Below are 57,671 nucleotides of genomic sequence, written 5' to 3'. Positions count from 1 at the left end.
CTGTCCGAGCTGCGCATCCCCAACACCTGAGGACGTTCGCCGGCGCACCTCGTGCCACGCCGGCTCTGCCGGAAGGCCGCTGCAGGCGCCGCGACCATCGCTGACCGCTCATCGGGGACAGTCGGCACAGCACCCATTGCGATTGGGTCGAACCCGGCGGAAGGGCCTTCGAAACTCACTGCTTCACCTCGTCACGAGGCACCTTCTTCTTTCAGGGCCACCTCACCCCGCCAGACTCGTGAAGAGCCCGGGCTAGCAGGGATCATCACGCTCGTCGTCGCAGCCTCGCCGCCAAACCCGTGATGTAGCCGGCCACACCGGAAACCAACTGCCAGTTCGAAGGTCAAGTTGCCACCCGCTCGCCTCCCTGCTCTTCCTCAGCCTGTGGAGATATCCCCCGGTTGAGCTGAATGCGATAAGCGAACGCAACGACGAACGGCACGAGCAGTGCGGTAGTAATTGTTGATGTGGCGACCTGCGCGGTCGCCAGCGACTCGATATGCCGATACGCCGGATCGATGATGGCGACGGCCGCAGGGGTCGCCACAGCGTTGCCGGCGGTGGTCGCTTCAGCTGCTCCGGAGATCACGTTGCGCTGCTGCCTCGGTCGTCGGTGGAGAACGTGGACGAACCACAGCACCAGCATTGCTGCGCCGCCGGACAGCACAATCGTCATGAGGCCGAGGAGAATCCCGGGCAGGCCCGCCTGACCGAGTGTCGAGAAGTCGATCCCGACTCCGACCGCGAACGCCATGAAGGGGATGAGCAGCTGCTCGCCGGAGCGGAGGAACTCACGTGCAGTCGAGCTCAGGTTGCCGAGAACGAAACCGACCGCCAAAGGGATGACAAGGCCGACGATCATCCCGATCGGGAAGGTCGCGAGCCCCGCGACGCCGAGCGCGACCAGAGTGATGAACGGGCCGTCGTTCACGGCGATGATCGAGGCTGCGCCCCGGTCGGTGGTGTTGCCGAACTGCTTGGTGAGCGCAGTGTAGAGGGCCGTGTTCGAGTTCGTCATCGCCGCGATGATCGCGAGTGGCACGAGGCCGAACAGGGTGCCGCCAGGCACGGAGAACGCGACGAGCAGGCCGACGACGACGCCCGCCCCCACCTTCCCGATCAGGATCGCGAAGCCCTTCTCCAGGGTGCGACCGGTGGCTCGCAGCCTCAGCTGAGCGCCCATGCAGACGAAGAAGAGACCGAGCAGGGTGGCGATGCCGTCGCGGAAGAGCGCCGTGGTGAAACCGCCGATGTCGAGCACCTGCGGAACGAACGTGTTCACCAGCGCCCCGAGGAAGAGCGGGATGATCATGAGGGCGCCCGGGATCCGACCGGCGCTGCGCCCGACCTGCTGGAGCGACTTCAGTGTCATCTCTTCTGCCTCCGTCGAGTCAGCGTCGACCGTCGGAAAACTCTTGCCAGCTGTACGTCCGCCACCGCGATCGGTGGAACGCCCCCGTGATGGGGCACGACCGTCGGGACAGACGGCTGCTACCGGAAATCGCGCTCCATCTCGCGCCTGAGGGCCACCGCGACAGTGGTGTCGTCGACCTCGACGTCCTTCCACGTGACCGGCTGGCCCTCGCGTACGGACGAGGTGACCTTCACCCCGTGCGCGAGCCCGATCGGTAGTGCGCCGAGCGCGGTGGAGGCTTCGGCGGGCTGCAGCTGGCCGTACACGCAGTACCCGCCCTCGCCGTCGAGTACGTCGCCGGGACACAGATCGCGCTTGGCCGTGGTGACCGCGTCACCCTCGAAAGCCTGGACCGATCCGGTTGGCTCTCCCCGGAGGACGGCGGAGGCGATGCTCACCCCGAGTTCCATCCCGATCAAGTGGTAGGGCCGGTACAGGGAGCCGTAATAGCCACTGGGGTCGGTGACCATCCCGTACTCGGCGAAGCAGGCTGCGGCATACTCTGTCCTGGCCTTGAAGGTCACGTAGACGCCCCAGCGCAGATCCTGTTCGACGCTGCGACCGTCCCGTTCGAGACAGGATGCGATCTCCACGGTCCCGGAATGCTCCAGGATTCCACCCTCCGTCGCGGGCCGGAAGAGCGTCGAGAGGTCGTTCACGGAGGCGGGTGGGAACTGGAGCCCGACCTGCTGTGGCTTGAGGCCGGTTGCGTTCGCTACGGCAGCCATCTCGATGGCCGACTTCGTGCCGTCGAGGAATGAGTTGAACATCTTCGGGTTGAAGTCACCCGCGGCGATCTTCTCCGTGCTGAAGCCGTAGTGGTCCCACACCGTGTCCGGCGTGGAGAAGCGGTAGTCCGGCAGGTACTTGGTGCCCTTGCCCGCGGCGACCACCTCGTAGCCGACCGTGCGGCACCAGTCGACGAGCTCGGCGATCAGGGCGGGCTGGTCACCGTAGGCCATGGAATACACCACTCCGGCCTGCTGCGCACGGCGGCGCAGAAGCGGCCCGACCAGGCAATCGGCCTCGACGTTGACCATGACCACGTGCTTGCCGTTGTCGATGCTCCGGACAGCGTGCTCGACGCCGGCGAGGGGGTTTCCGGTGATCTCGACGACGACCTCGATCTGCGGGTGCTCGATGAGACCGGCCGCATCGTCGGCGACGACCGTGCCGCCCGTCCGCAGCGCCTCGTCGTAGCTCGTGCAGGCGTAGCGCTCCTCGGGCCAACCCGTCCGGCCCAAGGCGGCCCTGGCTTTGGCGACATCGAGATCGACCACGCCGACGACATGCATCTCAGGCACGCCCAGGACCTGTGTGAAGAACATCGAGGCGAACTTGCCCGCGCCGATGACACCCACCCTGACCGGCCCGTGGTCCTCCGCCCGCGAACGGAGCAGCGTGTACAGGTTCACTGGCTGGTTCCTCCAGTTGTGCGTCCGACGGGAGGCCGAGCGCGATGCGTCACCGACCGGCAACAGCGGGGGGCAACGCGCCGCCAGGAGGCACGACCGCGCCCAGGGGGCGACGCCGAGGAGTAGATCTCGCCTTTCCGGAGAGCTACCCGCCCTTCGCGGCCTGGTGTTCAAATGAGCAAGCGCCTCGGAAGCTAGCAGCCGCGGCCCGAACAGGTCAACGGCCCGACTGCATCTGTCTGACCAGGGGCGATTATGCGGAAGTGGGAAATCCGGGCGATCTTTCCTGCACGATTGACCACGCGAGAAGTCCCCCGTAGCGTCCCGCCGTGTTCACTTGCACGAGTCTCGGCGAGGAGATGGTGCTCTGTGCGCGCGGTGGTGAAGCCCGGGCCCGCTCCGGGCGTGACGGTCCAGGAGCAGATGGCAGTGCTCGTCACGAGCGGCCGCCTCGACCGGGGAGGACTCATCACCCATCGGCTTCCCATCGAGGCGCTGGAGGACGCGGTCGAACTCCTTATCCAGGGACGCGTGCGAGGTGCTGCTCAAGCCCGAGTTGCCTCTCGTCGCGCCCGAGGGCGGTCAGGTACGTGACGCCGGCTCCTCCCTGTCCACTGCCGGAGCCGACCGGCCGACACCACCGCGGGGGCGCCATTGAGCTTCGCCCGCTGCGGGCATGCGCTCAGGGCGCCACGGTCACCTGCACCCCTGCTACTTCGCACGCGCGAGAAAGCGGGAGCGGCGGCGGACGGTCGGTAACGATCATGTCGATGACGTCGAGGCCCCCCAGCACGATGGCGGTCTTGCGGCCCAGCTTCGTGTGGTCGGCCGCGACTATCACCCGGTCCGCCACGACGAGCAGCGAGCGCCGCACGTCGACCTCGGCGGGGTCGAAGTACGTCAGGCCACGCTCGGCCGAGATGCCACCGCAGCCCAGGACCAGGGTGTCGAGGTGGACCCGGGGCACCGCGTCGGTCGCCCCGGCGTTCACCAGAGTCAGTTCACGAGTCATCACGCCGCCCAGGACGACGACGCGGTTCGGGGTGTCGCGGAACTCGACGGCGGCGTGCAGCGCGTTCGTCACGACGGTCAGATCGGTCCGGGAGGACACCTCGGCGGCCACGGCGTGACACGTCGTGCCGCTGTCGATGCCGAGGGCCTGGTCGTCCCGGACGAGGTCCGCCACGACCTTCGCGATGCGCGCCTTCTCGACCGTCATCGCCGCTGCGCGCGACCCGTAGGCGGGTGGGCGGGGCAGGACCGCCCCACCGTGCACGCGATGGAGCTGGCCTGCGTGGTCCAGCTCGGCGAGATCACGCCGGATCGTCATGCCGGATACGCCGAAGCGTTGCGCGAGCGAGGCGACATCGACCTGCCGGGCCGACTGCAGCACAGCGAGGATCTCCCGCTGCCGATCGGCAGGAGACACAGCGGGACGCCCCTCGCGCTGATTCACGGACCCAACGTACCGACGGTGAACCGGGGCGACGACGGCCCGCGCTCGCTCACGACCACACGGCTAGATTGACGTCGTGAAGAGGGTCACGCTCGCCGACGTCGCGCGCGACGCGGGCGTGTCCGTCTCCGCGGCGTCGCTGGCGATGCGCGGGGTCGGCCGCATCAGCGACGAGACCCGGGAACGCGTCCTGCGCTCGATGCACGACCTCGGCTACGTGTACCACCGCGGCGCCGCGACCCTGCGGACCCGGAAGGGTTCGGTGATCGGCCTGGTCGTCACCGACATCTCGAACCCGTTCTTCTCGGCCATGACGCTGGGGTTCGAGGAGGTGCTCGGCGACGCCGGCTACATGACCCTGGTGACAACGTTCGACGATCCGCGCCGGCACGACGAGCTCGTCCGGGCGATGCTCGAACACCCCGTCGACGCCCTCGCCTACGTTCCGGTCGTCGGAGGCGACCTGGCCTTCGCGGCCGAGCACGCCACCCCGACGCGAGCCCTCGCCCTCACCCGGCAACCCGGGGTCGACGTCCCCTGCCTCGCGGTGGACGACCGCCTCGGTGGCCGGCTCGCCGCGCGGCACGTCGTCGACGTGCACGGGCGGCGCCGCATCGCCTACCTGGGTGGGCCGGCCGACGCGAGCCCGCGCCACGACCGCGTCAACGGGATCCTCGACGTCGTGCGCGAGGCCGGCGCTGAGCTCACGACCCCACGCTCCTGGGCGTAGCCCCCGAGCCGCTTGGTTTCGGCGATCCCCCCGACGTCGCGGGACCCGGATGCACCACCCGGATCGCCCCGGAGTCCAGCAACGGCTTGAGTCCTCGGTAAGATAGATGTCCTCACCCGTGCACGTCGGCACCGCCACCCCCTCGGTGAGCTGGCGCCACTGGTCGGTGTACTGCCACGGGATCAGATCCTCGACCACACCAACGTGAACGATTCGAGGGCCCGCCCGATCCGGATGCACGAGTTAGCGCGATGTGCCCGAAATGATCGGTGGCCAGCGCCACGTCATAGCTGACGATCGAGCGCACCGTATCGACGTACGAGGCCAGGTACTCCACGCCCTTCGGCGTGACCTGGATGCCCGTGAACGGGTGCATCGTGGTGTCCTCGCGGGCACCCGCCGGGGCGATGAGCGTGCCGGGCACGTCCCACAGCAGGGAGATGCCCACGTCCATCTTGAGCATCGTGAAGCCGCGCCGCTTGCGCTCCAGCAGCCGATCCGCCATCTCCTGCGGCTCGGCGACGCTGGGCGTGTCGACATAGCACCACACCCGGTCCCGGAACCGGCCGCCCACCAATGCGTAGGCGGGTACCCCGGAGGCCTTCCCCGGCGAGGTCCATCAGCGCCATCTCGATTCCCGAGACCCCGCCGCCCTGGCGGCCGTGAGCTGTCCGGGGCCACCAACATCGCCGCAAGCCTGCGCCACCACGCCCGTGACACCACCCGGCCGCTCGCCATCTACAAGATCACGACCACTTTGCCGGGGCCCTGGGCGGTCGCCGAAGCTGAGACCACCCGCTTCCTACAGACCGTGGAAAAGAGCGTGACAACCTCGTACAGAGTGCGGTTGTCCCGACGACGGTCACTTCCCCACGATGAGCGGGCCGCCGAACGACGCCGGACGAACCTCGTTCCGGCACATGTGCCCTCAGCGACGAAAGCGGGTCCGATGACCGAGACGGTCGAGCGCCAGTCCATCTACCAGCCCGAACAGTCCGGCCTCATCTTCCCCGAGATGCCGACCTTCGACTCCGTCGAGCAGGAACGGCAGCACCGCAAGGAACGGCTCGCCGCTGCGTGCCGGGCATTCGCCAAGTTCGGATTCAGCTACGGCACCGCCGGTCACATCACCGTGCGCGACCCGGAGACCCCTCAGCTCTACTGGACGAACCCGTTCGCGGTGCCGTTCGGCCACGTGAATGTCTCGAACCTGATCCTGGTCGACCACAACGGCCAGGTCGTGCAGGGCTCGCACGCTGCCAACCGCGCCGGGTTCGTGCTCCATTCCGCCATTCACGACTCCAACCCCGACATCGTGGCCTCGTGCCACGCGCACACGGTGCACGGCGCCGCGTGGGCGGCGATGGGACGGCCCCTGGAGCCCGTCACGCAGGACGTCGCCGTCTTCTTCGAGCACCACACCGTGATCGAGGAGGAGGCCGGCGCCATCGTCGTCGAGGTCGACGCCGGCAAGGCGGTCGGCTCGGCGTTCGGTGCGAACAAGGCGGCCATCCACCAGAACCACGGGCTGTTCTCTGCCGGAACGCACAGCATCGACGAGGCGGCGTGGTGGTTCATCGCGCTCGAGCACGCCTGCCGGGTACAGCTGCTGCTCGACGCGTCCCGGATCCCGCCGAAGCCGATCTCGGTCGAGGCGGCGAGGCACACCCGCCACCACTTCGGCACCCCCTACATCGGCTGGCTGAACTTCCAGCCGATCTACGACTCGCTCGTCCGCGAGCAGCCCGACTTCCTCGACTGAGGACTGGGGCGGCGCGCCGGGCCGAACGCCGCGGCCAGATCCACGGCCACCCACATCGCCGCATCACGACCGCCGCCGCTGTCGGCACCGCTCCCGACAGCGCGCGAGCGGCGTGCGCGTCGCCGCGAGCAAGGGAGCTCGAAATGCCCAGTGCAGCTGTCCGCACGCCGGAGGAGATCGACCAGGGCTCGCCCGACCGCGGGCGGGTGGCGGTCGGCAGCGCGGTCGGGACGACCGTCGAGAACTACGACTTCCTCGCCTACGGGACCGCCGCGGCCCTCTACTTCGGTCCGGTGTTCTTCCCCAGCGACAACGCCGTGACCGGAACGCTCCTCGCGTTCGCGACGCTGGCCGCCGGCTTCCTCATGCGGCCCATCGGGGGCATCGTCGGCGGTCATTTCGGGGACCGCTACGGCCGCAAGCCCGTTCTGGTCATCGCGCTGCTCGTGATGGGCCTCTCGACCGTCCTCATCGGCGTGCTGCCGACCTACGACCAGGTGGGTCTGCTCGCGCCGATCCTGCTGGTCACGTTGCGCCTCGTGCAGGGGCTCGCCTATGGCGCCGAGTGGGGCGGGGCGATCCTCATGACGTTCGAGCACGCACCCCGCCGCCGCAAGGGCTTCTACTCGGCGATACCCCAGGCCGGCGTGCCGTGCGGGCTCCTGCTCGCCAACATCGCCTTCCTCTCGACGGCAGGCATCGAGAGCTCCCTCGCGTGGCGGGTGCCGTTCCTCCTCAGCGGAGTGCTGATCGCCGTCGGCATCGTCATCCGGCTGAAGGTCTCCGAGTCCCCCGAGTTCGAAGAGGTCGTCGACAAGGCCGAAACCGTCCGGTTCCCCGTACTGCACGTCCTGCGCAACGACGGGACCACGGTGCTCCGGGTCATCGGACTCCGGCTCGCGGAGACCGGGGCCTTCTACATCACGGTGACCTACCTGCTCAGCTACCTGGTGAGCAGCGGGGTGGCCGACCGCGGTGTCGGCCTGACGGCGATCATCGTCGCCTCCGTCATCGGGCTGGTCACGACCCCGATGTTCGGGGCCCTGTCCGACCGGTTCGGCCGCCGCTCCGTGTACGCCGCGGGCTGCCTGTTGACCACGGCATTCGGATTTCCCCTGTTCCTCCTGGTCAACTCCGGATCCGTGATCGCGATCATCCTCGCGGTCGTCGTCGCCCAGGCGATCGCGCACGATTGCCTCGCAGGCGTGCAGGGCTCCTACTTCTCCGAACTGTTCGACACCCGCACCCGGCTGTCCGGAGCCTCGCTCGGATACCAGCTCTCGGCATCCATCAGCGGCTTCATCCCGCTCATCGGGGCCGGCCTGGCGGCGACGTTCGGCTGGACGGGCGTCGCGGTGCTGTTCAGCGGGGTGGGAGTCATCGGTCTCATTACGGTGGCCCTGACCAGGGAGACCTGGACACCGCAGCGGGCCGCGGCGGCGACCACACCGGTCGTCGTGGATCGCCCCCCTGCTGCAAGGGTCCTCGACTGAACTGAACCGACGGTGAGCGCCGCACTCCCGACGACAGCGGCCCCTCACCGGCTCTCGACCACGACGATCGCGTCGAGCACGGCGAGCGCCCGCAGGCCGAGGTGCACGACGAGGCGATCCTCGCCTCGCCGCAGGTCGAGCCCCAGGCGGTCCCGGATCTGACCGAGACGATAGTAGAGCGAGGTCCGGTGCAGGCTCAGCCGATCAGCGGTGGCCGGCACCGAGCCCGCCTCGGCGAGGTACACCTCGAGCGTCTCCCTGAGCAGCCCACGCGAGTCGCTCTCGAGCAGCCGACGCAGCCCCGGAGGGACGACGTCCTCGAGCTCCTCCCGTGGAATCCGCAGGAGTACCGCGTACGCGCCCAGGTCCGCGAACCCGGCGACAGGACGAAGGCCGGGGAGCAGGCTCGCCGCCTCGGCCGCGAGCCGGGACTGACGACGGGCCTGCGGCATCCCGGTCAACGAGTTCGACTGCGCCGGCAGGCCGACGACGCAGCGGGAGGACGGCCCGAGCAACGACTCGACGGCCTCGAGCGCACGCCGGCCGAGCGCACGCACATCGTCCGGGCCCGGATCGCGGGGCGACACCGAGATGATCGTCGCTTCCGACCCGTCGACGACGTGGTAGACGTGGGATCGCTCGCGTCGCGCGAGGTTCTGCAGCCCTGCCTCCATGACCAGCGACAGGCGCTCCGCCTCCTGCAGCCGCGGGGACAGGACCGTCAGCGTCATGACACTGATCCGGTCCGTCGGACCGGCGAAGGTCTCCGAGGCGAGGTGAACCGCTCGCTCGCGGGTGGCGTCGTTGTCGGCGAAGAGATCGTCGAGCAGCTGGACCCGCTCAGCGCCGTGCCGTACGGACTCCCGGTGGTCGCGCTCGAGGACACGAGCCATCAGAACCGCCACCTGCTCCGCTTCCGCGACCTCGGGGCGCCGGAGCTCATGTCCGGGCTCGTCGATGATCATGAGGTGGGCGAGCAGGTGGGAACCGTGGCGGATCGGGATGACAAGCCGCTGCTTGAACCCGAGCGCCGCGTCGGCCGCGACGTGACCGGTTCCCGACCAGCGGCGCACGCCGTGCGCCTGGATGTGCCGGTAGACCTCCGGGACCGCCACCCGCTGCAGGATCGCACGCACCCGCGCGTCATCCTCGTCCCCGTAGTGCGCGCTCGCACAGAGAATGCGGATCTCGGGGTCGACGACTGTGATCGACCGCTCGAGCTGCGACGCGAGACGGTCAGCGAGTTCCTGAAGCCCAGGCGTCGCCACTCGTCCGTCCTCCGTCACTCCGCCGGGACGCGGGTCAGCAACGCACCCCCGGCTCGAACCTCCCCGATCCCACCGGCGGACCCTAACCGATGAGCCGGTTCCGGAAAGGGTTCGGCCGGACAGGGGCCGCGAAGCAGTAACCAGCACGAGCGCGAAGAGTCCGCCGCAGATCAGCGCCCTTCAGTTCCCCGGCTCGCGCTAGGAGGCCATGACCGAGCCCTCTCCAGCCAAGATCACTTGAGACAGCTTGGTATCAGCAGTTCGTACACCCGGACCTGGGTCCGCTCGACCTCGCCGCCGCTGCGGCCATCGTCGGCCTGAGCAAACCGATGGGTCGCCTTCTCACTCATGGTGCTCGTCACAGCGGGAGGAGCACGATCCCCGGGAACAGCGCCAGCAGCACCAGCAGGAGCAGGTCGGCGACCACGAACCGGCTCACACCGCGGAAGCCCTTGCTCAACGAGATGCCGCTGATCGAGGAGCCGATGAACACGTTGAGCCCGAGTGGTGGTGTGGCCAGCCCGATCTCGACCGTCTTGACGATGAGGATCCCGAACCACACGGGGTTGTAGCCGAGGTCGACGATGACCGGGAACACCAGCGGGATCGTCAGGACCAGGATCGCAAGCTGGTCCATCACGAACCCGAGCAGGAGATACATCACGAGCAGCGTCGCGAGGACCACCCACGGCGGCACCGGGAGGCCCTCGATGAAGCCGACGACGCTCTCCGTGGCGCGGGTCAACGTCAGGAGATAGCCGAAGATGTGGGCCCCGATGATGATCGTGAACACCATGCCCGTGGTCTTCGCCGTCTCGGCCAGCGCGCGGAGGAAGCTCCTCATGTCGATCGATCGGCCGGCCAGCGTGAGCAGCAAGGCGCCCCCGGCGCCGACGGCGGCCGCCTCGGTGACCGTCGAGAGACCCGAGTAGATCCCACCCATGATCGCGACGAACAGCAGCAGGACCGGGCCGAGGTCGCGCAGCGAGGCGAGCCGGTCGGCCCACGTGATCTCCTCGGACGGCGGCGCGTCCGGCTCGGCACCCACGGACGCGCCCACCCGTGCGAGGTCCCGCTCGGACGCGACGATGCCCGGCCGGAGCCTCACCCAGCCCATGACGACGACGACATAGAGGCCCGCGGTCAGGATGCCGGGCACGATCCCCGCCAGGAACAGGTCCCCGATCGAGACCTCGGCCAGGATGCCGTAGATGATCAGTACGACGCTCGGCGGGATGAGCATGGCGAGGCTGCCCGCCGAGGCGACGGTCCCGAGGGCGAGGCGGTCGTCGTAGCGGTATCGCTGCATTTCCGGGATCGCCGTCTTCGCCATGGTCGCCGTCGCGGCGCTGGACGAGCCGGAGATCGCTCCGAATAGGGCCGTGGATACGACCGTTGCGACGGCCAGGTTGCCGGGCACCCGGCGCAGCCACACGTCGACCGCGCGGAACAACCGCCGCGACATGCCGGCGGTGTTCATGAGCTCCGCCATGAGGACGAACATCGGCAGCGCCACCAACAGCCACGACGCGGACTGGCGGTACGGGGCGGTGGCCAGGATTCCGGTCAGCGCCTCCGTTCCGCCGTACAGCCAGAGGCCGATCGCGCCGGCGACACCCATCGCGTAGCCGACCGGGACCCCGACGAGGATGAGCAGGGCGAGAAGGAGGCTGCACAGGATGATCGCGCTCACGATGCCCGACCCCTGCGCGATGCGGCCTCGACGACGGTGAGGGCCACGTCGGCGGTGACCCGGGCGAGCAGCACCGCGAACGCCACCGCCGGGATCGTGAGGACGATGACGAGCGGGAGGTGGATGTCCCCCGAGGTGTCCACTCCCCGCTCGTAGGCGTCGACGGCGGCGCCCGCCGTCGAGATCGTGATCATGAGGACGAGCCCGATCGTGACCACTCGGCTGACGAGGCGGAACCACCACTGCGTGGTCTCCGACATCCGCTCGGCCAACATCACGACCCGGACGTGCCGTCCCTCCCGCTCCGTCACCGTGATGGCGAACAGCACCACGACCGGCATCACGAACTGCGCCGTCAGATCCACGACACCCTGGATCCCGCCGGCGAGCCGGGTCACGACCTGGGCGAGCGTCACCAGCAGGATCACGATCAGGCCTGCTCCGCTGCTCGCGATCGCGACGGTGTCCAGAACACGAACGGCGCGCCGCACGGCCCGTTCGGTGCTCCCGCTCACCACCTCCGGTGGCATCCCTAGCTCCTCGTGAGGTGGTCGCGAATGTAGGAGAGGACCTGCGGCCCGCCGATCCCCCGCTTGTCCTCGGCCCACGTCGATGCCACCCCTTCGTAGATGTGCTGCAGTGACTGCCGATCGGCGGCGGGAAGCGGGGTGAAGACGAATTCCTCCGACTCGAAACGCGCACGGGCCTTCTCGGTGGCGGCCTCGGTCGCCGCGGCGCCGTTCTCGACCGCCTGCTCGTCGCACCTGTCGAACACCGCCCTGACATCCTCGGGAAGCTCGTCCCAGGTACCGGCGGAGATCGCGTAGGAGGTCCAGAACGTCCCGAGATCGGCGCCGTCGGTCGCGTAGCGGGTGACCTCGTCCACGGAGTAGCTGGCCACGCTGGCGGTCGCCATCACCGTGCCGTCCGCCGTACCGGTCTCGATCGCCTGGTAGACCTCCGTCGTGGGCAACGTCAGCGTGTTCACGCCGAACTGGTCCAGGACCGCCTGAAGGGTGCCTCCGCTCCCGCGCAACTTCATCCCCGCCATGTCGGCCAGCGACTTCACGGGCCCGCGGGTGAAGATCTCGCTCGGTACGGTCATGGCCCCCCACAGGGGGCGCATCCCGTTGTGGAGGTAGTCGACCTCGGCGATCTCGGTCTCCTTCGAGGCTCGCGCGAACACCTGCGAGGCGACGACGGAGTCGGTGAACAGCCCGGGGAGCGTGTGGACCTCCGACAAGGGCATCTCGCCCTCGAACTGCGCGGGCGGGACGTAGGCGACGTCGACGAGCCCGTGCCGGAGCAGGGACGGATAGTCGGCGAGCGCACCGAGCTGCTCGGCCGGGAAGAAGTCGAAGCCCACCCGGCCGCCGGTCCCCTCTTCGATGCAGTGCATCCAGGGAACGAGGGCACCCTCCACGACGTAGTGCTTCGTGGACTTCGAGTCGGCGACGGTGAGCCTGATCTGCGCGCCGGAAGGGGCATTTCGGCCGCTCGAACACGCGACCGCGCCCAGTAGGGGGATGACGGCGGCGAGCGCGGCCCATCCCCGCACCCACCTCCGCCGCCCGGCTGCACTGCCCATGACGCTCCTCGAGGGTCGACCGAGGCGTCGGGCCCCATCGAGACGCAGGCCCCGTCGCCGTCTTCGGGTGGAGCTCACGCTAGGGAGCACAATCGATGAGGTCTAAGATCAAAATTGCCCTCGATTGATATCTCTCGGAGTATCAGTTCGGTCGACCGAGGCCGAGGGCACGGAGGAGGAGTTGTATGGAGCTGCGCCACATGAGGGCCGTCATCGCGGTCGCCGAGGAGCTGAACTTCCGTCGGGCCGCAGAGCGCCTGCACATGGCGCAGCCACCGCTCTCGCAGCAGATCAAGCGCATCGAGCACGAGGTGGGGGTACGGCTGCTGGATCGCACCACGCGGCAGGTCCGGCTGACCCCGGCGGGCGTCGCGTTCCTCGCCGATGCGCGGCGGGCGGTGGCGGCAGCGGACACGGCCCCTCGCTCGGCCCGCCTGGCCGCCTCCGGGCACACCGGGACCCTGCGCCTGGGGGTGAGCGGACCGACGTTCTACGAGGTCGTCGTCCAGATGGCCACCCGGCTCCGGCAGTCCCGACCGCGCATCCGGCTGGAGATCTCCGGCCCCGCCTTCGGCGGTGAGCTCATCGAGCAGCTGGAGCGCAAGGAGATCGACGCCGCGCTCGTCCGGCTTCCGGTGGGCGGCACCGACATCGCCGTCCGGAGGATCACCGAGCACCGCGCGGCGGCCGTGCTGCCGATCGGTCACCGATTGGCGGACCGGGACCAGGTCACCATCGCCGACCTGCAGGCGGAGCCGATCATCAGCTATCCCAGCAACCGCGGTTCGGCCGCCGTCACCCTGATCCACAGCGCCTTCGTCGACCGCGGCTTCACCCCGAACATCGTCCAGGAGGCCCCGGACACCCACACGATCATGCTGCTGGTCGCGGTCGGGACGGGTATCGGGGTGGTCCCGGTCTCGGCCGACCACCTGCGGGTGCCGGGCATCGTGCTGGTTCCGGTCGCCGACATGCCCCCGTTCCCGCTCGCCCTGGCGTGGCGGCGCGACCACGGCAACCCGGTGCTCGGCGCCCTGACCGCGGAGCTCGACGACATCGCCGCCGAGATCGCCCCGGGTGGCTACAGCGTCGCGCCGCCGTCGACGTAGAGGGTCTGGCCGGTGACGAAGCCCGCGCGGGGGGAGACGAAGTACGCCACGGCCTCGGCCACGTCCTCCGGGGTTCCGGACCGGCGCATCGGAACGCGCGCGGCCGCGGCGGCCTCGTACTCCGCCATCGGCCTCCCCGCGTACGCCGCGACCTCGGCGCTCATCGCGCTGGGGACCGTTCCGGGAGCGACGGCGTTCACCGTGCACCCCCGCGGGCCCAGCTCGAGGGCCAGCGCCCGGGTCAGGCCCTGCACGCCCATCTTCGCCGAGGAGTAGGCCACGCGGTCGGGCCGTCCCAGGGCCGCCGCGCTCGAGATCGTGACAATGCGGGCCTCGCCGCTGTCGGTGAGGTGGGGGGCCGCCGCCCGGCACACGAGGAAGGTCCCGCGCAGGTTCACGTGGTGGACGCGGTCCCAGGCGTCCAGCGCCTGTCTCTCGACGGGCGCACCGTGCCAGACCCCGGCACCGCTCACCACGATGTCGAGGCCGCCGAACTGCCGCACGGCGGAGTCGACCATGGTGCGCACCGCGTCCTCGTCGGTGACGTCACCGGCGACCGGGACGATGGCGCCCGATTCCGCTCGACCGTCGGCGGTCAGCGTGCGGGCGGCGTCCGCCGCGACGTCCGGTTCCCGGTCGGCGAGCGCCACCGCCGCTCCGGCCGCGGCGAGGCGGCAGACCGTCGCGGCGCCGATGGCGCCGGCCCCACCGGTGACCAGAGCGCGGGCTCCCTCCAGGCTCTCCATGGCCCGCCCGGCTCAGCCGCCACCGTTCCAGGTCCACACCGGATCCCGCTTCTCGACCACTGCGCGGGCCGCCTCCGCGGCGTCCGGGGTGCGGCCGAGCCGGATCGTGTACTGCTGCTCCCGCGCGTAGCCGGCCCGCAGCTCCATGTCCTCGCAGTCGTTGAGGGCCTGCTTCGCCAGCCGCAGCCCGTACGGGCTCTTCCGTGAGATCGACTCCACGAGCGCGCGCGCCTGCTCCAGCGCTACCGCGTCGGGGTGCACCGCCTGCACGATCTGCATGGCCAGCGCCTGCTGGGCATCGATCGGTTCGCCGGTGAAGTACATCATCCGCACCGTGCCTTGCCCCACGAGCCGGGCCAGGTACCGCCCGCCGCCGCAGCGGCCGACATTGATCTCGGGGAGCCCGATCCGGGCCGACTCGGCCGCGACCCTGATGTCACAGCACGCCGCGAGGGCCGCGCCTGCGCCGAGCGCAGCGCCGTTCACCAGCGCGATCGTCGGAAGGGTGCAGTCCAACATCGCCTCGTAGCAGGTGCGCGCCAGCCGCTGGCGGTACTCGTCGGCCGGCTCGTAGTCGCCGGGGGCCTCCGGTGTCTCGCGGATGTCCGCCCCGGCACTGAAGATCTTCTCGTTCGCCGAGCGCAGGAGCACCGCGTGCACGTCGGTCCGGGCCGACAGGCCTCGGAACACCGAGACCAGCTCGCTGTACATCCCCCGGGAGACGGCGTTCACGGGTGGGCGGTCGAGCACGACCTCCGCGTAGTGACCTGTATCCACCACGTTCACGCCGTGGTCCATGGCTCTCCTTTCCTCCGCTGCTACTTCGGCAGCCCGAGCATCCGTTCGGCGATGATGTTGCGCTGTACCTGCGAGGTCCCTGCGTAGATCGACTCGGCCCTGGACCGCAGCCACTCGGTGTTCCAGAACTCGAGGTCCCCGTCGGTCTCGGCCGCGATGTCGGAACCGAGGTCCATCAGGCGTTGGTGGGTGGTGCTCCACCACAGCTTGACGATCGAGGGCAAAGATTCGAGCGACTCGCCCGCCGCCGCGAGCGAGAGGATCTTGTAGGACGCGTCCCGGATCCCCGTGAGGTCGGCCGCGAGCGAACCCAGCGTCCGCTCCCACGACACGCGGCGCTCAGAACTGCTCTCGCGCACCATGGCCGCGATCTGCCCCAACTGAGCGGTGTAGGTGCGGAAGCGGCTCAGCTGCCCGTACGAGCGTTCGGCGCCCGTCACCGTCATCGCGACCCGCCACCCCTGGCCGAGCCCGCCGATCACATGGCGGTGCTCGACGCGCACGTCGTCGAAGTACAGCTCGTTGAACTCGGCCTCGCCGGTGGCCTGGCGGATGGGCCGGATCGAGATGCCGGGCTGGTCCATCCGGAAGAGCACGAACGACAGGTTGTGGTGCCGCGGCGCGTGCCGGTCCGTGCGCACCAGGGCGAAGCACCATTCCGCCTCGTGCGCCTGCGTCGTCCAGATCTTGCTGCCGCTCAGAGCGAGATGCTCGCCCCGGTCGTCCGCGAAGCTCTGCACGTTCGCCAGGTCCGAGCCGGCCTCGGGCTCGGAGAAGCCCTGGCACCACAGCGTCTCGGCCCGCCGGATCGGCGGCAGCACCTCGTCCTGCTGCTCGCGCGTCGCGTGGGCGAAGAGCGCAGGAGACAGCAGGTCGACGCCGAACCGGGACGGCGACTGCGCCCGCGGGAAGCCGACCCGGGCGCACTCCTCGTCCAGGATCGACGCCTGGACGGGGCCCGCGCCTGCGCCGCCGAAGGCGGTCGGCCAGGAGCGGCCGAGGTACCCGGCCTGAGCGAGGGCACGGTCGAACGCGTGCCGCTCGGCGAACGTCGGGGTGGACCCGGTCGCGGGAGCGACGTGATCGGCCAGCCACGCCCGGATCTCAGCCCGGAAGCCAGCGTCCTCGGCGGTCTCGTCGAGGTTCATCCGGTCCTGCCTTCCATCAGAATCGGCCCTCCGTGACGTCGGCCCCGATCCGGGCCGCGTGTTCGTCGACGTGCCCGAATCGGCGGCGGCTGCTGCGAGCGGTCTTGAGGAACAGGTGCATCTCGTGCTCCCACGTCATCGCGATGCCGCCGAACGTCTGCACGGCGGTGCGCGTGGCCCGGTCGGCCGCCTCCTTGGCCTGCAGCGCAGCGATGTCGACGGTGCACCGCGTGGGACGGAGAGCGGCGTACAGGACGGCGTTCCACGCGATCTCGGCGGCGACCGCCGCGTCGGCGAGGGCGTGCTTGACCGCCTGGAAGCGACCGATCGGAGAGCCGAACTGCATGCGCTGCTTCGCGTGGTCGACCGCCTCCGCCAGGGCCGCCTCACCCAACCCCACGAGCGTGGCAGCGTGCACGATCTGCGCGGACAGCAGCAGCTGCGGGGTCGGCCGGATCCGCGCCACCTGGGTCGACGCGCGCGGTGTGACGGTGCCGACGCCCAGCGCGAGCCGCTCCACCGGCGTGTACTCCCACTCGCGGGCCACCTGCACCGTTCCGTCAGGTGCGATGCGGTAGGCAGGCAGCCCGTCCTCGACGCCGAAGCACCAGGGCACGGGACCGCTCCTGCCCTCGGCCACGTCGGCGCGCCGGCCGTCCACGAGGAGGACCCCCGGGGGCAACGGCTCGTCGGTGCCCGCGAGCAGGACCGCGTTGGTGACGAAGCCGTCCCCGGCCAGCACACGGCCCGCCTCCCGGCCGATGCCGGCCACCAGGGCGAGCGGGACGGTCTCGTCGTGCGTGTCCGACCGGCCGACCTCGAGCCAGCCGTCCTCGGCGACGCCCGCCCAGGCGTCCGCGACGGACCCCGCCGCGAGCAGGCGCTGCGGACTCAGCCACTTGCGAAACGTGGCCGCGGCCTGGTCCAGGACCCGCTGATCCTCGGAGTCGAAACGGAAGTCCATCTCACTCCCCCGGCGTCTCGCGGAGCAACGCCAGGCAGTCCACCGCGACGGCGCCCTCACCTACCGCGCCGAGCAGCAGCGGGTTGACATCCAGCTCGGCGATGTCCGATCCGAGATCGGCCGCCATCCAGGACAGCCGGACGAGGACCTCCGACGCGGCGTCGACGTCCTTCGCAGATCGGCCCCGGACCGCGTCGAGCACCCGGCTTCCGCGCAGGCCCTGCAGCATGCCGCGCGCTGTCTCGATGTCCACGGGCGCCTTCGCGGCCGTGCTGTCGTCGAGCACCTCCACGAGCATCCCGCCCAGACCGGCCACGACCACGGGACCGAAGGCCGCATCGTGCTTCAGCCCGACGATCAGCTCGGTTCCGCGCTCCATCCTCTGTACCAGAAGCCGGGTCCCCGGTACGAGCCCGGTGAGCTCGGTGGCCGCGGCGCGCACGTCGTCGGCGGTCTCCAGGCCAAGGTGGACGCCCCCGATGTCGCTCTTGTGCGCGACGCGGTCGGAGAGCAATTTGAGCGCGACCGGGCCGCCCAGCTCGTCGAACGCGGCAACGGCGGACTCCACGTCCGGCACCGCCAGCGACGGCGCGCAGGGGATGCCGTAGGCCGAGATCAGGCGGGACGAGGTGTGCTCGTCGAGCTGCGTGAGCCCGGTTTGGCGGGCCTGTGCGATCACCGCCCGCGCCGCGGGGTCGTCGATCCCGGGCGGACGCGTCGGCCGCGGCAACGGAGCGCGGAGGCTGAAGTCGGTGAGCGCCGCGAGAGCGGCGGCGGCCCGGCCGGGGTCGCTGAAGCACGGGATGCCGAGCTCGCGCAAGCGGGCCCGCGGCCTGCCGCTGCCGCCGGTCCAGACGGTCACGACGGGCTTCTCGGTGACCCGCTGCATCTCATCGATCGCCGACACCAGCTCGTCGGCGCAGGCGTCGGCGTTCCCCAACAGCACGGCGATCATGTCGGTGCCGGGGTGGTCGATGGCGACCTGCAGCCCCGGCCGCAGCAGGCCCGGCTCGGCGACCAGCGTCCCGGTGAAGTCGACGGGATTGCGCGGCGAACCGTATGCCGGGAGGACCGTCCCCATCCGCTCCTGCCAGTCCGCGTCCCAGGTGTCGACGACCAACCCGTGGGCCGTGGCGGCGTCGGCCATCAGCACCCCGGCGCCACCGGAGAGGGTCAACACGGTCAGGTTGCGGCCGCGGACCCGCCGGCCGGTTGTGAAGACCTGGGCGGCGTCGAGCATCGTCTCGATCCCGTCGACGCGGACGATGCCGTGCCGGCGAACCAGTGCGTCGAACACGGCGTCCTCGCCCACCAGTGACGCCGTGTGCGAGTGGGCTGCCCGCGCGCCCGAGTCAGAGGTGCCGACCTTCACCATCACGATCGGCGTGTCGAGGCCATGTGCCCGCCGCGCCACCTCCAGCAACCGGTCCCCCTCGTGCACGCCCTCCAGGTAGGCGAGCAGCACCTCGACCCCGTCGGTCTCCAGCAGGGCGTCGAGCAGCTCGGCGACGGTGAGGTCGACCTCGTTGCCGGTGTTGACGTAGTGCGAGATGCCGATGCCCGCCGCTTGCGCCGCGCTGAAGATGAACGATCCGAACGCGCCGCTCTGGCTGACGAACGCCAGGGGCCCGGTCTCGAGAGGGACGTCTTCGTCGAGGGCCGTCGTGAAGGTGGGAAATGCGCCCGTGGCCACGTTCATCAGACCGAGGCAGTTCGGGCCGAGGACGCGCACGCCGGCCTCGTCGATCGCCGCGCGGAGCTGCGCCTGCAGCGAAGCGCCCACGTCGCCGGTCTCCGCGAAACCGGACGCAGCGACGATGACCGCCCCGACGCCGCGCACGCCGCAGGCCCGTACGGCGTCGGGCACCTGCCCGGCGGGCAACATGATCATGACGAGGTCGAGCTCGTCCGGCACGTCGTCCAACGAGGCATAGGCGGGAAGTCCTTGGACCGTGCTCCGGTGGGCGTTGATCGGGTAGATGTTCCCCTGGTAGCCGAAGCGCTTCAGGTAGTTCAGCGGCCTCCCGGACAGCTTGCGGGGGTTGTCGGAGGCACCCAGGACGGCGATTGATCGTGGTTGCAGGAGACTTCTCATCCACACCTCTCGGTCGGGACGTGCACATCGGCCTCCTCGCCTCCGCGCAACCGGCCCGCCGTCCCTGAATGTGAAGGCGCCTCGCCCAGCCTGCCCATCGCGCATCCGGATGGCCCTGCCTCACACGCTATGGCCCGGATCTAGGTGCGTCCAACACGACTATTCGCCCCGATTGATATCGCGACCATACATAATTGCCAGGCGAGGATGCGGGTGGCGGTAGGAGCGTGAGGGAACACGACTTGGTGGACCTCAGCGAACGTCCCCGGGGGGGTCCCGGCGTCGCTCGACCCGGAGACCCCGCGGGGGTCCGACAGCCTGCGGGCTGCGTGGTTCTCCGTCGCCCTAAGCCAGTTCTCGATCTTCATTCGTCCAGGTGAGGAGACCCTGCGGTTGGCAACCTGCGACGTGTGGTTCACCGGTCGCCATGACCTACTGATCGAGCCCGGCAACGACAGTTGACCTGCGAGAACGTCATGGGACGTCTCGCAACGTCAACCGCCGTTTTCCGTGCCCATGTGCCCGATGTGCCCCGGTCGGTCCGAAGCGGACAGGTGGTCGTCCTGCGAGCGACCGGGAAGCTCTGCCCGGACGCGGCTCCGCGAACTACACCGGCACCATCCCGATCCCCGCTGGTCAACTGTCGCGGGGCGGCGACTCCCGGCATCATGAGCGACGTGGCCCCTACTGCGGACCCGGACGAGCGTGTGCGCATCGAGTTGCTCGGCGACTTCCGCGTCGTGGTCGGCGACCGCGAGGTGCGCGGGGACGCCTGGCCGGGCCGCCGCGCGGCCGAGCTCGTGCAGCTGCTCGCGCTCGCCGCGCACCGGCGCCTGCACCGCGACCAGGTGATCGAGGCGCTCTGGCCGCACCTCACCCCGGAGGCCGGCGCCGCGAACCTGCGCAAGGCCGCGCACCAGGCCCGGCAGGCCCTCGGCCGGGAGGACGCCGTCGTCCTCGGGGGCGGCCGGGTCGTCCTGCTCCCCTCCGCCGAGGTCGACGTCGAGCGCTTCTGCCGGCTCGCGGAGGCGGCGCTCCGCACGCGGGATCCGGCCGCGGCCGAGCGGGCCGCGGAGGCGTACACCGGCGTGCTGCTGCCCGACGCCCGGTACGAGGAGTGGGCGCAGGCCGACCGCGAGCGGGTGCGGGCGCTGCACGTGGAGGTGCTGCGGCTCGCGAGGCGGTGGGAGCGGCTCGTGGAGGTCGAGCCCGCCGACGAGCAGGCCCACCAGGACCTGATGCGCGCCGCGATGCGCGAGGGCAACCGGCACGCCGCCATCCGGTGGTACGGGCGGCTGCGGACGAGCCTGGAGCGGGAGCTCGGCCTCGCGCCCGACCGCCGCAGCCGCGCGCTGTACGAGGAGTGCGTCGCGGGGCTGGGCCCGGCCACCGCGCCGTTCGTGGGGCGTCAGATCGAGCTGGCCCGCGCCGCCCTCACGCTGCGCAGTGCGGAGCCGGGAGCGCTCGCCGTGCGGGGACCGGCCGGCATCGGCAAATCCGCGTTGTGCGGCCGGCTCGCCGCGCTGGCCGCCGAGTCCGGGCGGCTCGTGGTGAGCGTCACCGCGGCGTCCGGCGACCGCCCGTACGCCCCGCTCACCGCCGCCGTGGAGGACCTGCTCCGCCGGGACCGGAGCCTGCTCGACGCCGTGCCCGGCGCCACCCGCTCCGTGCTCGCCGGGCTGACCCCGCTCGCCCGACCTGCGCAGCCGCCCGAGCAGGGTCTCAACCGGCACATGGTGATCGGCGCCGTCCACCGGGTGCTCATGGCCGCCGCGCCCACCGCGGGGGCCCTGCTCGTCGTCGACGACGCCCACCTCGCCGACGACGCCACGACCGAGACGTGCGCCCAGCTCGCCCGCACCCACGGACGCCGACGTCTGCTGGTCGCGCTCGCCTACCGACCGGAGTCGGCCCGCGCCGCGCTGACCCAGGGCGTCGCGGGCCTCGAGCGGGCCGGCCGGAGCGTCACGATCGATCTCGGCCCGATGGAGCGCGAGGAGGTCGAGGCGCTGGTGACGGCCGGTGCGCCGCACCGCCCCAGCGACCGGGCCATGGCCCGGATCGTGGAGACCGCGCACGGCAACCCGTTCTTCGCACTGGAACTGGCCCGCGCCGCCGGTGCCGGCGACACGCTGGCTGTGCCGCGGTCGGTGTGGGAGACGGTGACGGCGCGGTTCCTCGACCTCGACGACGCCACGGCCGCCATGCTGCGCCGCCTCGCCGTCGCCGGTGGCGACCTCGACCCCGGCGGCGTGCTGGCGCTGACCGGCCTGGCCGAGCCCGACGCGTTCGCGCTGCTCGACGCCGGTCTGGAGGCCGGCGCGCTCGTCGTCGCCGAGGGCCGCTACCGCTTCCGGCACGATCTGGTGCGACGGGCACTGGCCGAGCAGGTGCCCCCGCACCACCGCGTCGCGATGCACCGCGACACGGCACGCCGGCTCGCGAGCGCCGGCGCCGAACCGGCGCTGGTGGCCCGGCACTGGCTCGACGGCGGCCGGCCCGACGAGGCGGTCGGCTGGCTGCTCGACGCCGCCCGCCGCGCCGCCCGGCTCGGCGCGTTCGCTGACGCCCTGCGCCATCTCGACACGCTGCTGGAGCACGATCCCCGGAGCACGGACGCGCTGTGCCTGCGCGCCGAGGCCCTCGACGCGCTCGGCGACATGCGCGCCCCCGCCGCGTACGGCCTGGCCGCCGAGGTCGCCGGGGAGCCGGCCGCCCAGGAGATCCGGTCCAAGCAGGCCCTCTCCCAGATCAAACGGGGCGACCCGCCCGGCGGGCTGCGCACGTTGCAGGGACTGGCGCCCGTGACCGTCGAGGGGCGGCTCGCGCACGCACTCGCCTGGGCCGGCGCCGCGGTGCTGGGGTTCGCCGACCCCGAGACGGGCACCGCGAAGGCCGCCGAGAGCCGTCGGCTGGCGCTGGAGTCCGGCGACGCGCCCTCGCTCGTCATCGCCTCGTGGGCCCAGGCCGCGGCCGCGCACGCCCGTGGCGACCTGCGTGCGAGCGTCCTCGCCGACCTGCTCGAGACCGCGGCCCTGCCCGAGCTCGCCACCAGCGTCTTCGACGGACACCTGTGCATCAACCAGCGGCTGCTCTACGGCGCGCGCCCCTACGCCGACATCATCGCCTTCGCCGACGCCTTCGCCGCGGAGGCCGAGCGGCTCGGCGCGGCCCGCGGGCGCGCCTACGCGGTGACGCTGCGCGGCGAGGCGCTCCTGCTCTCCGGGCGGCTGGACGAGGCCGAAGCGGACCTGGGCGAGGCCATCCGGCTGAGCCGGGCGAGCGGCGGCGCCGTCGGGGAGTCACTGGCGCTGCAGCGGCTGGCCGAGACAGCACTGTACCGAGGCGACCCCCGGGCGGCCGACGCGCTGCTCGACGAGTCGCTGGCCGTCGCCCGCGAGTCCGACGTCGGCTTTCATCTCCTCGACCGCATCTACGGCACCCGCATCAGCGCCGCCGCGGACCCGGACGCCGCGTTGGCCGCCCTCGACGACGCCGAGAACTCCGTCCGCGGCCCGCTGGAGACCTGCCCCGGCTGCCGGATCACCCTCGTCGTCCCGGGTGCCATCGCCGCGGCCCGCGCCGGGGACCTCGACCGGGCGGCCGAGTACGTGGCGAGCGCGGAATGGCTGGCCGATGTGGTGATGCGGCTACCGGCCTGGGACGCGGCGTTGCAGGAGGTCCGGGGTCACCGGGCGCGGGCGACCGGCCAACCGGCGGGATCGCACTTCGCCGCGGCGGCCACCGGGTTCCGCAGGGCGGGCCAGCCGCTCGACGCGGAGCGCTGCAACGCCCTCGCCGATGAACCGCTCCCTTGATCAGGAACGTTCCGGGAATGCTCGCCTGACAACCTCCGGTGCGTACCTCTTCCCCGTACGACCCCGAGGAGCAGCCGTGCAGACCCTCACTCCCGACACCGTCCCCGTCGTCATCAAGGACGACAACGTCGAGGTCCGCCTGACCCGGGTCGGGGAGATGACCGTCTCGTTCATCCGCCTCGCCGAGGGCACCGACCTCGGGCCCGCCCTCGTCGGCCTCGAGGGCGACTCCTGCCCCTGCCCGCACTGGGGCTACATGCTCGAAGGCCGCCTGCTCATGCGGGTGCCCGGCGGCGACCGCACCTACGCGGCGGGAGAGGCCTTCTACTGGGCGCCCGGACACGCACCGTTCGCCCTCACCGACTGCGCCTACGTCGACTTCTCACCCACGGCGGAGTTCGATCCGGTGATCACACACCTGACCGGGGCCTGAGGTCGCCGCCGACCTCGCGGTGGCGAAGCGGATCGAGTTCGCCCGCGTCGCGGATCGGGAGCAGCCTCCGGTGGGGTGACGCGCCGCCGCTAGCCCGGGGCTTTCACGGGTAGATCGCGCGGAGTGCGTGTCGCATAGCTGAAGGGTGCCGCTGACCAGCGACGATGTGGATTGTCTAGGCCCATATCCGTGCGAGTCGAGGAGCACCCTTCAGCTGAGCAAGACTACCGGCTTCTATCCCAGTCCTGGCATCGACACGACCGGCGCGTCGGTGGTGTCCCAGGCCGGCGCCACCGTGTTGACCGAGACCGTGCGGACGCTGGGTCTGGACCGGGCACTGTCGGCGGCCCTGCGGCCGTGGCGCCCGCAGACCGCGGTGCACGACCCGGCCAAGGTGCTCCTGGATCTCGCCGTCACCCTGGCCGCGGGTGGGGACTGCCTGGCCGATGTCGCGGTGTTACGCGCCGAACCGGGCCTGTTCGGACCAGTGGCCTGCGACCCGACGGTCTCCCGGGTCATCGACCGGCTCGCCGCCACCCCGGATGCGGCTCTGCGGGCGATCGCCGCAGCGCGGGCTCAGGCCAGAGCGCGGGCCTGGGCGCTGGCAGGGAATCAAGCCCTGACCACGGCGTGAATGCCGGATCGCCGCTGATCATCGACGTCGACGCCACCCTGTTGACTGCGCACTCGGACAAGGAGGGCGCCGCGCCCACGTTCAAGCGCGGCTACGGACACCATCCACTCTGGACGTTCGTCGATCACGGACCCGCCGGCACCGGGGAACCGCTGTCGGTGCTGCTGCGCCCGGGCAACGCCGGCAGCAACACCGCCGCCGACCACATCATCGTGCTGCGCGAGGCCCTGCACCAGCTCCCCGGACACCGCACCGGCACCCGGCCCGGACGCAAGATCCTGATCCGGGCCGACTCCGCCGGAGCCACCCACGACCTGCTGGACTGGATCGCCGGGCAGCGGTTGTCCTACTCGGTCGGATTCACCCTGCCCGACACCGCCGTCACGCTGATCGACGCGCTCCCCGAGCAGGCCTGGCAGACCGCCTACAACGCCGACGGCGAACCCCGCGACGGCGCCGCGGTCGTCGAACTCACCGGGCTGCTCGACCTGACACGCTGGCCAGAGGGCATGCGGGTGATCGTTCGCCGCGAACGACCACACCCCGGCGCACAGCTGCGCCTGACCGATGCCGACGGTAACCGACTCACCGCGTTCGCCACCAACACCCGCCCGGGCGGACCTGCCGCCAACTCGCCGACCTCGAACTCCGCCACCGCCGCCGCGCCCGCGCCGAGGACCGGATCCGCATCGCCAAGGACACCGGACTGCGCAACCTGCCCCTGCACGACCTGGCCCAGAACCAGATCTGGTGCGCCCTCGTCGCGCTCGCCTGCGAAATCACCACCTGGGCCCAGACCCTCGCCTTCACCGATCACACCGCGCGCCGGTGGGAACCCAAGCGGCTACGGCTGCGGATCTTCTCCGTCCCCGGTCGACTGGTTCGCTCCGCCCGCGCGACCGTGCTGCACCTGCCCGAACACGCGCCCTGGTCATCGCTCCTGATCAACGGGCTCACCCGGCTGCGCACTCTGCCAGCGCCACGCTGAGCACCACCCCGACCGCCCCGACCGCCCCGACCGCCCCGACCGCCCCGACGAGAATCCGCTGGACCGGACCGTGGAACCGACGCCCACCCCCGAGCGACCCCGGGGCGAACTGTCATACCCCTGGCCCAGAACCGGCCCCCGAACATCGGCACCGACCGATGACGACCACTCACGACCGGCCCGTGAAAGATCCGGGCTAGCGACCGAGCGCGCCCTGAACCGCGGCGATACCGTGGTGGATGACGAGCCGGTCACCGAACGGTCCGCCGGCGAGCAGGCCGTCCACCACTCCACCCTTGGTCACGAAGTGCAGACCGATGCAGTCCGTCTGGACGTGCTCGGCCATGCGGGCGAGCTTCGCTACGGCGCCGGCTCGCAGCTCGGTCACCCCGGTCAGATCGACGACCACCGCCCGGGGAAGATCTTTGAGGCAGCGGTCGACGGCCCGACGCAGCTCGCCGCCCGTAACCCGGTCCAGCCGACCGCGGGCTCGTACAACGGGCACCCCAGGTCGTAGGCGTCCGCACTCGACGGTGAACTCCTGCTCGAGGGCCGGTGGTCGGACGGCGTCCCAGCACATCGGCGGCTCCTGTGCTGCAGGTACTGATCTTCTTCACAATCGAACGTCGACGGCGCGTTCCGGCAAGCACCGAATACGCGCCGCCCTGACCAATCCGCGCAGTTGGTGGGCGACCGGCATGAGCCAAGGCGTGTCGTTGAGCGAGGACTGCTGTATCGCGTCGGCCTGGAGGACGCGGTGCGCGGGCTGCCCCGACGAAGTCAACGGCCGCGCGCCGGATGCCCCTGCATGGACGAGCGCGCCCAACGCCTTCTGCCTGGCGGCAGCCACGAATTGACCACGCCGTCAACCGCTTCCGACCGATCCTTGCAAGAGGCCAGGCGCCCGAGGAGTAGCCGATATGGCGGACCCACGCCCAGCGCTGGGCCGCTGCGCAACGGTCAGCAGCCTGGCTGAAGCACCTACGCTGTCCGCTCGCTCCGCGCCGACGCCTGGCTAGGCGTTCGAGGGATCAAGCGAAACGGCGGCGCGATGAGCACCCCTTGGCATCGGTCCGCACCCGACCGGCGTCTGTATTGAGTCCCCGAAGCAATGCAGCTGCCGATCCTCCGCCGGACCGTTACCTAGGACAACAGATTTGCGCAGGCCCGACTTCGATCTGTCCGGCAATGAAGCACCAGGGAAGCGGCGGAGGCTCTGATCCCGCGGAAGGGTGGAGATCGTATCCCCGCCGCCTGGGTCGTCCGGCCGACGAGAGTGCTGCCGTTCGTCCGCGAGGTCGTCCGGCGCGCACCGCCTGTGCGGCGGGTCAGCGGCGAGTCAGCGGCGGGCGGACAGATCCTGGCCGTTCTCGCCCCCCGAGGTGGGCGATGATGTCTCGCTCGACGTCGCAGATGTGCCGTACGGGCGTCGCGGGTTCGTCGCCCGACGACTGCGTCGACGATCGCGCAGTGCCCGACGTGGGCCTCATCCGAACGAGGCTCCCCCGCCAGCCTGGCGGCCTGCGACGACGGTCGTGCCCACGCCACTAGGTCGTACGAGCTGCGCGTGGAACACCCGGCGAGTAGCTCGACCTTGCCGGTATACCAGCATCCATGCATACTGGGGCCGTGTCCGACGCACTGTCAATGAAGCCGCAGCGGGTCGTCAACCTGACAGACCGCGTGTTCGAGGCTCTGGAAGACGCCATCGTCCGCTGCGAGCTCCAGCCCGGCGAGGTCGTGACCGACCGGACTCTGAGCTTGCGCCTCGACGTGAGCCGGACCCCGGTTCGCGAGGCGCTGCAGCGCCTCGCCGCCTCCGGCCTCGTGGTCCCCCGCGACCGCGGGCCGGGATGGGAGGTCGCGGGGTTCGACGAGCGTGACCTCGCCGAGCTCTTCGAACTCCGCAAGGCGCTGGAACCGATGGGGCTGCGACAGCTACTCGCCGACAACTCGGATGCACGCACAATTCACGCGCTAGCGCGGTTCTTCGACGATTTCGACGAGCCGATGGAGGTAGACCGGTATGCAGACTACTTCCAACGCGACAACGAGTTCCACAAGAAGATCGTTTCGTGCACCGGGAACAGTCGAGTAATCGGGTTCTACGGTATTGTCGAGCGACAGATCGACCGCGGACGCCACTTCCTCTCCACCGGATACCAGGGCCGGATCGAGGAGAACCTCACGGAGCACCGGAGGATCACCCGCGCCATCGGCGCTCGCGACGTCGAGGAAGCCGTGGCGGCCCTCCTCCATCACCTCCAGCGCGGCGAGGAGCTGATGGTCGAACACATCAAGGCGGAGCGCGCGGCCGGGCGCCTCTGAACAACGAGAAGCGCCACCACCGGCCCTCGGGGCCGAATGGCGCACGCCCCCACGCCAGCAGACCGTTCAGGAGATTTCATGACTGGTTCAGTGCTGCCCGAGAACGTCCAGTTGCGCGAGCGCACCGCGTTACGCGCATTCGACTACGAGATACCGACGAGGATCATCGGTGGGCCCGCCGCCATCGCCCGCCTCGGCGGGGAGCTCACCCGCTACGGGGTGCGCAACCCGGTGGTCATCACAGACGCGGGGATCCGCGCGGCCGGAATCCTCGACATCGTGCTCACCCACCTCCCGGGATCGGTGCCGGTGTTCGACGGGATCGCTTCCGATCCCACGACCGACTCCGTCGAGGAGGCTGCACGGGTCATCAGGGAGGGCGTTCACGACGGCGTGATCGCAATCGGGGGCGGCAGCCCGCTCGACGCGGCCAAGGCCGCGGCCGCCGCTGCAACGACGGGCCGACCCGTCTTGGATCTCGTGGGTCCCGACAAGGTGGACATCGCACCCACGACCCTGATCGCGGTGCCGACCACGGCCGGAACCGGCAGCGAGGTCACCCGGTTCTGTGTGCTGAGCGACGCGGCTTCGCGCCGCAAGGTCAGCATCTCCTCGATGCGGGTGATGCCGAAGCTGGCGTTGCTCGATCCCGAGCTGACGACCGGGCTCCCCGCCGGTCTTACCGCCGCGACCGGGTTCGACGCGCTCGCTCACGCCGTCGAGTCCTACTGCAGCGTCTGGAACAACCCGATCTCCGAGGGGCATGCACGCCACGCCGTCACTCTCATCGGCACCCACCTCCGAACCGCAGTGAACCGCCCGGCGGACCTGCCCGCTCGTATGGGCATGCTGGCCGCGAGCTGCATCGCCGAGCTCGCGGCGAACTCGACCCGGTTGGGCCTCGCCCATGCACTGGCCGTACCGCTCGGGGCCGCGCACAGCATCCCGCACGGCATCGCGGTGGCCCACATGCTCCCGGAGATGTGCGCGTTCAACGAGGAGGCCGAGCCGGCGCGGTGCGCCGAGCTCGCCCGCTGCCTCGCCCCAGGTGCCCGCAGCCTGTCGGAGGCGGTACGTGCCCTGCGCGCGGATGTCGGCCTGACGACGCGGCTGCGGGACTGGAAGGTAACGGAGCGAGATTTCTCGCCCATCGTCGAACTCGCGCTGTCCAGCGACAACACGCGGGCGAACCCGCGGATCGCGGGAGCGAACGAGCTGACCGACCTCCTGCGGGCAGCAGCGTGAGCCTGCTGCTGTTCCCTCGGGAGGAGCTCACCGCACTCGCCGAACGGATGCTCGGCGCGACCGGTCTGGCCGAGCACGCCGCCGAGCTCGTGGCCGAAAGCCTCGTGGACGCCGACCGGCGCGGTGTCGCGTCGCACGGCCTGATCCGGCTGCCGATCTACATCGAGCGGTTGCGGAAGGGCATGGTCGACCGCACCGCTGTTCCCACCGTGAAGACCTCCGGGGCCCGCGCCGGAGTCGACGGACACAACGCCATGGGCGCGCTCGTCGCGAGCGAGGCGATGGGCGTCGCGTGTGCGCTCGCCGACGACTACGGCATCGGTACCAGCGTGGCGTGCCACAGCAACCATTGCGGGACGATGGGCTTCTACGCACGGCGAGCTGCCACAAAGGGCTACCTCGCCGTCGCGATGTCCAACGCCCCGGTCACCATGACCTACCACGGCGGGCGTACCCGCGCGGTGGGCACGAACCCGCTCGCAGTGGCGATCCCACGCCCCGCCGGGTCGCCGGTCGTGCTGGACGTCGCCTCCAGCGCCGTCGCGCGAGGGAAGATCATCGTTGCCGAACGCAAGGGTGAATCCATCCCCGCCGGTTGGGGTGTCGACCCGGACGGCCGGCCGACCACGGTGGCCGCGGAGGCGCTGGAGGGCGCTGTGCTTCCGTTCGCCGGTCCGAAGGGCTCCGGGCTGGCCCTGGTGATCGACGTCCTCTGCGGCGTGCTCGCGGGGGCGGCGTCGGGTCCCGACATCGGCGACATGTACGAGAACTGGGACCGCCCGCAGAACGTCGGGCACGTCTTCCTGGCCGCCCGGCTCACCGAACTCCTCGATCGCTACGGCCCGGCCCTGGAGGAATTCCTGCAGACGGTGCAGGACGTTCCGGCCGCCGAGGGTTTCGACTCCGTCCTGTTACCCGGAGAACCCGAGGAAAGGGCGGCTCAGCTGGCTGATCGGCGCGGTGTGCCGGTCGTCGCGAGCACCTGGACCGAGCTCTGCGCGCTCGCGCGCGAGCTGGGGGTCGAGGTGCCGGTCGGGGCGCCTGAGCTGTCCTCCTCCTGACACGTCGAAGGAACAACGATGTTCACCATCAGACGATCGATGCTGGGTGTGGCCCTGCTGGTGATGGCGCTCACCTCGGCGTCGTGCGCGGCCACGGGAAGCACACCTGCCGGGGTGACGACACTGACCCTCGGCCACACGTGGTCGAAAACCGACGCCAACGCCGAGGCCGTGCAGGCGTTCGCCGACGAGGTACAGCGCGAGAGCGGCGGGTCGCTACGCATCGAGATCTATCCCAGCGGCCAGCTCGGCGACGACGCGGAAGCTCTCGAAGGGCTCGGCCTCGGGACGGTCGACATGTGGGTCGGAGGTTCCGGCGTCTACAGCCAGATGACCCCGGTGGGCCAGTTCCTCGTCCTCCCCTACCTCTACGACGACATCGACGACGCCATGCGCCACTACAACGGAGATCTCGGACGCGCCGTACAAGAGCGGATCAGTAGGGACACCCGCACCAGGGTGCTCGCCTTCTGGCCACGCGGGGCACGGCATCTCACGCTCAACAGCGCTGCAACGACCCCGCAGGACATCGCCGGACTACGCATCCGAGTGCCGGAGAACCCCATGATCCTGCGCTCCTGGCAGGCGTTCGGGGCGAGCCCGACACCCATGGCGTTCGGTGACGTCCTCACCGCACTCGAGCAGGGCGCGCTGGAGGGCCAGGAGAATCCGCTCGCCACGATCGACTCGGCCGGGCTCTCGGTGGCGCAGTCCACCTTGATCCTGACCGGCCACGTCATCGAGCCGACAGCGATGTCGATCGGCGCGTCGGCGTGGGAACGGCTGGACGAGGGCCAGCGCGCGCTCCTGGAGCGGATCGCGAACGGACCGGTTCGCGATGGCCTCCTCGACTTCGTGCGCTCCGAGGAGACCAGGCTCGAAGGCGAGCTCGCGGAGGACGGCATGCAGGTCGTCAGACCGGACCGGGCGGCGTTCCGCGACCGGGTCGCCGGCCTCGCCGAGCGGGCCGGTCCCGTAGTCACCGAACTGTCAGCGATGGCGGAGGCGTCATGAGCGCGGACCTGACCGGGAAGGACACCGGACCGGACGGCTTCGAGGACTTCCACGACTTCGACGGGGGCCCCGGCTGGGCGAACCGGACCTTGGGCGGATTCTGCGCCGCGGCACTGGCTGCGATCACGTTCGTGCTGCTCCTGCAGGTCGCGATGCGGTACGTGGCCCAGAGCCCGCTGGTGTGGGTCGACGAGGTCACCCGAATCCTGATGGTCTGGCTGACGTTCACGGGTGCCGCTCTCGCCTACCGGACGGGCAGCCACATCGGCATCAACGCAGTGGTCGACTCCGCGTTCGTGCGGTCTCGACCCTGGGTGGCCAGGGCCGCTGCGCTGGTCATCGAGGCCGTCGTGCTGGCGGGCAGCCTGGCGCTGCTGATCGGCGGAACGATCATGCTGATCCGGACGGCGGGGCACACCACGCCGGCTCTGCAGCTCCCGATAGCCGTGCTGTTCCTGCCCGCGCCGTTGTCGGGTGCGCTCGTCCTCTGCAGCGCCGCGGCGAACTGGACTGCACGGCTGCGGCCGTCGAATGCGGTGATCAGCTCATGACCAGCGGAATCCTGCTCCTCTCGACGCTGTTCCTGCTCATCCTCGTCGGCGTTCCGGTGGCCTACGCCTTCCTCGGGGCTGGGTTGATCTTCGTGGTGGTCGCACTCGACGTACCCGCCGCGCCACTCGTCGCGCAGGCGACGACCGGAGGAGCCGACTCCATCCCGCTCACCGCGATCCCGCTGTTCCTGCTCGCCGGATCGCTCATGAACGCCGGTGGGATCACGCGTCGGCTCGTCGAGTTCGCCTCGGTGCTCTTCGGACGGCTCCCCGGTGGCCTGGGCGTGGTCAACGTCGGCACGAACGTCTTCTTCTCGGGGATCTCCGGCTCGGCGGCCGCCGATGCGTCGGCGATCGGCAAAGCCATGATCCCCGGCATGGCGGCCCAGGGCTATCCGCGCGCGTTCAGCGCTGCCCTGACGTCGACAGCGTCGATCATCGGGCCGATCATCCCCCCGTCCATCCCGTTGATCGTCTACGCGATCGCGGCGAACCAGAAGATCAAGCCGCTACTCGTGGCCGGGATCCTGCCCGGCCTGCTGCTGGCGGCGGTCCTCATGGTGATGGTGATCGTGTTGGCACTACGTCGGAACTACCCGCGCCAGGGTCTTGTCTCCGCGCGCGTCGCCGTGCTCGCCACGCGGGACTCGCTGGCGGCCCTGCTGATGCCCGGGATCATCATCGCCGGCATCGTCTTCGGCTGGTTCACCGCGACCGAGGCGGCCGCGGTGGCCGTGCTCTATGCGCTGCTGCTCTCCACCGTGTTCTACCGCGAGCTCGACTGGCGGCGGCTGCCCGCCGTCTTCCTCGACGCCGCCCGCAGCTCCGCGGTAATCCTCTTCATCATCGCGGCGGCAGCCGTGCTCGGGCAGGTCTTCGTGCGCACCGGATTCCCCTCGGCCCTCGCCGACACCCTGGGCGTGCTGGGACCGGTGCTGTTCCTGGTGGTCGTGAACCTGATCCTGCTCGTGTTCGGCACCTTCATGGAGGGCAACGCGGCGATCATCATCTTCACACCGCTGCTCCTGCCTACTGCTGTCGCGCTGGGGATCGATCCGATCCACTTCGGGATCATCGTCGTCTTCAACCTGATGATCGGCCTGGTCACTCCCCCCGTCGGCATGTCGCTGTTCATCAGTTCGAACATCGCGCGGCTGCCGATCCTCACCGTCGCCAGGGCCAACATCCCGTTCCTCGCGGCAGCGCTGGTGACGCTCGTAGCGATCACGTTCTGGCCGCAGCTCAGCCTGGCCCTCACCTGAGGTCCGGACCGACCGAAAGAGAGAATCAATGTCAGAGTGCTTGATCTATTCGCGCCCGCCCGAGGCGCCCGCGGACGCCGTAGCGGCGCTGGCGGGGTTTCCCACCGCGGCGATCTCGGACGGGTTGGGCCGGGTGGGCGGCGCACCGGGCCTGCGGGCCTGGTCCAAGGTCACCGCGATGGCGGGACCAGCTCTCACCGTGCATACCCGGCCCGGCGACAACCTTGCCGTGCACAAGGCCCTCGACGTCGCCGAGCCAGGTGACGTCCTGGTCATCGCGGGCGGCGGCGACCGGGAACGCGCCCTCGTAGGCGGCCTCGCGGGCCACTATGCGGTACAGCGGGGCATCGTGGGGATCGTGCTCGACGGCGCGGTCCGCGATCTCGACGAGCTCCACGCGCTGCCCATCCCGGTCTTCGCGCTAGACGTGTCGCACCAGGGCCCCTACAAGGACGGGCCCGGCGTGATCGGCGGCCCGGTAGCGGTCAGGGGCACGAGCGTGGACACCGGGGACGTCGTCGTGGCCGACCAGGACGGGGTCGTGTTCGTCCCGCGCCACCGCACAGCAGAGGCGATCGAGGGGGCCCGGCAGATCACCGAGAACGAGGCGCGCTCGATGGGCGCCATCCAGTCGGGCTCCTGGACGCGACCTTTCGTCGAGGCGATCACCGTCCGGCACCTGCAACGACAGGAGGGCTGACCGTTGACCGACTTCCTCCAGCTGATCCCCTCCGCAGAGGGTGCCCCGGCGCTGCTCATCGGCGGCGAGGCCGTGCCGGCCACGGAGTACGAGGACGTGACCGACCCGGCGACGGGCGCGGTCGTGGCCGCGCAACCCCTCGCCGGCAACGCCGAGGTCGACCGCGCCGTCCGTGCCGCGGGCGCTGCAGCGACGACCTGGGCGGGGCTGCCCGGGCGCCGGCGCGGCGCCGTCCTGCTGCGATGGGCCCAGCTGCTGCGCGAGAACAGCGAGGCACTGGCCCGGCTGGCCACGGCGGAGATGGGCAAGCCGCTCGGCGAGTCGCGCGGCGAGGTCGAACGCGCCGCGTCCGAGATCGAGTACGCGGCGGGTGAGGCGGCCCGGATGACCGGGCAGACGATCCCGGGTGACCTCCCCGAAGCACTCGTCGTCACCGAGCGGATCCCCCTCGGGATCATCGCCGCAATCACGCCGTGGAACTTCCCCATCGTCTCCCCGGTCCGCAAGATCGCACCGGCGTTGGCAGCGGGTGACACGGTCGTGGTCAAGCCGGCGGAAGAGGCACCGTTCTCCGCGCTGGCCGTGGTCGGGCTGCTCGAAGAGGCGGGGTGCATCCCCGGCGCGGTGAACGTCGTCTGCGGTGCCGGGCCCATGGTCGGCGCCGCCCTCGTCGAACACCCGGGCGTCGACGGCATCAGCTTCACCGGATCGACATCGGTAGGACGGCGCATCGCCGAGACAGCAGCCCGGCGGCTCGCACCGGTGCAGTTGGAGCTCGGCGGAAAGAACGCCGCTTACGTCCACAGCGCCGTCGACCTCGGCAGGGTGGCCGACGAGATCGTTGCAGCCGCAATGCAGTGCACGGGGCAGCGGTGCACCGCGATCAGCCGGGTCGTCGTCGAGAACGATTTGGCCGACGAGCTGGTCGCAGCGCTCGCTGCCCGGGTCGACGCCCTGACGGTCGGCCCGGGCACCGATCCCGGCACGAACGTCGGACCCCTGGTCAGCATGCGTCAGCAGCACACCGTCGTGGATCACGTACAGCGCGGCCTCGCCGGCGGCGCCATCCGCGCGAGCGCCGAGCGCCCGGTGCCTCCCGACGGGCCCTACGTCGCCCCGGTGGTGCTCGACCACGTGACCCCGGACATGGCCGTCGCCACCGAGGAAATCTTCGGCCCTGTGCTATCGGTCCTTCGGGTCGAAGGGCTTGATGAGGCGATCGCCGTGGTCAACGGAACCGAGTACGGTCTCGCCGCCTCCGTCTTCAGTACCGACATGGACGTTGCGCTGCGGTTCATGCGCGGCGTCGGGAGCGGCATGGTCCACGTCAACCACGGCACCGCCAGCGAACCCCACGTGCCGTTCGGCGGAGTCGCCGGCAGCGGCATGGGAGCCTTCTCCATCGGTGACACGGCCAAGGAGTTCTTCACCCGGCTCCGCGTCGGGTACCTGCGTGCTCCGGCGCCGGCTTGATCCGGACGCGCCCGAAAAGACCGTCCCACACCGCCGACACCCTCGGCAGTCGGCGATCACACGACCAGGACGACCTTCCCCACCATCCCGCCGGCCTCCACCATCTGGTGCGCCTCACGCAGGTTCGCGGCACGCTGGTCGATTGTGCTGTCAGTGATGAACTAGCTTACCGGTGGTTGCCACACATTGGGACGAGGTCGTCACAGCACTCGGCTACGAACACCTGCGCCGCTATGATCTACGCCATACCGGACTGACGTGGATGGCCGACGCCAGCGTTCCCGTGCATGTCCTCCGAGGGATCGCCGGACACGGCTTCTTGAAGACCACGCAGCGCTACCTGCACTCGGACTCGTCCACGGTCTTTGCCGCCGGTGAGTCCCTGACGGCCTACCTCCAGACACCGCGGGTCCCAGATGGTTCCCAGCATCGGTCGATGTAGATCGACACGAAGAGAGCCAACGCTCGTGGTTCGTGATCGAGGATCGCGGAGATCCCGCTGGTAGAAAACGCCCGAAGGCCGGTGTCCATCGATCTGGGCACCGGCCTCCGACCATCGTCGAAACGACAGGATTTGAACCTGCGACCCCTTGACCTCCCGTTCGGGGGCCAATGCGTAATCGCATGTCATGCCCATCCTGCCGCTGCTGCTGACGCCTTCAACGTGCGGTCGCGTGTGGTGAGTTCAGGAACGCTGGTCCCCCACTGGTCCCCGGCAGGGCGGTCGCGGCAAGGCGACTGCGGCGGTGACGGGCTGAGGCACACACGCCAACTCCCTGCCGATCTCCTTCGAAACCGGCGCACAACCGGCGAGCGTGTCCTCTTCGCACGAGCTCGGCCTACGCCGCCGCCAGGAGCTGTTCTGATCACGACGACAGGGCGGGTACCGGCCTCAGCTCGGGTCGGCCTTGACCACCAGGACGGGGCAGGCGGCCTCCAGGACGATGCGCTGCGCGGTGCTGCCGAGCAGGAACTTGCCCACCGCGCTGCGGTGGCGCGTGCCGACGACGAGCAGCTCGGCGTCGCGGTCCTGCGCGGCGCGCAGCACGCGGTCCGCCGGGTCCGGCATGTCGATCTCGACGACGTCCGCGGATGCGGGGATCCGCGCATCCGGCGGCACCGGCCCGGGCCCGGTGACGACGACGAGCGGGCGGCCGCGCAGCCCCGCCTCTCGGTGCGCGTGCTGCAGGGCGGCCCGGCCCTCCTCGCTGGCATGGTGGCCGACGACGATGCACATGTCCGTTCCTCTCGTGATCAGAAGGTCGCGATCAGAAGGCGAGCAGCCCGACCGGCAGGTCGACGGGCAGCAGGGACGGCAGCAGCGCGATCAGCACGCCCGTGGCCACCGTGTAGACGACGACCGTGCGGGGCCGCACGCGCGCCGCCCAGAGCAGGAACGCCGGCACGAACACCAGCAGGGCCGCGAGGTAGCCGCCGAGGACGACGAGGGCGAGGAACGCGCTCATCCAGGCGAACGTGCTCGTCGCGACGCGTACGTCGGAGGTGATGCCGGGCAGCGGCGCCGCATCGGCCGGACGGCCACGCAGGCGCCGGACCTCGGTGGCGAGCAGCACGGCGGCCATGACCGCACCCGCGGTGCAGACCAGCCGCGGCATGAGTCGCGCGTCGGCGGAGAACTCACCGGCCGCGATCCAGCCCACGACGAACACGCCGAGCATCCCGGCCGCCGTGGCGAGCGACCAGATCGACCCCGCCAGCTCACCCTCCTCCTCGACCGGCGCCCGGTGGTGCCCGTCGTCGGCGTCGAGCCGCCTGCGGGTGCGCAACCGCTTCACCACGGCGAGCACGAGCGGGGCCACGAGCACCGCGAGGAACACCAGCACCCATGGCCGGGTCAGCCAGTCGCTGCCCTCGTACACGGAGTCGGTGAGGAAGTAGTAGCGCTCCAGCGGCACGGCGAGCACGAAGCCGATGAGGAACGGCGCGCGCGGGAAACCGGTGGCCTTGAGCAGCCAGCCCAGCGCGCCGAGCCCGATCATCACCCACAGGTCGCCGATCTGGCCGCTCTCCTGGTAGGCCCCCAGCAGCATGACCACGACCAGCCCCGGCCCGAGCACCGCGAACGGGACCTTCGTGATCCGGGCCAGCCACCGGGTGCCCAGGAAGCACAGCAGCGCACCGAGCACCGAGGCGATCGCGAACGACCAGATGATCAGGTACAGCAGATCGAGGTGGTCGGTGACGATCGCCGGACCCGGCTGGATGCCGTAGGTCAGCAGCATGCCCAGCAGCATCGCGGCGGGAACGCCGCCGGGGATGCCGAACAGCAGCGTCGGGATGAGGTCGCCCGCCTCGACGGAGTTGTTGGCACCCTCCGGGCCGACGATGCCGCGCGGGTCGCCCTTGCCGAACTTCCGCTTGTCCTTCGCCGTCGCGACGGCCTGGCCGTAGGCCAGCCAGGTGCCCGCGGTGGCGCCGACGCCGGGCAGCACACCGGCCCAGATGCCGATCAGGGAACCGCGCAGCACCTGCGCCCAGTGCGTCAGCCATTCCCGCACGCCCGCCCGGTAGCCGCCGCTCAGCTGCACCTCGCCCCCGGTCGGCAGCCGCCGCTGCCCGGCCCGGGACGCGATCTCGGCCAGCCCGAACACGCCGAGGGCCACCGCCACGAGCGACAGGCCGTCACCGAGGAACAGGCTGCCGAAGGTGAAGCGGTACTCGGCGGTGGTCGGCGAGGTGCCGACGGTGCCCAGCAGCAGCCCGAGCAGGCCCGCGACCAGGCCCTTGGCCACGTTGCCGCGCGACAGGCCTGCGGCCAGCGCGACCCCGAGCACCGTGAGCATGAACAGCTCCGGGCTGCCGAACGACAGCACCAGCGGCCTGGCCAGCGGGATGGCCAGCGTCAGCCCGACCGCGCCGAGGATCCCGCCGGCCATCGACGACAGGAACGACAGCGACAGGGCCCGCGTCGCCTGCCCGTTGCGCGCCATCGCGTACCCGTCGAGCATCGTGACGCTCGCCGACGCCGAGCCGGGTGCGCCGAGCAGCACCGCGGCCACGGTGTCGGACGTGTGCACGACGGCGAGCGCGCCGATCAGCAGCGCGAGCGCCTGGGGCGGCTCCATCCCGAACGTGACGGGCAGCAGGATCGCCACGGCACCGGTGCCCCCGAGGCCGGGAACCAGTCCGATCACCAGGCCGGCGAGCACGCCGACCACCAGCATGAGCAGCAACGACGGGTCCGCGAGGGACGCCAGCGCCGCCAGGGCGGAGTCGAGCATCGTGTCCCCTCAGTCCAGCTCGACGCCGTAGCGGTCGCGCAGGAGCGCGATCACGTAGGCGCGGGCGTCGTCGTCGACGGTGTACGCGGCGCGCACCCGGCCGTCCAGGTCGGCGTCGGCCACCAGCGGGTAGCCGCCCAGTACCTTGTCGGCCTCCGCCTGGAAGGCCGGGTCGGCGCCCAGTCGGTCGGCCGAGGTCCGCAGCGTGGCCACCGCCTCCGCGGGCGTGTCCGCCGGCACCCACATCGCCTTCTGATAGGTGTAGGTCGCGCCGAGCAGGCTGCGGTAGGCGTCGTAGACCTCCCCGTCGGGTGCCGTGCCGTGCAGCTGCTCGTAGACCTCGACCACCGTCGGCACGTCCGGGAAGTTCGGGTCGCGCACCACCCGGCCGTCGGAGTCGAGCTGGCCCAGCGCCATGATCGGTACCGCGCTGCCGTCGGCGACCATCGGCGCGACGGCGGGTCCCCACGCCGAGGTCGTCTGGTAGTCGAGATCGATCTCGCCGCGCTGCACGGCCAGGTTCACCGGGCCGCGGCCCTCGAAGCCGAAGATCGCCTCGACGTCGGCGCCGATGAGGTCGAACGCGACGAGGGTGGTCAGGTCCAGTCCGGTGGCGCTGATCCCGCCGAAGGTCAGCGGGGCGTCGCGGCCGACGAGGTCGGCGGCCTCGCTGATGCCTGCGGCCGTGCGGCCGTAGACGACGGCACCGGTGCCGTTGGCGAGCACCGGGGTGAGCTCGGCGAAGTCGTAGGCCACCTCGGAGCGGTCGAGGATCCACGGGACCACGGTGGTGGCCGTGCTGACCAAGACGTGGGTGCCGTCGGCGTCGGCGCCCGCGACGAAGCGGTTGGTGCCGACGATGCCCTCCCCGCCCGCGTCGTTGACCGGCGCGAAACCGGGGACGCCGGGGATGGTCCTCGTGAGTCCATGGCCGATGAAGCGGCCCCAGGTGTCGGTGCCGCCGCCTTCCGCGAGCGGGATGACGACCTCGACGGTCTCCCCCGTCCAGTCACCGTCGGTGGTGCCTGCCGGCCGGTGCAGCACACCGCCGCCGAACACCGCCGCCACGAGCGCCAGCACCAGGAACCCGGCCATGATGGCCAGCGCCGTCCGGCGGGCAGGTGGGGGCGGATCGGCGGCCGACCCCTCGGTTGCGGTCAGGTCGAGCGTGCTCGTCATCGCCGTGCCACCTCCTCGTGGTCGTGCCGGACATCCTGCACGGCCGCCGTGCGAGCGTCGGCGGGCGCTGCGTCGGGGAGTGCGAGGGTGGCCTCGGCCAGCCGACGCGCGGTGCGGAGCACCCCGACGGCGGGTCGGCCGTCGATCTCACGGGTGCGGGTCTCGACGACACCGGCCGGCGTGAGCAGCCGCAGGACGTGCCCCGGCATGCGGGGGACGACCGTGCCCGGCTCACCGGCGGCCATCGTCACCGCGACGCTGCCGGTGATGGCCAGTGCGGGATGCGTGCGGCCCATCGAGAGCATGCGGACCACGAGGTCGGCGTCCTCCCCCGGCCGCGGGGCGGCGACGAGCGCGACCTTGGGCACGGCCCGCTCGGCGCGGGCGGCGTCGCCGGCCAGACCCATCCGCACCGCGGCCTGCCGGCGCAGGGCCTCCAGCTCGGCGAGCACGCCGGGGCGGGCGTCGATCTCGGTGGGGGTCTCCCGCCCGTCGAGGCCGACCGAGGCCGGGGCCAGTACGAGCACCGGCGCACCGGCGTCGATCATCGTGACGGGGACGGGTCCGGACGTTCCGTCCAGCACGTCGAGCGCGCGGCCGGTGGGCAGGAGCGCTCCGGTGGTGCGGCCCGCGGGATCGACGAACCACATCCGCACGGCGGTGCCGGGGAAGAACACGCCGGGGATCCGGGTGCTGCCGTCCTCGTCGAGGATCCCGCCGGGGGTGGGGACCTGCAGGACGATGAGCTGACCGGTGTTGGTGTTGTGCACCCGCACCGACGTGGAGGCGCCGTGCGGCGCCACCCAGCCGCGGCGCACCGCGTAGAGGCCGACCACCGACGAGCAGTTCCCGCAGTTGCTGCCCCAGTCGACCCGCTGCTCGTCCACGGCCACCTGGGCGAAGGTGTAGTCGACATCCACGTCCGGTCGCCGGGACGGCGCAAGGATGACGGCCTTGCTCGTCGTCGACGTCGCACCGCCCACACCATCGACCTGGCGCGGGTCCGGACTGCCGTACAGCCGCAGCAGCACCTCGTCCACGCTGCGCCCCGGTACCTCCAGCCGCTCGCGCTCGAACACCCAGCACTTGCTGGTTCCGCCACGCATCCACGTCGACGCGATCTCCCGCACCGGCCACCTCCGCACTCGTCCGCGGCAGGACTGTGCAGACCGAACGGGCTGTAGCACAATCACGAGTCACTTCAGCGCCCTGAAGTCACGCTTCAACCTACGGAGGCCCCGTGCTCGACGTCCGGCGCCTGGCGCTGCTGGCGGCCGTCCTCGACACGGGGTCGATGACGGCCGCCGCGGAGGAGCTGAACTACACCCCGTCCGCGGTGTCGCAGCAGCTGCGGCGGCTCGAGGCCGAGGTCGGCCAGCCGCTGCTGCACCGGCAGCCGCGCGGGGTCACCCCGACCGAGGCCGGCGCGGTGCTGGCTGACCACGCGCGCCGCGTCGTGCGGCAGCTCGCGGCGGCCGAGGCCGATCTCGCCGAGATCGCGGGGCTCCGAAGGGGAGTGCTGGAACTGGGCACGTTCCCGACCATCGCGAGCTCCCTGCTGCCGCTGGCCGTGAGCAGGTTCCGCGCGGCGCACCCGGCGATCCGGCTCACGGTGCGCAGCGCCCGGTTCGACGAGCTGGTGCGCGTGCTCGAGGACGGCACAGTGGGCATGTCACTGCTGTGGGACTACGAGTGGAACCGCCTGGACCCCGCCCGGTTCGCCCTGACCCACCTGCTCGACGACCCGACCGCGCTGGTCGTCGCGGCCGACCACCCGCTCGCCCGGCGCCGCGTCGTCGACATGACCGCGCTGGCCAGCGAGGACTGGATCGTTCGGGCCCACGACCACCCGGTGGCCGAGGTGCTGGAACGCAGCTGCCGCACCGCGGGCTTCACGCCGCGGATCGCCTTCCACGCCAACGACTACCAGGAGGCGCAGGCCATGGTCAGCGTCGGACTGGGCGTCGCGCTGGCCCCCCGCACGGCGGTCGCGACCACCCACCCCGCCGTGCGGGTCGTCGGGCTGGGTCGCTCCGCTCCGTCCCGGCGGATCCTGCTCGCCCACCGCCACGACCGGGTGCGCGCGGCCGCCGAGCTCGCCATGCACCAGGTGCTGGTCGAGGTGGCCCGGGAGCACCGCACGCGAGCGTGAAGCAGCGCTACCGGCAACTGCGCTCCAACTGCACGCGGACGACACCAACTCACACCAGAACGACGCAGCGGGCCAACCCTCCGCCTCGAGCAGGCGGGTCATCGCGGCGGGGAACGTCACGGCGGAGATGGCGTACGCGGTCGTCCCGGCGATCGCGACGAAGAGCAGCGGCTTGCGGCGGAATAGCGGGAGCTTCACCAACGGCTCCGGCGCGCGCCTCGCGTGGCGGAAAGAACAAGGCGTCGTGGTCGCGTCAGGTGGCGCGTTGGACCACTGCTGATCGGCAGGCCTGGTTCAGGCCGCCCGCGCGTCCGGTTCGGCCCTCACGCCCGTTGATACCGCCGCGCCCGCCGCGGGTGCGCTTCTGAATCCCATGCCGCGACGTCCACCGCACAAGCGCCCTGACCGACCTACCCGAGTCGGATCAAGCGAACTCTGAGGAGCGCGAGTTCCCACGTTGAGTACCCGAACGCCGTCGCGCGCACCCTTGCGGTCCGTGCCGCCCACGATCGTCCACTCAGGTGAGCTCGCGGCCCTGGGTCTCTGGGGTGAGCAGCGTGGTGACCAGGCCAATCAGCACCAGCACGACCATGTAGAGGGCGAACACCCACTGCAGATCGCGGCTGGTCAGCCAGGTGAGCGTGTAGGGCGCGGTACCACCGAAGATCGCGACGACGAACGAGTACGGGACCCCGATCCCCGATGCCCGCACGGCCGTCGGAAACAACTCGGCAAAATAGGCCGGCATGATCCCGACGAACGCACCGAGGAAGAACAGCGCAACCATCATGATCACGGTGAGACGGACGGCCGAACCGTTGAGCGCACCGAGCAGCGGGAACGACAGCACCACGAACGCGACCCCGTAGGTGATGAACACGGGTTTGCGCCCGAACCGATCCGACAGCTTGCCCCACAAAGGGAGGGTGACCATGAAGAAGACGTTCGCGATGACGCTGCCCCAAAGGGCCCCGGTGGCCGGCACGCCTTTGGCGCTGATCGCGAACCCGGAGACACCGACGGCCCAGATGTAGTAGACGACAGTCACGCCGAGGCTCAGCCCGAGAATGCGGGCCAGCTGATCTTGCTCGCGGCGAGGCCGCGCAACAGCACCCGGGTGGAGCGTGGAGCGGCTCCGGTGGAGTTCGAATCGTCGTCCTGTCCGGTGAAGGCGTCGGTCTCCGGGAGGGTGCGACGCAGGTGCAGCCCGACCACGCCGAGAAGGCCGCCGATGAGGAACGGTATACGCCACGCCCAGTCGCGGACGGTGTCCGTTCCCAACGCGCTGGTGGCCCCGGCCCCGATCAGGGAAGCGAGCACGATGCCGGCGGTGACCGAGACATAGAGGCTGGTCGACCACAGCCCCCGCCGCGCTCGCGGCGCGATCTCGGCGATGTAGGTGTAGGAGGCGGCGATCTCACCTCCGTGGGCCAGGCCCTGAGCGAGGCGTGCAAGGACCAGGACGACGGCGGCCCAGATGCCGATCTGGGAGTGCGTGGGGGCGATGCCGACGACCAGGCTGCCGGCCGCCATAAGCAGCATCGAGGTGGTCATCGAAAAGCGCCGGCCGCGGCGGTCGGCGAGCCATCCGAAGAAAAACCCGCCGATCGGGCGCATGAGGAAGCCGACCGCGAACACGGCCAGCGTGGACAACAACGCACCGGTCGGGCTGTCGTCGACGAAGAACTGGGCGGCGAAGAACGGCGCGAAGATCGCGTATACGCTCCAGTCGTACCACTCCAGGGTATTCCCGACGCCGGCTCCCAGGAGGGTGCGGAACGGTTGCTGGACGGTGCCCGTCGACGCGCCTGACGCCGGTACTTCACTCGGAGCCGACATTGGCCCTCCAGAACTGGTTAGGCGGTCACCGGGGATGTGGTGGAGAAAGCCGCTTCAGTGCGCGCGGCATCGAGGCCGGCGACGCGACCGAAGATCATTCCGCGCAGGACGGAGGTCCCACCCGGATACTTGCCGTGGTAAAGCCCGGTGCATTCGCCGGCCGCGTACAGTCCCGGGATCGGGGTTCTGTCCTCGCGGACGACCCGGGCTCGCTCGTCGGTGGCAAGCCCGCCGAAGGTGAAGACGATGGCGCACGAGACCGGCCATGCCCGGAACGGGCCCTCCCCCAGTGGCAGGGCCCAATTGCTTTTGGGCGGATCGAGGTGCATCGTGGCCAACCCGTCCGGCTTACGCCAGTCGAACTCACCCTTCGTGGTGGCGGCGTTGAATGCCGCGACCGTGTCCGCGAGCGCGGTGGCGGGCAGGCCGGTGGCCTCGGCGAGCTCCTGCAGCGAGTCGGCGCGCACGGGCTTGACCCCGGTGAGCAGGCCGCGCTCCCGATCGTCGACGCGGTCGAGCTGGGCGTCGGTCACGAACCAGGCGGTGCCGCCTTCCTGCGCCCAGATGGCCCGCGCCGTCGCCTCGTAGGTCTCGTCGACGGTGCCGCGCCCCTCGTCGAGGAACCGGGATCCGCTCCTGTTCACCAGGATGCCGTACGGGAAGACCATGACCAGCGCTTCGGGGTCCGAGCTGCGTGGGTCGACCGGCTCGGCGTGGAAGGAGTCCCACTGACCTGCTCTGGCCGCCCCCGCCTCAAGCGCCATCCGGATGCCCTCGCCGCGGTTGCCCGCGACGCTGGGTGCGATGGGCAGTAGCGTGCTCGCGTCTCGGCCGAAGGCCCCGGTGAGGCACGCGATGTCACCCTCGAAGCCGCCGGATGCGATCAACACGGCTCGGGCCGGAATCACCGTGGGACCGTCAGGGCCGGCGACGTGAAGGCCGGCCACCGAGCCGCCCTCGGACAACAATCCCTCCGCGGTCGTCGAGTACCGGAACTCGACTCCCAGGTCGTGGGCTGCGGGCCGCAAAGCGGCCAGCAGGGCCTCGCCACCTCCGATGGGCTGCAGGCGTGGCCGCGCACTGTTGATGAAGTAGGTCGGAAACCGGCGGAACCGCACCCCGTGCCCCTGGATCCACTCCATCGTCTCGGGCAGTCGTTCCACGAGCGCCTCGACGTACCAGGTCGGCGTCCGGCCGTCGGAGAATCCGACGACATCGTCGACGAAGCTCGGATCGGGCTCGTAGACGTCGTCGAGCCGGAAGTAGGCGGCGGTCCACCGGGTGTTTCCCCCCGCCTCCTGCTCAGTGGAGCGGTCGACCACCAAGACACGGGCGCCCTGCTCAGCCGCGGTCACAGCGGCCGACAGGCCGGCAATCCCGGAACCAACCACCACCAGGTCGTAGGGATTCTCAGTCATGGGTCACTCCTCAGGCACGCGGGTTGAAGGGGTCCTTGACGCCCTGGCCGGTGTCGACCCAGACGCTCTTCTCCTCGGTGTAGGCGTGCAGCGCCTCCGGCCCGTTCTCCCGGCCGTACCCGCTCTGCTTGTAGCCGCCGAACGGAGTGGCGTAGCCGGTCTTGCGGTAGTTGTTGATCCACACCGTGCCGGCGCGCAGCTTGCCTGCCACCCGGTGCGCACGCTGGACATTGCCCGTCCACACACCGGCTGCCAGGCCGAACTGGGTGTCGTTGGCGATCTTGATCGCGTCGGCCTCGTCGGTGAAGCGCAGCACCGACGCGATGGGACCGAAGACCTCTTCCTGCGCGATGGTCATGTCGTTGGTGACGTCTGCGAACACGGTCGGCCGGACGAACAAACCGTTCGGCAGCTCGTCGACGGTCGTGGGCACGCCACCGGCCACGAGCCGGGCACCCTCATCCGTCGCGACGTCGATGTAGTGCAGGACCTTGTCGAGCTGGGCGCGGTTGGCGATCGTGCCCATCTGAGTCAGGTCGTCCTGGGGGTCGCCGACGACAATGGCGTCGGCGCGGCGTGCGAGCTCCTCGACGACCTGGTCGTAGATCTCGTCCTGGACGAGGATGCGCGACCCCGCCATGCACGTCTGGCCGCTGGCGCCGAAGATCCCCGCGATCACACCGTTGATGGCGACGTCGACGTCCGCGTCGGCGAAGACGATGTTGGGCGACTTGCCGCCGAGCTCGAGGGACAGGCTCTTGAGGGTCTTGCCGGCCTGCGAGGCGATTGCCTGGCCCGTCGCGGTCGACCCGGTGAACGCAATCTTGTCGATCTCGGGGTGACCCGTGAGCGCAGTTCCCGACGGGTTACCGAGACCGGTGACGACGTTGAACACGCCCGGCGGCAACCCGCACTCGGCGGCGATCTCTGCGAGGCGCAGCGTGGACACCGGGGTGATCTCGGACGGCTTCGCCACCACGGTGCAGCCGGCGGCGAGGGCCGGGCCGAGCTTCCAGATCAGCAGCAGCAGCGGGGAGTTCCAGGGTGTGATGGCGGCGACCACGCCCAGCGGCTCCCGGACGGTGTAGTTGATGATGTTCGCCAGGTGCAGCGGGTTGGTGTGCCCTCCAGGCATCTGGGCGAGGCCGGCGTAGTAGGTGAAGTACTCGGGCAGCAGCTTCGCCTGCCCGTACATCTCCCGGTAGAGCTTGCCGTTCTCCTGTACCTGCAGGCGGGCCAACTCCTCGGCGTGCTCGCCGATCGCCTGGCCGAAGCGCACCAGGAACGCCGCGCGGTCGGCGGCCCGCCACGTCGGCCAGGGTCCTTCCTCGAACGCGCGGCGCGCGCTGCGCACCGCCCGGTCGACGTCGTCGGCCGAGGCGTCGGGGACCTGGGCCCAGACCAGCCCGGACGCGGGGTCGTCCACGTCGACGTACGCGGAGCCGGTCGGCTCCAGGAACGCATTGTCGATGAACAGGCCATAGCGGGCGGGCCCGGCGACGTCGCGTTGAGCGACGTCGCTGCCAACTGGGTGAGACATGAACGAACCTCTCAGGCTCTCTGGCGGGAGCAGCAGCGGCCGTCAGGCTAGAAGTTTGTCCCACAATCGGTCAATAGGACAGTTGGGCCGTACTGCTATCCTGGAGCGATCGGCCGGGACGGAAGGGGTAGCTCGATGAAGGTCACCCGGGTTCTGGCGCCGGTACGCGAGCAGGTCGTCGGGGCCATCCGAGCCGAGATCATCGGCGGCGCGCTGCAGCCCGGCCACAGGCTCATCGAGCGCGAACTGTGCGAGGAGCTCGACGTCTCGCGCAACACCCTGCGTGAGGCGCTGCGTCAGCTCGAGGCGGAAGGCTTCATCACCATCACGCCCTACCGGGGCCCGACGGTGGCCATCCTCTCGGATGACGAGGCACGTCAGGTCTACGAGGTCCGGGAGGCCCTCGAGTGCATGGCCGTGCGGTTGTTCGTGGAGCGAGCTGACGCAGCCGCGGTAGAGCGGCTGAGAATCACCGTTGCCCGGCTGCACGACGCCCACAACTCGGGCGAGGTCGGCGCCATGCTCGATGTCAAGAGAGACTTCTACGACGCCCTCTACGCGGGATGCGGAAACGACGTGCTCCACGGACAGGCCGCGCTCCTGCAGAGCAGGCTGTACCAGCTGCGGGCCCGGTCGCTGTCCACCACGGGCCGCCCCGCCTCGAGCATCGGTGAGATCGAGACCGTGCTGGCGTGCATCCAGGCGGGCGACACTGACGGAGCTGTAGCGCTGTGGGGGCAGCACATTCGCCGGGCAGCGGAGGCAGCCCTCGGCGCCGCCGCGCCCGACCGGGCTGCCGCGAGCGCGGCCCGCCCCCTCGGCACCGACAGCCGCACCTGATCCGAGCATCCTTCACAGGGGCACACCGACCAACCGCCAGCGCTCCCGGCGGGTCTGCCGGATCATGTCGGCACCAGCAGGACGACGACCGCAGTGCCGCGCGAGATCCGGGCACCGCGGGGTGCGCCGCGACACACTCGCGGCCATCGTCCTGGCCACGATCGTCCAGCCGGGTCGAGACCAACTCGATCCGTGTCGGAGCTCCTCCGTCATCGGTACCAGCACCGCGACCGGGCTCGTCCCTGGTCCTGAACCGGCGCTTCCGGACGCTCGATCGGGCAGTCCTGGAAGACTCCAGCAATGCAGGGCAGCTCACCAGAGCGAGAGGCGGGAGGCAGCGTGGACGTCCGTTCGGAACAGGAAGCGGTCGTCGGGCTGACCCAGGCGGAGGCTGACGCCCGTCGCGGTCGTGGCGAGGCGAACACGGCGGTCAGTGGGACCACGCGCAGCTACGCGAGGATCCTGCGCACCAACGTCTTCTCGTTCTACAACATGATCTTGTTCGTCATCGGTGCCGCCCTGCTCGGGCTGGGGCGCTATAGCGACGCCCTCATCAGCGTCGGGCTCGGGCTGGTCAACGCGCTGATCAGCGCCGTGCAGGAGATCCGCGCCAAGCGCAAGCTCGACCGGCTCCAGCTGCTCGACCGTGCGCCTGTGCTCGTCGTCCGCGACGGGCGGGAGGTCGAGGTCGCCGCGGACTCGGTCGTGCGCGGCGACGTCCTACGGGTGCGACCAGGCGACCAGATCGTGGTCGACGGGCCGCTGCTCGACGGTGGCTGGGTCGAGGCCGACGAGTCGTTGCTGACCGGTGAGTCCGATCCGGTCGTCAAGAACCCGGGCGACGAGCTGCGCTCGGGCACCTCATGCGTAGCCGGCGAGGGCCTGCAGCATGCCCGCGACGTCGGGCCGGTCAGTTACGCGGGCCGGCTGACGGCGCAGGCGCGCCGGGTCACCACCGACAAGACGCCACTGCAGCGGCGCATCGAGTTCGTCATCCGTCTGGTGATGGCGCTCGTCGTGCTGATGAGCGGGACGATCCTCGCGCAGGCCGCGCTGGAGGGGTTCAGCCTGCTGCGCGTTGTGCAGATCACGGCCGTGCTGTCCGGTCTGGTGCCCTATGGGTTGTTCTTCCTCATCGCCGTCGCCTACACGGCGGGCGCAGCCAGGATCGCCGGACACGGCGCGCTGGTGCAGCAGGTCAACGCCGTCGAGTCGGTCAGCAACGTCGACGTCGTGTGCACCGACAAGACCGGCACTCTGACCACCGGCCGGCTCGCCCTCGCGCAGGTCGAACCGCTCGGCGGGCGGGACACCGCCGAGGTCGACGCCGCGCTCGGGGGGTTCGCCCGCACCGCGACCAGCCCGAACCTCACCACGACCGCGCTGGCCGCGAGCCTGCCGGGCAGCGCGTGGACCATGCGCAACGAGGTGCCGTTCGCGTCCTCGCTGCGCTGGTCCGGCGTCGTCACGGGCGAGGGCGCCTGGGTGCTCGGCGCTCCGGACGCGCTCGCCCCGCACCTCACCGGCGGCCTGGACGTCTCGGACGAGGTCGCCGCGCACGCCGCGCGGGGGTTGCGTGTGCTCATGCTGGCCCGCGCCGCCGACCGGACCGCCGAGCTGCGCGACGCGGCCGGTCACCCGATGCTGCCGGCGCTGGAGCCGGTCGCGGTGGTCGCGCTGGCCGACGAGCTGCGCCCGGAGGTCACCCAGAGCATCGCTCGGTTCCACGCCGACGGCGTCGCGCTGAAGGTGATCTCCGGTGATGACCCGCGAACGGTCGCGGCCCTGGCCGTGCAGGCCGGACTGGACGCGGGCGAGCCGGTCTCCGGGGCAGAGCTGGACGGCCTCGGACCCGACGACACGGCTGCGCTGGACCGGCTTGTCGCCCGCACCACGGTGTTCGGCCGTGTCGCACCGGAGCAGAAGGAGCGGATCGTCGCGTCGCTGCGTCGCCAGGGCCGCTACGTCGCCATGATCGGTGACGGGGTGAACGATGCGCGCGCCCTCAAACGTGCGCACGTGGGTGTCGCGATGCGCAGCGGCAGTTCCGTCACCCGCGACGTCGCCGACATCGTCCTCGTCGACGACTCCTTCGCCGCGTTGCTGCCCGCCCAGCACGAGGGACGTCGGATCATCAACGGCATCGCCGCGTCGATGTACATCTTCCTGGCCCGGGTCGCCACCCAGGGCCTGGTGATCCTCGCGGTGACCATGCTCGGGCTGGGCTTCCCCTACTCCCCGACCCAGGTCGGGCTGACCCTGCTCACCGTGGGTGTCCCGACGCTGTTCCTCACCTTCTGGGCCCGCCCGGTCACGCCCGACAGGAACCTGCTGGGCAACCTCGCCCGCTTCGTCATCCCGGCCGCGGTGCTCACGGCCGGGTTCGGCACGGCCGTCTACGCCTACCTGTACCAGCTGGTATTGGCGGGCTTCACCAGCGGACGCACCCCGGCACAGGTGGTCAGCCAGTTCGAGAGCTACACCGGGCTCACCTACACCGACAGCGAGTTCTCCACGGCGGCGGCGACGATCGGAGCGCAGACCGGCCTGTCCACCTTCGTCTGCCTGGCCTCGTTCGTGCTCATCCTCTTCCTCGCCCCACCCACGCGGTTCTTCGCGGCCTGGACCCGGCCCACTGACGACCGGGGACCGGCGGTACTGGTCGCCGCGCTGCTCGTGGCCTTCGCCGCCGTGCTCTTCACCCCGGCCTTGTCGAACTACTTCGGGTTGACCGGCGCCGCACCGCCAGTGTTCGAGGCAGTGCTGCCCGCTCTGGGGCTCTGGTTCGCGGCACTGAGCGCCGCCTACCGGATCCGGCTGCTGGACCGCGTGCTGGGGCTCGATGAGCTTGCGCGCGTCCCCACCGAGAGGTGACGGGGCGGGACCCGGTCTTGCGGGTCGCGGCCGACCTGGACCAGCGATCTGGTCACCGCAGCGAGGCGAGTTCCACGAGCTGGGTGAGATCGTCCAGCTCGGCCACCTTCCACACCGCTGCGTCGAGCTCGGCGGCTTGCGCTGCACCGAGCACGGGGTCGGCGAGGCCGTGGAACTTCGCGGCGAGCTCGCTGTCGGTGATCCGGTTCTGCGGAGTGCCCGTCGCGTGCTCGACGACGACCTCGATCCGCCTGCCGTCCCTGGTGTGGCCGACGGCCACCGCCTCGGTGTGGTCGATCTCGCTGCTGGCGACCGGCGTGATCCGGGCCATGAGGTCGCGCACGCGCGGGTCGGCCACGTTGGCCTCGGTGAACTGGTGCTCGCCCGCCGTTCCTTCGATCAACGCGATCGCACAGGCGAAGCCGACGCTGAACTTGCCTCCCAGGCCGGTGCCCGGCTCGGTCCTGCCGGTGAGTTCGAGGACGAGCGGGTGAACCCGCAGGTCGATGCGCTCGAGGTCCTCGGCGGCGAGGCCGCGTACCGAGGCCAGCTGCCGCACCGCGTCGATCGGAGGATGGGGTGACGACGCCGCAGGCGTACGGCTTGACGCCGTTGTCGAAGATCTGCCACCGGCTGCTCATTCCGACGGTCAGGTCCTCCGGACTAGACCCCCGCCCTGATGCCCGTGCCGGCGACTCCCCTCCTCGATGTCACGCACGACGTACTCCACGGGCGGGTCGCGGCCCTCGACGAGGCAGCGCAGGGCAGGCAGTAGCCATCGTTGCCTGATCCAGGCGATGCGGTCGGAAGAGAATCGGACCGGAGGTGACGCGCATGATCCGCCCGCGCCCGACTCGTCGGGGGTGGCTGGCATCGTGCTGGCATGCGCGCAGCCCGGTTGCTGTCGGTTCTGTTGTTGTTGCAGGCCAGGGGCCGGATGACGGCGCGGCAGCTCGCGAGTGAGCTGGAGGTCTCGGTCCGCACGGTGTATCGGGACGTGGAGTCGCTGCACGCGGCGGGGATACCGCTGTACGGGGAGGCGGGCCATGCCGGCGGCTATGCACTGCTGGATGGCTACCGCACCCGGCTGACCGGGCTAACTTCGCAGGAGGCGGAGGCCTTGTTCCTCACCGGGTTGCCCGGCCCGGCGGCGGATCTCGGGCTGGGTGCGGTGCTGGCCACCGCCCGGCTGAAGCTGATGGCGGCGCTGCCCGACGACCTGCGGGAGCGGGCGAACCGGCTGCACCAGCGGTTTCACCTGGATACCTCGGGCTGGTACATCGATCCGGACCACACCCCGCACCTGGGGGAGGTGGTGGGCGCGGTGTGGGATCAGCGCCGGGTCCGGGTGCGCTACCGCCGGTGGGCGCCGAAACCGGAGGTGTCTCGCACCCTGGAGCCCTACGGCGTGGTGCTCAAGGGCGGCCGCTGGTACCTGGTGGCTGGTTCCCGCGGTGCGGCGGACGAGGTTCGGACCTACCGCGTCGCTCAGATCAGCCGCCTGCGGGTGCTGGACGAGCGGTTCGAGCGGCCCGCCGGATTCGACCTGGCCGCCCACTGGGACGCTTCGCTGCGCGAGTTCGACGCCCGCCGCCACACCGGCGAAGCGACCGTGCGGCTCACGCCGCGCGCGCTGGACCTGCTGCCGCATCTGTGGGAGCCGGCGCTGGTCTCGGCCGCGCGACACAGCGCCCGCCCCGAGGAGCCAGACGGTTGGTTGCGGGTGGCGATCCCGATGGAGTCGGTGGAGCACACCGGCGGGCTGCTGCTGCGGCTGGGCGCCGAGGTCGAGGTGCTCGAACCGGAGGCGCTGCGCGAGCACGTGGCCCGCACCGTCGCCGCTCTCGCCGACATGTACCACCTTCACTGACAGAAGATGTCAGCCGACCGTCCCTAAGGTTCTCGGTGCACGAACACCAGAACGACGGAGAGGACGGATCGTGATTTCCGCCGAGGAAACCTTCGACGGCACCTGGCCCTATCCCGCGCGCTACAGCAAAGCACCCGGATTCACCTACCACTACATCGATGAGGGCGAGCCCGGCCGAGGGCGCAACCTGGTACTGCTACACGGGGAGCCAACCTGGGGCTACCTGTGGCGCCACCTGATCGGCCCGCTGTCGAAGCGGCACCGGGTGGTGGCGCCCGACCACATGGGCTTCGGTAAGAGCGCCACTCCGCAAGACCGGACCTATCTGGCCGGCGAGCACGTTGACAATCTCGAAGCGCTCTTGGTCGACGAGCTGGACTTGCGCGGCATCACATTGGTGCTGCACGACTGGGGCGGCCCGATCGGTGCGGAGTTCGCGCTGCGCCATCCGGACCGGGTGGACCGCATCTTCGCCACCAACACCGTGCTCACCCTCGGGCTGCCCGGCTACGAGGATGCTTTCGCCGCGAACATGGCGGAGAGTGCCTGGTTCCGCTGGGCGCGTGCCGCCTACGCCGACGGCAGCTTCGAGCAGATCCTGGGCAACGCCGGGCACACGCTCACCCACCTGATGCTCGCGCTGCAGACCGTCGCCCGGCCGGAGATCGTCACCCCCACCTGGATCCGCGCCTACGCCGATCCGTTCCCCACCCCCGCCGAGTGCCGCGGCGTGATCCGGTTCCCCCGCCAGCTCGTCGCTCCCGACCCGGCGGACGCACCGCCCCCGCCGGACCCGGTCGCCGTGGCCGCCGTGCGGGCCAAGCCGGCGATGCTGGTCGAGGGCATGCGAGACACCGCGCTCATCCCCCGACACATGATCACAGCCTTCCGTGAGGCCTACCCGACCGCGCCCGTGATCGAGCTCGCCGACGCCGGCCACTTCACGCCGGAAGACGCCCCGGAGACCCTGCTCGCGTTGCTGGAGATGTTCTTGCAGGCGTAGCCCGGCCGCCTACCGTCGGCCGCCGTGCAGCACGACCGATGGCGCTTCACCGAACATCTCCACGAACGAACGGCGCCGACCCCCGACCTGCGCACCCATCTCGAACGCGTAGACGGGCGATTGCTGAGATCAGTCCGTCCAACCAGGAGCTTCAAGGTGCTGTCCTACCCGTCGGGGATGACCGTGTCCACTCGCGCGCTCGGCGTGCTGTCCGATGCGTTGCGGGCTCACCGCAACCAGCGGGCGACGCGGTGGCGCAAGCTGACCGCTGGCCGCCAGGCCCTGCTGGTCGTGGCCTACCTGCGCAAGGGCGAGACCTACACGGACCTGGCCTGCGGCTTCACGATCGGCACCTCGACGGTCTACCGCTACATCCGCGAAGCACTCGACCTCCTTGCCGCGATGGCGCCGACCCTGGAGCAGGCGATCGAGGTCGCCGCACGGAAGGCGTTCGTAATCCTCGACGGCACTCTGCTGCGCATCGACCGAGTCGGGATGGCGTCGGGTTACGACCGGGCGTTCTACTCGGGCAAGCACAAGGCTCACGGGCTGAACGTGCAGGTCATCGCCGACCCGATCGGCCAGCTGGTGTGGATCTCCCCGCCGCTGCCCGGCGCACGCCACGACATGGGCGCCGCCCGCGAACACGGCATCATCGACGCGCTCACCGCCCATGGGATCCCCGCAGCCGCCGACACCGCCTACCAGGGCGCCGGAACGACGGTCGCGGTCCCACAGCGACGTCGCCGCCTCGATCCAGCCACCGGCCGCTACCGGCGACTGTCGACCAACCAGCGCGAGGTCAACACCGTCCACGCCCGCCGCCGCGGACCGGGCGAGCGGGTCAACGCAGAGCTGAAGAACTGGCGCATCCTGCGCAAGATCCGCTCCAGCCCGAACACCGCCGACAAGCTCATCGCCGCAGTTCAGACCCTCATGCTCACCAACGCCTGATCAGGTTGGCAAAGGCTCATTGAGGAGTCGTTCCAGGCCACCGAACCTCACCGGACTCGATGATCACCAGGTCCGACGCTCGAGCTCATGGCGACTGGCCCCTGATCGCGATGCTCGCGCACGCCCTGCTGTCCGTGATCGGCGCCGCTGCGCGAACCGATGAGCCGCAACCCCTCCAGCCGCGCCTCTCCTGTGCGTCGATCAGCCACCGGCTGGTGGAGCGCCGCCGGGCGATCCGCCACCCGGACCCGCGCCCATGCCGGCGGCCTCCCGCTGCGTGACGCTGCCGGCGTAGTCGTTCGAGGGATCGCGGTAGATGGTGTGGATGTGCCCCCATCCCGAGGTGGTCACTCCGTCGACGTCGGCACCCGCCGAGCCCTCCTGGCTCGCGAACTCGATGTAGACCTCCGGGCCGGAGATCTGGAAGTAGATGCCCTCCCCGGTGGTCATGTCGTACGCGGTGGCACCGGACCAGTTGATCCACGTCTCGTCGAGCGTCACCTCGATCTCGGCCAACGCAGTGGACGTGGTCTGCTCGTCGGACAGGCCGGCCCAGTTGGCGATGACGTCGAGCAGCAGCCGCCGCTGCTCGTCGGTCAGCTCGGCGCCGGACAGGCCGGTGCCCGTCGGGTAGTCGCAGGTGCCACCCGGGGCGCACTGCATCGTCTGCAGCTGCTCGCCCTGGTAGAGCGCGGCCTGCTGCTCCGCCGTCAGGCTGTCGTAGAAGGCGAAGGCGGTCTCGTACATCCCGGCGAGCGGCTGCACCTGCTCGCCGTCCCCGTTCGGGTAGACGGCCGGCTGCGACCCGAGGTGCGTCGGCGCGAACGTGATGGCCCCCGCCGCCCTGTCCAGGGTGGCGTTGATCCCGAGGTGGTGGCCGCCGAACTGCACCTGCCAGGCGCTCGAGTCGGACGGGTCGCCGAAGAAGGCGATGTAGTACTGGCCCAGCGAGTCCTCGGTGCTGCTGCTGTTGTCGAGCAGGTACTGGTCGCCCTCGATGATGCCCACGGCGGTGGCGTAGCCCTCGTCGCTCAGCAGCGCCTGTAGCACCGTCAACGCCGCGGTCTGCTGCTCCTCGGTGAGGTCGGTGAGGTTCAGCCCCGCACGCTCGACGAACGTGACCGGGAAGTTCGACCACGACGTCGTCTTCGTCTCGTCGTCATAGGCGTACAGCAGGGTCTCGCGCTGTTCGTCGGACAGGGTCGCCAGGAAGGCCTCGGCGGCGGCCGTCGTCCCGGTGATGGTCTCGGTGGTCGTCGTGGCCGAGGTGGCCTCGGAGTCCACCAGAGTGGTGGTGATCGACGAGGAGGAGTCCGTCGCGGCCGACCCGGTGGCCGAGCCGGCCGCGCACCCGCTCAGCGCCAGCACACCGACCAGCAACGTCGATACGAACCAGGCGGACGTCCTGTGGGCCGGCCGGCGGGAGCGGCCGGGCCCCTGCGCTTCGGCGTTGCCGATGTCGGTGCTGTTCACGTCATCGACTCTGAATCGCGAACCTGTCATCCTCCTGTGCGGCGGCTGTCAGCAGGAAAGCTGCCCCCTCGATCCGATCCGCGGTGCCTGGACCGGATGCCCCAGCGATCCGGCGGTCCCGGCGGACACCTGCGAGGGGGCGCGACCACCTGGACCAGCAGATTTCTCTTCGTGCGTCGCACAGTGCTCTCGGTCAAGAGAACGACGTGCCATCGTCGCGCCCGGCGTCGTCAGCGATCGAGCACGACCACGCCGTCGTCGTCGCTGAACAGCATCGCCCCGGGTCCGAACGTCGCCGAGCCGAGGTGAGCTCCACGTCCCGCTCGCCCGCACCGGTCTTCATACTCTTGCGCGGGTTGGAGCCCAGCGCCTTCACGCTCCAACTCCGCGAGTCGAGTGGCATCGTCAGTCGTCGTGCCCGGCCTGGTGCCGCGTCGATCTCGGCCTGCTTCACCCAGCCCCGCAACGTCTCCGAGTGAATCCCAAGCTGCTCACCGATGCGCCGGTAGACGTTCCCGCCCCCGCAAGCAGGGTCAGCCTTGGCGTCCAGCACGAGCCGGATCGCTCGTTCCCGCAGCTCGTCGGGGTACTCCTCGGGGCGGCCATCCTTCGATCATCCTCCAGGCTTGAGGCTTGATGGTCTCCAACAAACCCGGGACGGGACACATCCCGGAGGCCGTCGGCGGCGTGCTGGCAGTGCTCGCAGGCCTATCACCGGTGAGGGACTCGTAGGCAACGGGCCGGCCACCGAAGGCTGCGATCACTGCCAGGAACCCAGGCGGCAGGACTATGACGCGGGGCCATAGCTGGCCGAACCGTTGACCGCCTCGTCGGGTCTGCCTAGTATCCACCACGACCGCAAACCGAACTTTTGTTCGCTATGCGGTTGCGCAAGTCCAGCTCGGCGAAGGGGGCGAGCCATGAGAGTCTTCGGTCGAGGCGCGGCCGTGGCCGCGGTGCTGCTGGCACTGAGCGGGTGCTCCGTGATCCCTGGACTCGGGCCGGACGGCCCGTATCCCGACGACGACCTCACCTTCGTGGTTCCGTACGGACCTGGTGGCTCCACCGACCCTGTCTCGCGGAAGTTCGCCGCGGAGCTGGAGAAGGAGCTCGGCGTCGAGGTCGTGGTGGAGAACCGCGAGGGCGGCTCGGCGACCATCGGCACCAGCCGGATCGTCAAGTCGCCCCCCGACGGCTACACCATCGGGCTGACCTCCAACAGCGCCTGCTGTTACCAGCCGCTGCTCACCGACGCCCTGCCGTACTCCTCCACCGCGGATTACCAGCCACTGGTGAAGCTGGCGGACCTGCCGACCATCCTCGCCGTCCGCGCCGACGCGCCATGGCGGAACATCGAGCAGTTCATGGACGACGCACGGCGGCGCCCCGGGCAGATCACGGTCTCCAACTCGGGTGCGCGGACGGTCAACGACCTCACCGTGGCCCAGCTCAACCAGGTCGGGAAGGTCGACCTCACCAGGGTCCCGTTCAGCGGTGGCGGGGGTGAGGCACTGACCGCGCTGTTGGCAGGCGAGGTCGACGCCAACGCCGGTTACGCGCCCTCGTTCACCGAACACGTCAAGGCCGGCAAGGTCCGGATCCTCGGGGTCTTCCGCGACGGCACCTATGACGCGGCACCGGATGCCGAATCGTTTCCCCAGGCCGGGTACGACGTGACGCTGCCCGCCTCGTACTACGTGATCGCCCCCAGGGGAATCCCCGCCGACGTGCTGGCCACCCTGCAGGCCGCCGCGGACAGAGCGGTACGTACGCCCGCGTTCGCGCAGTTCGCCGAGGACGAGGGGTACGTGACAGAGCACCTCACCCCGGACCAGATCACCGCGGAGCTCGACGGATTCACGGCCGAGTTCCAGCGGATCAACGCCGCACTGGGGGAATGACCATGGCCGCCACGGAGACCTCCACAACCATGGACGGCGTACGCCGCGGCCGGATGATCGTCGGCACGGTCGTCCTCATCGCCGGGCTGGCGTACACCGTGCACGCATTCAGCCTGCCCTTGGGCACCATGGCGCAGCCGGGCGCCGCGCTCTTCCCGCTCATCGTCGGCGTCGCCACCATCGTGATCAGCATCCTCACG

Annotated in this window: 47 protein-coding genes and 3 pseudogenes (2 of these 50 running past the window's edge); 25 read left to right on the top strand and 25 right to left on the bottom strand. The window is 70.5% G+C overall.

Features of this window, described 5'->3' with window-relative positions:
* Positions 1–30 carry the 3' portion of a GntR family transcriptional regulator gene (locus tag CFP66_RS39015; protein ID WP_233160070.1) on the top strand. It extends 831 nt beyond the left edge of the window, so only the last 30 of its 861 coding nucleotides appear in the window; its start codon lies off the left edge, out of view; the stop codon is at positions 28–30.
* 313 nt (positions 31–343) lie between these two features.
* On the opposite strand, the gene CFP66_RS39010 is transcribed toward CFP66_RS39015, so the two are convergent.
* The 3 genes from CFP66_RS39010 to CFP66_RS39000 all read right to left on the bottom strand — a co-directional run bounded on the left by CFP66_RS39010 (position 344) and on the right by CFP66_RS39000 (position 4,258).
* Entirely contained in the window at positions 344–1,372 is a 1,029-nt protein-coding gene (locus tag CFP66_RS39010) for a 2-keto-3-deoxygluconate permease (protein ID WP_094930396.1), read from the bottom strand.
* Between the two features lie 119 nt (positions 1,373–1,491).
* Complete coding sequence (locus tag CFP66_RS39005) at positions 1,492–2,829, bottom strand: NAD(P)H-dependent oxidoreductase (protein ID WP_094930395.1); 1,338 nt, start codon at positions 2,827–2,829, stop codon at positions 1,492–1,494.
* 682 nt (positions 2,830–3,511) lie between these two features.
* A complete protein-coding gene (locus CFP66_RS39000) occupies positions 3,512–4,258 on the bottom strand; it encodes a DeoR/GlpR family DNA-binding transcription regulator (protein ID WP_158228391.1) in 747 nt (248 codons plus the stop codon).
* A 103-nt stretch (positions 4,259–4,361) separates the two neighbouring features.
* Between CFP66_RS39000 and CFP66_RS38995 the strand changes: the two genes are divergently transcribed.
* Complete coding sequence (locus tag CFP66_RS38995) at positions 4,362–5,015, top strand: LacI family DNA-binding transcriptional regulator (protein ID WP_094930393.1); 654 nt, start codon at positions 4,362–4,364, stop codon at positions 5,013–5,015.
* 112 nt (positions 5,016–5,127) lie between these two features.
* Here the strand turns inward: CFP66_RS38995 and CFP66_RS38990 are convergent, their stop codons facing one another.
* Positions 5,128–5,589: a hypothetical protein gene (locus CFP66_RS38990; RefSeq protein ID WP_198961973.1), complete on the bottom strand. Its 462-nt coding sequence runs from the start codon at positions 5,587–5,589 to the stop codon at positions 5,128–5,130.
* Positions 5,590–5,964: 375 nt separating this feature from the next.
* On the opposite strand from CFP66_RS38990, the gene CFP66_RS38985 reads away from it, so the two are divergent.
* Both CFP66_RS38985 and CFP66_RS38980 read left to right on the top strand, forming a co-directional pair.
* Positions 5,965–6,777: a class II aldolase/adducin family protein gene (locus tag CFP66_RS38985; RefSeq protein ID WP_094930392.1), complete on the top strand. Its 813-nt coding sequence runs from the start codon at positions 5,965–5,967 to the stop codon at positions 6,775–6,777.
* A 143-nt stretch (positions 6,778–6,920) separates the two neighbouring features.
* Positions 6,921–8,270, top strand: a complete 1,350-nt coding sequence (locus tag CFP66_RS38980; RefSeq protein ID WP_094930391.1) for an MFS transporter — start codon at positions 6,921–6,923, stop codon at positions 8,268–8,270.
* A 44-nt stretch (positions 8,271–8,314) separates the two neighbouring features.
* Here CFP66_RS38980 and CFP66_RS38975 read toward each other — a convergent pair whose 3' ends face one another.
* From CFP66_RS38975 to dctP, 4 genes are all read right to left on the bottom strand, one after another.
* Positions 8,315–9,406, bottom strand: a complete 1,092-nt coding sequence (locus CFP66_RS38975; RefSeq protein WP_143517528.1) for a CdaR family transcriptional regulator — start codon at positions 9,404–9,406, stop codon at positions 8,315–8,317.
* 490 nt (positions 9,407–9,896) lie between these two features.
* The gene (locus tag CFP66_RS38970) at positions 9,897–11,231 is read right to left on the bottom strand and encodes a TRAP transporter large permease (protein WP_198961972.1); all 1,335 of its coding nucleotides are present in this window, start codon (positions 11,229–11,231) and stop codon (positions 9,897–9,899) included.
* Positions 11,228–11,761: a TRAP transporter small permease gene (locus CFP66_RS38965; protein ID WP_094930389.1), complete on the bottom strand. Its 534-nt coding sequence runs from the start codon at positions 11,759–11,761 to the stop codon at positions 11,228–11,230. Before CFP66_RS38965 ends, CFP66_RS38970 begins: the two co-directional genes overlap by 4 nt.
* Before the next feature lie 2 nt (positions 11,762–11,763).
* A complete protein-coding gene (gene dctP, locus CFP66_RS38960) occupies positions 11,764–12,819 on the bottom strand; it encodes a TRAP transporter substrate-binding protein DctP (RefSeq protein WP_094930388.1) in 1,056 nt (351 codons plus the stop codon).
* A 185-nt stretch (positions 12,820–13,004) separates the two neighbouring features.
* Here dctP and CFP66_RS38955 point away from each other — a divergent pair, with 185 nt between their 5' ends.
* Complete coding sequence (locus CFP66_RS38955; RefSeq protein ID WP_094930387.1) at positions 13,005–13,928, top strand: LysR family transcriptional regulator; 924 nt, start codon at positions 13,005–13,007, stop codon at positions 13,926–13,928.
* Here the strand turns inward: CFP66_RS38955 and CFP66_RS38950 are convergent.
* Genes CFP66_RS38950 through CFP66_RS38930 form a run of 5 tightly spaced genes read right to left on the bottom strand, consistent with a single transcriptional unit; the run spans position 13,901 to position 19,679 of the window.
* Positions 13,901–14,674: an SDR family NAD(P)-dependent oxidoreductase gene (locus tag CFP66_RS38950; RefSeq protein ID WP_094930386.1), complete on the bottom strand. Its 774-nt coding sequence runs from the start codon at positions 14,672–14,674 to the stop codon at positions 13,901–13,903. The two genes, CFP66_RS38955 and CFP66_RS38950, sit on opposite strands and share 28 nt — an antisense overlap.
* Before the next feature lie 12 nt (positions 14,675–14,686).
* Positions 14,687–15,472: an enoyl-CoA hydratase-related protein gene (locus CFP66_RS38945; RefSeq protein WP_094930385.1), complete on the bottom strand. Its 786-nt coding sequence runs from the start codon at positions 15,470–15,472 to the stop codon at positions 14,687–14,689.
* 20 nt (positions 15,473–15,492) lie between these two features.
* Positions 15,493–16,620, bottom strand: coding sequence for an acyl-CoA dehydrogenase family protein (locus tag CFP66_RS38940; RefSeq protein ID WP_094930384.1), 1,128 nt, complete (start codon positions 16,618–16,620; stop codon positions 15,493–15,495).
* A gap of 16 nt (positions 16,621–16,636) precedes the next feature.
* Positions 16,637–17,584, bottom strand: coding sequence for an acyl-CoA dehydrogenase family protein (locus tag CFP66_RS38935; protein WP_094930383.1), 948 nt, complete (start codon positions 17,582–17,584; stop codon positions 16,637–16,639).
* A gap of 1 nt (position 17,585) precedes the next feature.
* Positions 17,586–19,679: an acetate--CoA ligase family protein gene (locus CFP66_RS38930; RefSeq protein WP_158228390.1), complete on the bottom strand. Its 2,094-nt coding sequence runs from the start codon at positions 19,677–19,679 to the stop codon at positions 17,586–17,588.
* A 677-nt stretch (positions 19,680–20,356) separates the two neighbouring features.
* Here CFP66_RS38930 and CFP66_RS38925 point away from each other — a divergent pair.
* From CFP66_RS38925 to CFP66_RS38915, 3 genes and pseudogenes are all read left to right on the top strand, one after another.
* On the top strand, positions 20,357–23,497 hold the full coding sequence (locus tag CFP66_RS38925; RefSeq protein WP_198961971.1) for an AAA family ATPase: 3,141 nt from the start codon (positions 20,357–20,359) through the stop codon (positions 23,495–23,497).
* 76 nt (positions 23,498–23,573) lie between these two features.
* Positions 23,574–23,930 (top strand): hypothetical protein, encoded by a 357-nt coding sequence (locus CFP66_RS38920; protein WP_094930380.1) that lies wholly within the window; start codon positions 23,574–23,576, stop codon positions 23,928–23,930.
* A gap of 214 nt (positions 23,931–24,144) precedes the next feature.
* A pseudogene (locus tag CFP66_RS38915) lies at positions 24,145–25,552 on the top strand (IS1380 family transposase).
* Positions 25,553–25,748: 196 nt separating this feature from the next.
* On the opposite strand, the gene CFP66_RS38910 reads toward CFP66_RS38915, so the two are convergent.
* The gene (locus CFP66_RS38910) at positions 25,749–26,057 is read right to left on the bottom strand and encodes a hypothetical protein (RefSeq protein WP_143517527.1); all 309 of its coding nucleotides are present in this window, start codon (positions 26,055–26,057) and stop codon (positions 25,749–25,751) included.
* A gap of 1,124 nt (positions 26,058–27,181) precedes the next feature.
* On the opposite strand from CFP66_RS38910, the gene CFP66_RS38900 reads away from it, so the two are divergent.
* From CFP66_RS38900 to CFP66_RS38860, 9 genes are all read left to right on the top strand, one after another.
* On the top strand, positions 27,182–27,880 hold the full coding sequence (locus CFP66_RS38900; protein ID WP_158228389.1) for a GntR family transcriptional regulator: 699 nt from the start codon (positions 27,182–27,184) through the stop codon (positions 27,878–27,880).
* A gap of 78 nt (positions 27,881–27,958) precedes the next feature.
* Positions 27,959–29,125, top strand: coding sequence for an iron-containing alcohol dehydrogenase family protein (locus CFP66_RS38895; RefSeq protein ID WP_158228388.1), 1,167 nt, complete (start codon positions 27,959–27,961; stop codon positions 29,123–29,125).
* Positions 29,122–30,186, top strand: a complete 1,065-nt coding sequence (locus tag CFP66_RS38890) for an Ldh family oxidoreductase (RefSeq protein WP_094930375.1) — start codon at positions 29,122–29,124, stop codon at positions 30,184–30,186. The genes CFP66_RS38895 and CFP66_RS38890 overlap by 4 nt, the downstream gene beginning before the upstream one ends.
* 18 nt (positions 30,187–30,204) lie before the next feature.
* A complete protein-coding gene (locus tag CFP66_RS38885) occupies positions 30,205–31,200 on the top strand; it encodes a TRAP transporter substrate-binding protein (protein ID WP_094930374.1) in 996 nt (331 codons plus the stop codon).
* Positions 31,197–31,751, top strand: coding sequence for a TRAP transporter small permease (locus CFP66_RS38880; protein ID WP_094930373.1), 555 nt, complete (start codon positions 31,197–31,199; stop codon positions 31,749–31,751). The genes CFP66_RS38885 and CFP66_RS38880 overlap by 4 nt, the downstream gene beginning before the upstream one ends.
* Positions 31,748–33,013, top strand: a complete 1,266-nt coding sequence (locus tag CFP66_RS38875) for a TRAP transporter large permease (protein ID WP_094930372.1) — start codon at positions 31,748–31,750, stop codon at positions 33,011–33,013. The genes CFP66_RS38880 and CFP66_RS38875 overlap by 4 nt, the downstream gene beginning before the upstream one ends.
* A 40-nt stretch (positions 33,014–33,053) precedes the next feature.
* Positions 33,054–33,713: a hypothetical protein gene (locus tag CFP66_RS38870; RefSeq protein ID WP_198961970.1), complete on the top strand. Its 660-nt coding sequence runs from the start codon at positions 33,054–33,056 to the stop codon at positions 33,711–33,713.
* A gap of 3 nt (positions 33,714–33,716) precedes the next feature.
* Positions 33,717–35,186 carry an aldehyde dehydrogenase gene (locus CFP66_RS38865; protein WP_094930370.1) on the top strand — a complete coding sequence of 490 codons (1,470 nt, stop codon included), beginning with the start codon at positions 33,717–33,719 and terminating at the stop codon, positions 35,184–35,186.
* 172 nt (positions 35,187–35,358) lie between these two features.
* Complete coding sequence (locus CFP66_RS38860) at positions 35,359–35,628, top strand: tyrosine-type recombinase/integrase (protein ID WP_094930369.1); 270 nt, start codon at positions 35,359–35,361, stop codon at positions 35,626–35,628.
* A 450-nt stretch (positions 35,629–36,078) separates the two neighbouring features.
* Here CFP66_RS38860 and CFP66_RS38855 read toward each other — a convergent pair whose 3' ends face one another.
* The 4 genes from CFP66_RS38855 to CFP66_RS38840 are packed head-to-tail and all read right to left on the bottom strand — an operon-like array spanning position 36,079 to position 40,737.
* Entirely contained in the window at positions 36,079–36,423 is a 345-nt protein-coding gene (locus CFP66_RS38855) for a universal stress protein (RefSeq protein WP_094930368.1), read from the bottom strand.
* A 31-nt stretch (positions 36,424–36,454) separates the two neighbouring features.
* Positions 36,455–38,428, bottom strand: coding sequence for a tripartite tricarboxylate transporter permease (locus CFP66_RS38850; protein ID WP_094930367.1), 1,974 nt, complete (start codon positions 38,426–38,428; stop codon positions 36,455–36,457).
* A 9-nt stretch (positions 38,429–38,437) separates the two neighbouring features.
* Positions 38,438–39,607 (bottom strand): tripartite tricarboxylate transporter substrate binding protein, encoded by a 1,170-nt coding sequence (locus CFP66_RS38845; RefSeq protein ID WP_094930366.1) that lies wholly within the window; start codon positions 39,605–39,607, stop codon positions 38,438–38,440.
* Positions 39,604–40,737 (bottom strand): PrpF domain-containing protein, encoded by a 1,134-nt coding sequence (locus tag CFP66_RS38840; RefSeq protein ID WP_094930365.1) that lies wholly within the window; start codon positions 40,735–40,737, stop codon positions 39,604–39,606. The genes CFP66_RS38845 and CFP66_RS38840 overlap by 4 nt, the downstream gene beginning before the upstream one ends.
* A gap of 110 nt (positions 40,738–40,847) precedes the next feature.
* On the opposite strand from CFP66_RS38840, the gene CFP66_RS38835 reads away from it, so the two are divergent.
* Entirely contained in the window at positions 40,848–41,759 is a 912-nt protein-coding gene (locus CFP66_RS38835; protein WP_094930364.1) for a LysR family transcriptional regulator, read from the top strand.
* Between the two features lie 517 nt (positions 41,760–42,276).
* Here CFP66_RS38835 and CFP66_RS49535 read toward each other — a convergent pair.
* The 4 genes from CFP66_RS49535 to CFP66_RS38820 are packed head-to-tail and all read right to left on the bottom strand — an operon-like array spanning position 42,277 to position 46,556.
* On the bottom strand, positions 42,277–42,807 hold the full coding sequence (locus CFP66_RS49535) for an MFS transporter (protein ID WP_233160069.1): 531 nt from the start codon (positions 42,805–42,807) through the stop codon (positions 42,277–42,279).
* Positions 42,808–42,815: 8 nt separating this feature from the next.
* Positions 42,816–43,598, bottom strand: coding sequence for an MFS transporter (locus CFP66_RS49530; protein ID WP_233160068.1), 783 nt, complete (start codon positions 43,596–43,598; stop codon positions 42,816–42,818).
* Between the two features lie 17 nt (positions 43,599–43,615).
* Positions 43,616–45,016, bottom strand: a complete 1,401-nt coding sequence (locus tag CFP66_RS38825; RefSeq protein ID WP_094930363.1) for an FAD-dependent oxidoreductase — start codon at positions 45,014–45,016, stop codon at positions 43,616–43,618.
* A 10-nt stretch (positions 45,017–45,026) separates the two neighbouring features.
* Entirely contained in the window at positions 45,027–46,556 is a 1,530-nt protein-coding gene (locus CFP66_RS38820) for an aldehyde dehydrogenase (RefSeq protein WP_094930362.1), read from the bottom strand.
* A 135-nt stretch (positions 46,557–46,691) separates the two neighbouring features.
* Here CFP66_RS38820 and CFP66_RS38815 point away from each other — a divergent pair, with 135 nt between their 5' ends.
* Both CFP66_RS38815 and CFP66_RS38810 read left to right on the top strand, forming a co-directional pair.
* Entirely contained in the window at positions 46,692–47,396 is a 705-nt protein-coding gene (locus CFP66_RS38815; RefSeq protein WP_094930361.1) for a GntR family transcriptional regulator, read from the top strand.
* Between the two features lie 339 nt (positions 47,397–47,735).
* Positions 47,736–50,270, top strand: a complete 2,535-nt coding sequence (locus CFP66_RS38810) for an HAD-IC family P-type ATPase (protein WP_233160066.1) — start codon at positions 47,736–47,738, stop codon at positions 50,268–50,270.
* Between the two features lie 52 nt (positions 50,271–50,322).
* On the opposite strand, the pseudogene CFP66_RS38805 reads toward CFP66_RS38810, so the two are convergent.
* Positions 50,323–50,853: pseudogene (locus CFP66_RS38805) on the bottom strand (hypothetical protein); the annotation flags it as partial.
* A gap of 300 nt (positions 50,854–51,153) precedes the next feature.
* Here CFP66_RS38805 and CFP66_RS38800 point away from each other — a divergent pair.
* The 3 genes from CFP66_RS38800 (at position 51,154) to CFP66_RS38790 (ending at position 54,097) form a co-directional block, all read left to right on the top strand.
* Positions 51,154–52,140, top strand: a complete 987-nt coding sequence (locus tag CFP66_RS38800; protein ID WP_094930358.1) for a YafY family protein — start codon at positions 51,154–51,156, stop codon at positions 52,138–52,140.
* 70 nt (positions 52,141–52,210) lie between these two features.
* Positions 52,211–53,143 carry an alpha/beta fold hydrolase gene (locus CFP66_RS38795; RefSeq protein ID WP_094930357.1) on the top strand — a complete coding sequence of 311 codons (933 nt, stop codon included), beginning with the start codon at positions 52,211–52,213 and terminating at the stop codon, positions 53,141–53,143.
* Positions 53,144–53,299: 156 nt separating this feature from the next.
* Complete coding sequence (locus CFP66_RS38790) at positions 53,300–54,097, top strand: transposase family protein (RefSeq protein WP_094930356.1); 798 nt, start codon at positions 53,300–53,302, stop codon at positions 54,095–54,097.
* Positions 54,098–54,298: 201 nt separating this feature from the next.
* Here CFP66_RS38790 and CFP66_RS38785 read toward each other — a convergent pair whose 3' ends face one another.
* Together CFP66_RS38785 and CFP66_RS50510 are read right to left on the bottom strand one after the other, a co-directional pair.
* Positions 54,299–55,570 carry a DUF3500 domain-containing protein gene (locus tag CFP66_RS38785; RefSeq protein WP_198961969.1) on the bottom strand — a complete coding sequence of 424 codons (1,272 nt, stop codon included), beginning with the start codon at positions 55,568–55,570 and terminating at the stop codon, positions 54,299–54,301.
* A gap of 193 nt (positions 55,571–55,763) precedes the next feature.
* Positions 55,764–56,156, bottom strand: a pseudogene (locus tag CFP66_RS50510) (hypothetical protein); the annotation flags it as partial.
* A 334-nt stretch (positions 56,157–56,490) separates the two neighbouring features.
* On the opposite strand from CFP66_RS50510, the gene CFP66_RS38780 reads away from it, so the two are divergent.
* Positions 56,491–57,471, top strand: coding sequence for a tripartite tricarboxylate transporter substrate binding protein (locus CFP66_RS38780; RefSeq protein ID WP_094930354.1), 981 nt, complete (start codon positions 56,491–56,493; stop codon positions 57,469–57,471).
* Between the two features lie 2 nt (positions 57,472–57,473).
* Positions 57,474–57,671 carry the 5' portion of a tripartite tricarboxylate transporter TctB family protein gene (locus CFP66_RS38775; protein WP_158228386.1) on the top strand. 297 nt of this gene lie beyond the right edge of the window, so only the first 198 of its 495 coding nucleotides appear in the window; the start codon lies at positions 57,474–57,476; the stop codon falls past the right edge of the window.

It is taken from the genome of Pseudonocardia sp. MH-G8 (assembly GCF_002262885.1).
In the GTDB taxonomy this organism is placed as follows: domain Bacteria; phylum Actinomycetota; class Actinomycetes; order Mycobacteriales; family Pseudonocardiaceae; genus Pseudonocardia.
This window is presented reverse-complemented; position numbering and strand designations above follow the sequence as displayed.

Coding starts and splice junctions, on each gene's coding strand:
- CFP66_RS38880 (WP_094930373.1), top strand. CDS start 31,197: ATGAGCGCGGACCTGACCGGGAAGGACACCGGACCGGACGGCTTCGAG.
- CFP66_RS38930 (WP_158228390.1), bottom strand. CDS start 19,679: ATGAGAAGTCTCCTGCAACCACGATCAATCGCCGTCCTGGGTGCCTCC.
- CFP66_RS38800 (WP_094930358.1), top strand. CDS start 51,154: ATGCGCGCAGCCCGGTTGCTGTCGGTTCTGTTGTTGTTGCAGGCCAGG.
- CFP66_RS38895 (WP_158228388.1), top strand. CDS start 27,959: ATGACTGGTTCAGTGCTGCCCGAGAACGTCCAGTTGCGCGAGCGCACC.
- CFP66_RS38950 (WP_094930386.1), bottom strand. CDS start 14,674: ATGGAGAGCCTGGAGGGAGCCCGCGCTCTGGTCACCGGTGGGGCCGGC.
- CFP66_RS38965 (WP_094930389.1), bottom strand. CDS start 11,761: ATGCCACCGGAGGTGGTGAGCGGGAGCACCGAACGGGCCGTGCGGCGC.
- CFP66_RS38875 (WP_094930372.1), top strand. CDS start 31,748: ATGACCAGCGGAATCCTGCTCCTCTCGACGCTGTTCCTGCTCATCCTC.
- CFP66_RS49530 (WP_233160068.1), bottom strand. CDS start 43,598: ATGTCGGCTCCGAGTGAAGTACCGGCGTCAGGCGCGTCGACGGGCACC.
- CFP66_RS38815 (WP_094930361.1), top strand. CDS start 46,692: ATGAAGGTCACCCGGGTTCTGGCGCCGGTACGCGAGCAGGTCGTCGGG.
- CFP66_RS38820 (WP_094930362.1), bottom strand. CDS start 46,556: ATGTCTCACCCAGTTGGCAGCGACGTCGCTCAACGCGACGTCGCCGGG.
- CFP66_RS38780 (WP_094930354.1), top strand. CDS start 56,491: ATGAGAGTCTTCGGTCGAGGCGCGGCCGTGGCCGCGGTGCTGCTGGCA.
- CFP66_RS38980 (WP_094930391.1), top strand. CDS start 6,921: ATGCCCAGTGCAGCTGTCCGCACGCCGGAGGAGATCGACCAGGGCTCG.
- dctP (WP_094930388.1), bottom strand. CDS start 12,819: ATGGGCAGTGCAGCCGGGCGGCGGAGGTGGGTGCGGGGATGGGCCGCG.
- CFP66_RS38955 (WP_094930387.1), top strand. CDS start 13,005: ATGGAGCTGCGCCACATGAGGGCCGTCATCGCGGTCGCCGAGGAGCTG.
- CFP66_RS38845 (WP_094930366.1), bottom strand. CDS start 39,607: ATGACGAGCACGCTCGACCTGACCGCAACCGAGGGGTCGGCCGCCGAT.
- CFP66_RS38850 (WP_094930367.1), bottom strand. CDS start 38,428: ATGCTCGACTCCGCCCTGGCGGCGCTGGCGTCCCTCGCGGACCCGTCG.
- CFP66_RS38985 (WP_094930392.1), top strand. CDS start 5,965: ATGACCGAGACGGTCGAGCGCCAGTCCATCTACCAGCCCGAACAGTCC.
- CFP66_RS38935 (WP_094930383.1), bottom strand. CDS start 17,584: ATGGACTTCCGTTTCGACTCCGAGGATCAGCGGGTCCTGGACCAGGCC.
- CFP66_RS38885 (WP_094930374.1), top strand. CDS start 30,205: ATGTTCACCATCAGACGATCGATGCTGGGTGTGGCCCTGCTGGTGATG.
- CFP66_RS38825 (WP_094930363.1), bottom strand. CDS start 45,016: ATGACTGAGAATCCCTACGACCTGGTGGTGGTTGGTTCCGGGATTGCC.
- CFP66_RS39010 (WP_094930396.1), bottom strand. CDS start 1,372: ATGACACTGAAGTCGCTCCAGCAGGTCGGGCGCAGCGCCGGTCGGATC.
- CFP66_RS38855 (WP_094930368.1), bottom strand. CDS start 36,423: ATGTGCATCGTCGTCGGCCACCATGCCAGCGAGGAGGGCCGGGCCGCC.
- CFP66_RS38945 (WP_094930385.1), bottom strand. CDS start 15,472: ATGGACCACGGCGTGAACGTGGTGGATACAGGTCACTACGCGGAGGTC.
- CFP66_RS38940 (WP_094930384.1), bottom strand. CDS start 16,620: ATGAACCTCGACGAGACCGCCGAGGACGCTGGCTTCCGGGCTGAGATC.